This is a genomic window from Kitasatospora purpeofusca, assembly GCF_036010405.1.
Classification (GTDB): domain Bacteria; phylum Actinomycetota; class Actinomycetes; order Streptomycetales; family Streptomycetaceae; genus Kitasatospora; species Kitasatospora purpeofusca.
Genome location: NZ_CP108561.1, coordinates 8,302,750 through 8,360,420, shown reverse-complemented (window position 1 = coordinate 8,360,420; position 57,671 = coordinate 8,302,750). Strand labels below are relative to the sequence as shown.

The following is a 57,671-nucleotide window of genomic DNA, read 5'->3' as shown; positions in this document are numbered from 1 at the left end:
AACAGGCTCGTGCACACGCCGGCCTGCCCGACCTCGACCCGAGCACAACCCTCGTCATCGGCCACTGGGCCTACCACGGCTCGGGCTACAGCCCCGGCGCGGAACTCCTCGCCGCCGCCGTCTGGCACCACAGAGAACTGGAGCGACAGTTCACCGCAGAGGGCGGCTGCTGATGACCACTCTGCTCACGGTTCCGAACCCGGGCGAAGAGCTGCTGACGGTCCCCCAGGTCATGGCCCGCCTCCAGCTCGGCCGCTCCGCCGTCTACGACCTGCTCCGCACCCGGCAGCTCGCCTCCATCACCCTCGGCCGCGCCCGCCGCATCCCCACCCACGCCCTCAACGACTTCATCCGCACCCGACTCGAACAGGAAGCCGCCTGATGACCACACCCCGCGACACCCCCGCCTCCCGCCGCGTCCGTGCCAACGGCGACGGCACCGTCTACCAGCGCAAGGACGGCCGCTGGGAAGCCGCCGGCTACGTCCTCGCCCCCGGCGACACCCACAAGCGGGTCCGCGTCTACGGCACCACCCGCAAGGACGCCCTGGCCAAGCTCACCGAGAAGATCGCCACCAGCAACCGCGGAGTCCCGGCCCCCTCCGCGCAGGGCAGCGTCGCAGCGTTCCTCACCTACTGGCTGGAGACCGTTGCCGTCCACCGGCTTCGTGAGAACACCCACACCCGCTACACCGCCTGCACCCGCCTCTACCTCATCCCCGGCCTCGGCAAGAAGAAGCTCGCCAAGCTCACCGCCAAGGACGTCCGCACCTGGCTCGACCAACTCCGCACCACCTGCCAATGCTGCGCACGCAGCCTCGACACCACCCGCGACCAGGCCCAGTGCTGCGCGATCGGGAAGTGCTGCTCCAAGCGGCTGTCCCCGCTGACGCTGGCCTACGTGCACTCCGTGCTCAAGTCCGCCCTGGAGCACGCCGTCCGGGAGGAGGAGATCCCCCGCAACGTTGCCCGCAACGTCCGCATGGGCACACCCCGCCCCCGCCGGTTCGAACCCCTCACCACCCAGGAAGCCCGCGCATTCCTCGCCGCCACCAGCGGCCACCGACTGAGCGCGCTGTTCGAACTCGCCCTGCGCACCGGGCTCCGAAAGGGCGAACTCCTCGGCCTGCGCTGGGAAGACCTCGACCTGGCCGGCGGAACCGCCAGCATCCGCCGCACCCTCCAACGCACCAACTCCAGCGGCCTGACCACCCTGCCCACCAAGACCCAGAACTCCGAACGCCGCATCGCCCTGCCCACGCCGTGCGTGCGCTCCCTCGAACAGCACCGCGACCAGCAGCACCAGGAACGCGAAGCCGCTGGCGCGGGCTGGAAGGACAGCGGCTACGTCTTCACCCGGCCCGACGGAGCCCCGATCGAGGGAGCCACCCTCACCCGACACTTCAACACCCTCCTCCGCCGGGCCAGCCTCCGCCGCATCCGCTTCCACGACCTCCGGCACTCAGCGGCGACCCTCCTCCTGGAACAGGGCGTCGAACTCGTCGTCATCAAGGAACTGTTGGGCCATGCCCACATCGGCGTAACCGCGACGGTGTACGCCCACGTCCGACTCCGCCTCCAGCGCGACGCCATCGACCTCCTCGGCAACGCCCTTCGCAACCCCGACGAGGCCGCCACCCGACCCGACGACGGCGACGAACCACCGCTTTGTGCAGCACCCGTCCGCTGACGTTGCCGTCAACTACTGCCGTCAGACACCCCGCAGGCCCCGCCAGATTCCATTCTGGCGGGGCCTGCGGGCGCTCCTTTCCGATCACCCGAAAGGAGCGCCACTACCCATAGATCCCCTGCGATGCGAACCCGAGGGGATAGCTATGAATTTATTCGAAGAAATCCCTCACGGAATCCATGGGCGCCACCCATTCGGAAATCTTATTTCCGTCTTCATCAATGGCGCAACGGGGTCCAATGGAAGCCCACGGCTCTCCAATATCGAAACTCGATTCGAGCTCGTCAAGGAAAATTATGGCATTTTGAATGTAGACGTTCTCGCCATCACGATACATCGGCCAACATGTCAGAAAATTACTGCTCTCCGGATCCGTCATGGAGACCATCAGGCAAGACCTAGCGTTCAGATCACCCTTGAGCGCATCAAAAGCCTGATGCCAGCTCCGACGATAGTCAGACTCGCTCCAGAAGCCCAGGGGCACCCTGAAGGACTCCACGAAATCGCCAATCACGATTCGCCCGACCGCCTCCGTGAGGCTTCCGGTCATATCCCCGGAAGACTCCTGCGATTCCAATTCAATCGCAAACACGTTACTCCTTGAGATAGTTCAGGTCGCCATCATAGGTCCCAATACGCACACCGCGGCGGTTGAACATCTTCCATCCCCCGGTGACATTGTGACCATCGACGTCAGGAGTGATGTAATTCTTGCCGTTTGAGAACACTTCCTGACCATGAGAGTCGAAGGGTGCTTTCTGGGCCGGAATTCGTGTCTTGTATCCCAGATTCGCAGCCAGATCGCGGGGGGTTGCGCCGTACAGTTCTTGATTCGCCGCGCTCCGGCCAGCAACTGAATCCGGGTGGTACGGATCGCCCTTCAGCGCAGGTGATGAAGTGTATCCCTCCGGCAAATCATTGCAGTTATGAACGAGGACCGGCGTGCTGCCAGCCAGTACATAGTACGTGTGGAGGTCATCGACCGTGAGGTCGTCGGCGCGCTGGGGGGTGGTGGTGTAGTTACGAGCGGCGAGGACGGTCAGGGTGTCGTGGTCGACGGTGGCGAGGCGGTGGCCCGGCTGGAGTTGTGCTGCCGGGGTCCAGCGTTGTGTGGTCTCGTCCCAGTAGGGGTGGTGGGCGGTCGAGACGATGGTGGTCGGCGTGCTTCCGTCGGTGACAGTGAGCTCGGTGAACTCCGTATCGTTCGGGGTGATGATCTTCGCGGTAACCGGCTTGGAGGCCGACTCACCAGTCTGGGGGTCGGACGACGCGACTGCATCGCCAGGCTTCACGTCCTCGATGGGGCGTGTGCTTCCGTCCGCCATCAGGACGAGGGTGTCGGGGGGGAAACTGTGGCGCTGGCATGCGGCTGCGGCGGCAAGCAGGTCATCCGCCTTGTTCTTCAGGTGGTTCGCCTTTGCCAGGTCGCCGATGGCAGGTACAGCTCCGACGACGTCCCATCCGAATTCGCCAAACTGCCCTTGGCCGAGGTGGGATGCAGCCGAGAGAGCGTCAGTTACGAAGCCGCCACCGACGAGGCCGAAACCGTCGGCGAAGTCTCCGGCCTTCTCGGCGATGGACTTCTTCTTGACGCCGTTGCCCCAGCCGTGCATTGACGCGTTGTTCTTGCTGACCTGGTCACTGATCCAGTTGCGCTTCGCAACGGGGCCGAGGGTCGCCGCGAGGCTCTCCTCGTAGTAGCGCTTCTGGGCGTTCTCGGGCGTGTAGGTCGAAGTGGTCTCGGCGGCGTTGCTCGTCGTGATCGTGCCCGCCGAGCCACAGTCGTAAAGGGTCCCGCATTCCTCGGACTTGTAGCCGCTGGGGTCACTCAGGTTGACCGGGTCGTTCTCGCTGTAGGCGTAGCCGTTCCACTGCTGCGGATCGGCGGGGTCGAGAATGGGGTCGGGGTTGATGAAGCGGCCACGGAGCGGGTCATACTGGCGGGCTCCGAGGTTGGTCAGCCCGGTGGCCTCGTCCTTGGTACCGCTGACGAAGCCCTTGCTGCCGGCCCAGTCGGAGGTCGCGGGCTGGTTGCCGCGTGGGTTGCCGAAGGGGTCGGTGGGGCGACGGGTGACGGTCTGGTTGGCGTCGGTGTTGATCTGGACGCCGTTGGTGCCGTGCGGGTCCGCGGCCTGGATGACGATGTTGCCGCCGCCGATGGCCGAGGTGACCCGCGTGTAGGTGAGTCCGCCTCCGCCCCCGATGGAGCGGACGTTGCTCAGGGCGCCGGTGGCCGTGTCGAGGGTGAGCTCGTCGGTGGGCAGGTTGAGCGTGGTCCGGCCGGGGTTGCGGCGGATGAGCTGGTTGCCGTCCGCGTCGTAGACGTAGCTCGTGGTTCCGGCCGCGCCGGTCGAGCTGATCGAGTCGAGCTTGCCCTCACGGTTCCAGGCCAGAGTTGCCGTGCCACCCGTGTCGGTGATCGCCGTGGGATTGCCCGCAGCGTCGTACTGGTAGCCGACGGCCCTGGTGCCGGCCGGGCCGGTGGCGGTGGAGGTCAGGAGGGCGTGCGGCCCGCCGGTTCCCCCGCCGGTGTTGGCGGCGTTGGTCGGGGTGTTGGTACTCCTCGCCGCCCCGAAGGTCTGGCTGGTGGTGGTGTCGTTGAACGCGTTGCCGGTGATGTCGCGCTGGACCTGTCCGGTCCGGTTGCCCGTCGCGTCGTAGCTGTAGGTGTTCCAGTACGGCGCCTGCCCACCGACGGTGCGCCCACCCGGTTCGACGGCGGCGGGGCCGTTGGCGTTGTTGCAGCTGCCAATGCCGGGAACGGTGGCGGAGCCACCGGTGCCGTGGGTGACGCCGTTGGAGTCGGTCCAGTCGGCGGTGGTGGAGGTGCCTCCGGTGTCGGTCCAGGCTCCCGTCAGCCGTCCCAGGTGATCGTAGGTGTAGCACTGGGTGTCGGTCGCGGAAGCGTCCTGGACGTCCGTGACGGAGGTGATCCGGCCGGACGGGGTGTAGGTGTAGGTGGTCTGGTCGACCGAGGCGGTTCCGAGCTGCCGGTCCAGGAAGGAGTTGATGACCCGTCCAGTGGCCCAGTCGTACTGCTGGGTGGAAACGACCTGGGTACCGTAGTCGCCGACCGTTGTCCGGATCGGGCGGGCGAGGGCGTCGTAGTCGACCTGGGCGACGACGGCCTGCTCGAGGCTGGCGGATCCGACAAGGAGGCCGGTGATGGTCCGGCCGTAGGTGATCGACTCCGCCGGGAGCCCGCCTGCGGCGGGGACGGCCGTCTCGGTGACGGCACCCAGGACCGGGCTGTAGCTGTTGGTGGTGGTGTAGGTGCCGGCGAGCGGTCCTTCCGCGGCCGGGATGGTGATGGAGGCGCCGAGCGCCCGGTAGCCGGTGTCGTACCCGGTCACAGCCGTGGTGTAGGCCGCGCCCTCACTACCGCCGACGTAGCGGGTGGAGGCCGTGGCCTGTCCCTTGGCGAGGGTGTCGTAGGTCCAGGCCGCCAGCTGGTTCGCGGGCGTGACGCTGTCGCCGTACGTGCCGGTCTTGCGGCCGAGCAGGTCGTAGGTGTAGGCGAGGGTGTTGCCCTTGGCATCGACCGTGCGGTCGATGCGCGAGTTGACGTCGTAGAACACCTGGCTCAGACCGGTGTCCGGGTCCGACGCCGAGACCTTGCGCCCTCGCAGGTCGTACGTGGTGGTCCAGGTGTTGCCGCTACTGTCGGTGCGGGAAGCGGGCTGGCCGGTGGGCGTGTAGGTGTAGGTAGTGACGTCCGCGTCGGCGGGGTTGCCGGTCGCGGTCGGGGTGCGGTACTGCCACAGGGCGGTCGCCCGGCCCCGTGCGTCGGTCACTGACGAGGCCGGCATGCCGCCGCTGGGCGGGACGGTGTCGGTCCGGTCGGCACCGGGGTAGGCGGTGGTGGCGGCCCACTGGGGGTTGCCGTAGGAGCGGAACTCCGCCTGCACGACGCGCCCGTTGCCGTCGTAGGTGTTCCACGTCTGGCCCGGGATCTGGCCGTCGGCCGCCGGTACGAAGATCGACGTGGTGGGGAAGGACTTCTCCTCGTAGTAGGCGGAGGAGGTCTTGATGGCCCAGCCGTGCGTGTCGTAGACGGTGTCGGTGATCAGTCGCCCGGTCGGCCGGGCGTCGCTGGTGCGCTGGCTCTGGCGGGCCCGGCCTAGGCCGTCGTAGAGGTCGACGTTGACCGCGAACGTGGCCGCGTCGTCGTTGAGCGACTCCGTGGTGACAGCAGACGGTCCCGCGGTGCCCTTGAGCTCGTAGGTGAACCTGCGGCTCGGCAGGTCCGAGGTCGGACGGTCCGGCGCCCAGACGGCGGTGAGCCGTCCCAGGGCGTCGTACTGCGCCGTGATGACGCGGCCGTTGGCGTCGGTGCTGGTCAGCGCGGACCCGCGGGCCGGGTCGAGCGTGGTGGTGGTCGTCCAGTCCGCGCCCATCGGGCCGGTGGTCTGCACCTGGGTCGGAAGGGCGCCGGTGGCGGGGGTGGTCGCTGTGGTCGTGACCGTCGGGGTGACGGACGGGCCGCTCAGCTGCGTTCCGGCGTTGTTGTAGGTGGAGCCGTCGGTGGTGGCCGTGGTCCGGGTCCGACCGTAGACGTCGAACGTCGCGCTGCCGCCGTGGGCGTAGACCGGGTTCCCGGCCTGGTCGAAGTGGTCGAGGATCAGGTTGCCGGTCGAATCGCCGGTCGGGCCGGCCCGGCCGAAGGGCCTGCCGTCGTAGAGCGTGCGGCCGCTGGACAGGGTGTTGGCCGAGGTGGCCTTAGCACCGCAGGGCCCCTGGAGCGTGGTTCGCTCGGAGACGAGCGTGAGCAGCTGCGGGTTGTCGCTCGTCGCGTAGCCGGTGGTGGTGCAGAGTTCGGGGGTGGCGGTGGTGCCGTCGCCCTTGTCGTCGACCTTGACGACGCGGTTGCCGTTGGCCGGCTCGCTGGTGGTGACCGTGGTGGTGGTGCGCCAGCTGCCGTCGGCGAGCCTGACTCTGGTGATGCTGGTGGTCTCGGAGTCCGGGCGCCAGGCGAGGAGCTGGGGTGCCCCGGCGCTCTGGGCGTGGGTCGCGGACTTCTGCTGCCCGTTGTAGGTGCTTCCGGAGACCGCGACCACGCTGCCGTCGGCCCGGTCGAAGGTCTCCGTGGCGACGACGCGGCCGGAGAGCTGAGCACTGTCGGTCACGGTACCGCCGAGCGGGCTCGTTACCGGGGGCACGGTGCGCAGGGTCTTGCCGTCGGCGAGGTAGTCGCCGACCATGCCCCGCAGGTAGGTGACCTTCTGCTGGGTCTTGGGCGCCTCGCTGCTGTCGCCGCTGCCGGTCGTGGTGGTCACCGACTGGTAGCCGCGGAACTGGTTCCAGGTCCGGGTCTTGGGGTCGGTGAACTCCGCGTCGTTGCGGTGCCAGGCCGCCCCGCCGTTGTAGGTGTACTCGGTCACCCGGGAGACGCTGGGGGAACTGACGAGGTCCTGCTCGACGACAGTCTTCACCAGGGGCTTGTCGAACCAGTCGTTGACCGGGTCGGGCGAGGACTGACCCGGCAAGTACCACTTGATCGGTATACAGGCCAGAGAGTTGTTGTCCTCGGAGGCCGGCATGCGGTTCTCGACCCGGGAGCACTGGGGATCGGTGTAGACGACGTCGATGCGCCCGCCCGTCTCGGTCGTGATGCCCTGGATGCGTGGGCGCATGAACATCTTCTCGGCCGGGACGAGACCGTCGACACGGTTGGCCCGCATCTTGTACTCGAACAGCACCAGGGGCAGGTTCTTGACCTCCGCCTGGCCGTTGCTCGGAACCCGCTGGACCGAGTCGAGCTGCAGCAGACGCTTGGTGCCGTCACCGGGGTCGGCGAGCTGCTGGTTGAGGTTCCAGGTGTCGACGGTCCGATAGGCGGCGTCGACCAGGACCTGCGTGGTGATCGTGGTCAGGCGCTTGGTGGTGAAGAACGTCGGCGCGGAGTTGACGCAGGTGTTGTCGGTGCAGATCTGGTCGATCGGGGTGTCGGGCCAGGCGGCGGCGTTGGCCGTGGTGCGCTGCGCCTCGGCACAGGTGATCGACCCGTTGGGTGTGCAGCGTTCGGCGACGGCGAACTGCACCCGCGCGGCTGGCTTGGCCTTGCCCTTGGCCGCCTTCTGCTCGTCCAGGCGCTGGCCGTAGGCGATCTCCGTGAGGTACCCGGACCGCTGGTAGTCCGTGAGGACGCCCTTGCCGCCGCTCTGGACGTTGCCGCGCTTGTACTTGTTGCCCTCGGTGGCGTACTTGTAGGTGATCAGGTTGCCGTGCGGGTCCACGACGTGGTCGAGCTGCCAGCGCCATGCCATCTGGCACCAGGAGTTCTTGCCGGTACCGGAGTTGTAGCAGGGGTCGCCGCTGTTCGGCGAGTACACCGGCTCGGTCAGCACGGAGTTCGCAGCCGGGTCGCCGGCGTCACCGCCCGGCAGGTGGTTGAGGCCGAAGTAGTACTGGACGCCGTCCGGGGTCGTGATCCGCCAGTACTCCATGCCCTGGTAGGCGATGTCGCCGGCGGCCTTGGGGGCCCCGGTGAGCTGCTCGACCTTGGTGCCGTCGTCGTTCTCCAGGTGCCAGACGCCGCTCGCGTCGTCGCGCACGATGGCACCCGAGTGGCCGCTCAGCGAGAGCGTGGCGTTCTGCCCGCCCCAGCACTGGTCCGGCGAGCCGGTGATACCGGCCTTGTCGCACGACTTGTAGGACCGCTCGATGAAGCCGGGCTCGTATCCCCAACCGTCGCCGATCCAGGAGGGCTGGGCATTCGAGGCCGAGGTCTTGCCGTCGACGTCGGCGGAGTTGTAGCCGAGTGCCACCGGCGGGGTAGAACCGCCGAGAGCGGGCGGCACCTGGATCGGGTAGCCGTAGGTGAAGTTGCCCGAGTTCGACCCGGCGCTCCAGGCCGAAGACGGGGAGAGGGACGTCGCCTTGTAGTTGCCCAGGGACCCCGAGGGCGAGGGCGCGGCAGCGAGAACCACCGAGCCGCCGCCGGAGCCGGACGGGGCAGCGGCAGCGAGCGCCCGGGAGGACATGGAGTCCGTGCTGAATGACGCCTTGACGGCGCCGTTGTGCTGCGCAGAGGCCTGCGCGGGCGGCAGCGTGACCTCGGCGGTGATCCCACCGCGGCCGTCGGCCTTCGAGGCGACCGGTGTCTGCGTCCGGCACTCGGGCATGTCCGGGGCGGTGAGGGCACAGGCCGGCAGGGCGACGAGTTCGGCGCGTTCGGACCACCCGGCCGCCTGCAGCGCCTTCAGGTCGAGGGTGACGTTCGCCGTGCGCCCCCCGCTCCCGTCGGAACCTGCGTCGCTCAGGGCCACGAGCGGACCGGTGACACCGGCGGCCGTGCCCTTGTCCTGCGCGGTGACCTGAACGGCGACCGCACGGGCGCTTTCGTCCGGGTCACTACCGGGCGCGACCCTGACAGCCAGGTTTCCGGCCTTCGTGCCGACCGCCCCGCCGGAGGCGGGCGAGGCGCCCCCGGTGGCGGCGCGCGCGGCCGAAGCCTCGGGGCTCTCCGCTCCGAGCGTCACCACTGCGGTGCCGGTCACCAATGGGGCAGCCGGCTCCGGCTTCCACGCGGGCGCCTTGGCCACAGGGGGTGCCGTCGGGCTGACGTCCCGCCCCTTGACCGGAACGGTCTTGTCACCCAGCGGTGTGTTCGGGGGTGTCCAGACCTTCCCCTTCGGAGTGGGATAGGTCCATGCAAGTGCCGGTGGTGCGGTCACCGCAGTCATCGCCAGGGCGACCACTGCCGCTACTACGGGTGACCGCCATCGGTGTCCCGCTGGTCTTCCGGCCCGTATACGGGCAGGCCAAGCCATCGTCAGATCTCCTCGTGGATTCACTGCCATGACACCGAGGCACACAGCCGTGTCATGGTCGACGTGACGATATGTGCAGGAGCTGACACGAAGCTGCCTGCCGGAACATCACAGTCGAGATGTTTATGAAGTCTTGATCTCAAAAACGCCCACACAACGGACATTTAGCCACAATGATGTCGCCCGTTTGACGTACCCCCAGGTCAGGGCACATCGTTCCCCTCCGAACGGACACAGCAGTGTCGCGCCGACCTGGAGGAAGCGCCGAATCGCCATGGCAGTCGCATCACGTAGAGCTACATCTTCGCCATCTTCTTCATCGAGACGCCTGAACCCTCTTCGCCTCACCGCCCTCGCGACCGGCTGCGCCCTGAGCCTGGCAACGTTGTCCGCGCCCGCCGCGATGGCTGCGGCTCCGACTCCCGCCGCCGGTTCGCAGCACGGTCCGACGGCCGGCCTGGCCCCGCTCGTCCCCTCGAAGCCGGCTCCGCCGCGCACGGCCGAGCAGCAGGCGACCCTGGACGCGATTACCAAGGCCAGGTCGACCGGCAAGCCCGTCACCGTCGAGGCGCTGACCACCGAGGTCTCGACGACCACCGCCAATCCCAGTGGGACGCTGACCACGACCGACAACGCGCAGACCGTACGGACGAAGCGCGGAGGGGCCTGGGCGGACATCGATCCCGCGCTGCGGGCCAACGCCGACGGGACTCTGAGCCCGGCCGTGTCGACGGTCGGGCTGAGGTTCTCCGGCGGCGGCACCGGACCGATGGCCACCGTCACCACCGACGACGGCAAGAGCCTCGCCGTCAAGGCGCCGTTCCCGCTGCCCAAGCCGTCGGTGTCCGGCGCCGACGCCGTGTACACCGATGTCCTTCCCGGTGTCGACCTGCGTCTGAGCGCCCTGCCCCAGGGCGGCTGGCGGGACGTCATCGTCGTGCGCACCAAGGAGGCCGCCGAGAGCCCGGCCCTGAAGTCACTGACCTTCCCGGTGTCCGCACAGGGCCTTTCCGTGTCCGCCGACCAGGCCGGTGGTATCACGGTCGTCGACGACCGGGGCTCCATACGCTTCCGCTCCCCAGCACCCCTCCAGTGGGACTCCAGCAAGCCCGCCGCTTCCCCCGCCACCGCAGAGCGGGCCACGCGGTCCGTCGCCCGGACGGCGCTCTCGGCTGCACCCGCGGGCACAGGCACGGAGGGCGTCACCGGAACCCCGTCGATCGCGGAGGAGCCGGGCGACGGCGCCAACGTCGCGGTGATGGCCACCAAGGTCACGCCTGCGGCGATCGAGCTCACCCCGAACCCGGGCGCCCTGGGATCGGGTGACGGCCCGTGGTACCTCGACCCCTCCCTGGTGGAGGCGACCAGCTCCTCCCAGGGCTCGGTGGAGGTGCAGGAGAACCACAAGGGATCCGAGAACTTCAACAAGAAGTCCAACCTCGCCACCGGCTACTGCGGCTACCGCAGCAGCGATCCGAACCTGGACTGCGGGACGCTCGGCCGCCAGCGCGCCTACTTCCAGTTCGGCATCAACCCGGCCCTCTACACCAAGCCGAGCGGCGCGGACAGCGCCCCGACCATCTACAGCTCCACCCTCAATGCCCAGGTCACCGCAGCCTCCAGCCCCGGGACCAACACACCCTTCGTGGTCTACTCCGCCCCCGGCCCGATCCACGAGCACACCAGCTGGAACAACCAGCCCTGCGGCACCGACGGCAGGGTCGTCATGCAGAACTGCCCTGCTGTGAGCGACACCGAGTCGCTGACCGGCACCGGCCCGCTGGCCTTCGACGTCACCGAGACGATGAAGCAGGCGATCGGAGGCCAGTGGCCCTCGTGGGCCGCGGTGATCGCACCCCAGGGCAGTGAGTTCGAGAAGCTCTACCGGCACCACCTCGCCAGCAATCCCTCGATCACCACGACCTACGACATCGCCCCGACGATCTGGTACCCGCGGACCTCGCCCGCGCCCGGCTTCGCCGGCAACAACAGCACCGCCGAGTGCACCAGCGGCGGCACCCAGCCCTGGGACAACCCCGGCTGGGTCGGCAGCAACCAGAACATCTACCTCACCGCCAACAGCTGGTCCCCCGCCGGGCAGCCCCTCTACACCGGCTACCAGATGTGGGACGACAACGACCCCAACTTCAGTGCGGTGCCCGGATCATGGGGCGGAAGCTACAACGACCCCGGGCCCACGGCGGGTGTCGGCTCCCTGTCCGACGGCCACCAGTACGGCTGGCTCGCCCGCTCCACCGACGAGCTCCTCACCTCGCCCTCCAGTGCCTGGTGCTACTTCCGGGTGGACAGGACCAACCCTCGCGTCAGCATCAGCTCGACGGACTTCCCGCCGTCCGGCACCCCCAACCCCAGCCCGGCCAAGTACATGAACGACTGGGGCAGGTTCTGGATCAACGGCGAGGACCCCGCGCCCGGCGCGGGTCTGCAGGCCTCCGGCATCGCCTGCCTGCGGGTCAGCACCGACCCGACCCCCGTCGTCGGCTGGCGCTGCGGCCAGAACAACACCGTCTCGCCCGGGCAGCCCTACGACTTCCAGCCGCGCCGCTGGGGCACCAACACCCTTTACGCGTGGGCCATGGACAACGCCGGCAACTACAGCCAGCCGGCCGTCTACAACTTCTACGCCCCGTGGAAGCCCGGCACCCAGCCGCTCTTCGGCGACGTCACCAACGACCAGCAGCCGGACATCGTCCTCACCGACAAGAGCGGTGACCTGCGGATCATCGGCGGCACCGTCGACCCGATGAACTCCCTGGTCGCCCCCGCCGCGGCGGCACCCGGCAACCTCCAGTACGGCGCGACCTGGGCCGACTACCAGATCAGCCACCACGGCGCCCTCCTCGCCGGCCAGGCCGTCGACCAGCTCGTCGTCCACTACACCGGAGCCTCGGACGAGCTGAGGAAGGTGCTCTACGTCATCCCCAACGACGGCACCGGACGGTTCGACCAGACCACCCCGATCGCCCCGACCCGGCCCACCAGCTGCAAGGTCTACGGCACCACCACGGCGTGCCCCGGCTACAGCAGCAGTACCGGCTGGAGCAACGTCTCCCAGGTGATCGCCTTCGGCACTCCCAAGGGCGAGGCCGTCGGCCCCAAGGTCGGCGACCCGACGAAGACGGTCTTCACCACCCAGACGTCGATCATGACCCTGGAGAACAACGAGCTCTACGTCTTCACCCCCGCCGGAAACCTCCTCACCGGCGCGACCCTGATCCCCACCGCCTCCGGCAGCTGGAGCGACTACGAGCTCCTGAACCCCGGCGCGGCGAACGGCGCCACCACCAACCCCCTCACCAAGGCGAACGCGAACCAGACCACCCTCTGGGCACGCAACCGCAGCGACGGCAACATCTACGCCTACCCACTGGCCTGGAACGCCGACGGCACGGTCGACTACACGGCTCTCACCAAGCCCGACTCCGGCACCCTGATCCTCTCCGGGTCCGGACTCCTTCCGAGCAGCCACCCGCGCATCGGCGCCGGTGACCTCAACAACGACGGCTACCCCGACCTCTGGGTCGTCGACAACACCAATGCCATCGCTGTCTTCCCCGGAAAGAGCAGCGACGGCACCGCGAACAAGGTCGACGGCTTCGACAACTGGCAGCTCGTCGGCTACGCCGACGCGAGCGTCTCCGTGCACCCCAACAGCGTGAGCTGGCAATGCCTGGACGCCATCGGCGGACCCCGCGACGGCGCCGAAGCCGCCATCTACAACTGCTGGCAGACCGCCAACCAGCGGTTCAGCTTCGCCACCGACGGCACCATCCGGGCCGGAAGCTACTGCCTGTCCACCAAGGACAACGTCCTCGGCAACGGCGCCCCCGTCGTCCTCGCGACCTGCACCGGCAAGACCGGCCAGAAGTGGGCGATGCGACCCGACGGCCGGATCTACCTGCCCGCCACCGTCGACCCCGCCGACAGCCCCGCCGGCAAGTGCCTCGAACTCCCGGGCTGGGCCACCGACCAGGGCACCCGCGTCGGGATCTGGGACTGCCCCGGACTGCAGGCCAACCAGCAGTGGACCCTCCAACCGGAACGCAATCCGTAGCACTGACCTTGACCATGCAGCAGCAGGGCGGGGAAGCCGAGGGCGGCTTCCCCGCCCTGCTGCCATGGTGACGGCGTGTCGACCAGGGCGCATTGGTGTCCCGCCATGAACCGGAATCCGCCAGTCGCTTGTCTCCGACCTGACCATTCACCGGAGCCGAAGCCCAGTCACTTCGGTTCGGACCCACTCGTGATCCACCGCGCACGGCGCCCACAGCATTGCCTCGCGACAGTATTTGCGGCTTCTGATGCATTCCGGGCGCAGACCGTAATTGCGAGATCAGGATCGACCACCGCAAGCCGCACAGGGCCGAGGTGTCCTGGGCCGGGGTCCTGCGTTCCCTCTCTTCCCGAGCGCAGGCCGACTCGCGGCCGGCTGGTCATCGGCGATCACCGCGCGAGTCCGGTCAGGGCGATCCGCACGGTCGTGCCCGGCACTGCCTCTTCGCAATGGACGAAGGCCACGCAGCGGTTCTGACAGTCGCTGGGGACGCAGCCGCAGAACCGCACTCACGCAGATCAGTCCTCTTCCATCCCCGCCATCCCGCTCACCTCTGCGATTCCCTCCACCGTCGCACGGTCGCCCGCCCGCCGGCCTTCAACGACGTCGAACCTGTCACGCAGTTGGCGCAGGCGGGTTGGGTCGGAGGCGACCTCCGGCGGTACGAGCGACATGGCCCCCTTGACCCACTCACCGTCACCGAGGTCGGCCACCACGCGGTCGGCGCGGTCCTCATGCCCAGGTGCCAGGGCACCGAGCAGGCCGAGGAGAACGAGCAGTTCGCGCTGCAGCGCAGGTGTGAACAGCTCCCGCTCCTCGTCGTCCAGCTTCACCTCGATCCGCCCACCGCCGAGTTCGGCATAGCCGCACAGAAGGTCCCTCAGAAGCTTGAACTGCGGCTCGGGCATCAGGAGCTGGAGCGACTCGAGGTAGAGCCTCAGTCGCAGCGCCTGTTCCGACAGGTTGGCATCGCCTCCCCCGTGCTTGCCGTCAGCCACCCGAACCCTCCCTGATGTGTCAGCCGACCGGCGTCACCGCCGCCAGCAGCCACCCGATGGTACGGGGACCCTCAGCCCGTCGAACAGGCCCGCCATGACAGGCAGACCGTAGCCGCCAGTCACGAGCTTAATCAACTCAACTATTTCGCAGCAGAGTTACCGGCCCCGCTTCACATCCCGCGCCCGGTGGGCGGCGATCAGGTGGCGGTACCAGGTGTACGAGGCCCTCGGGGTGCGCCGCTGGGTGTCGAAGTCGACGTGGGCGAGGCCGAAGCGTTGGTGGTAGCCCTCGGCCCGTCGAACAGGGTGTCATTCTAGTCGTGACCCTCTGCAGCCCCGCTGCCGCCCGGCTATCTGCGCCTCGCGGCGTCCCCAGCAGCGATGTGCAGCAGAGGCGCCCCGACCGTCGGCGCGGCGGAACTGAACCCCTTGACCCCCAAGTCAAGGGGACAACCATTGTCGGCAGCCGGGGCCTTCAGGCCTCGGCTCTATTGCTGCTCAACTATGCTGAAAACATTAGCCGTTGACGCTCACCGTGAAGATCCACGGTCGATCGGACTCGAGCCCACGCGATGCCCAGTCGGGTTCAAGTTCGTACATTGATGCCCGGTATCGCCCACGGGCGCTCATGAGCTCCCACCGGGTGCGCGGTCACAACCGGACCCCAGGTGGTCACCAGGGCCCCGGACCGGTCTTGGTCACTGCAAGTAGCAATAATCTGTCGTCCCTTCAGTCAGGCCCGCCGAACCGAATCGGTTCGGCGGGCCCGGCCGTCATGCGCGCGGCGTCACTGGAGTGGACGCTGCCCGCCGATGGTGCCGTGGACCGTGCCGAACGCACCGGGCTGCGCCATCCGGAGCAGTGGAGTCCGCCGGCACGGGCGCCGTGCCCGGGCCGGCGCCGGTCAGTGGCTCGTTCCCTCCGGCACCTCCGGTGGCGCGATGATGCGCCGGACGGCCGCAGGGGTGCGGACGCCGGCGCGGGCGGTCCGCTCGCGGCACCAGGAACGGCCGGCCCGGGAGGTGGAGCGCCAGGAGGTCGCGAAGTGGCGACGCGCCAGCCAGGGCCGCAGCAGGATAGGGAGCTCCTGCGGGTACGGGATGCGGTGGCAGGTGTCGGCGACGGCCTCGACGGCGGCCCAGTCCGGACCGCCTCCGGCCCGGACGCCGGCCCGGTCCGGGCCAGTGACGGCGCCCAGGATGTCCTCGAACCCGGCCGTCAGCATGGCGTCGCACCAACCCGGCACCCCCGCCCGCTGCCGGGCGGCGGTGCCGGGAAGCGGGTTCGGATCGGATCCGGCCCGGCGCGCGGCGAGGGCGGCGTCCAGTCCGGCCGCCGCCGAGGCCCCGGCGAACTCCCGCACCGTCGCCGCCAGCCAGGCCCGCCCGATGGGGTCGGCCGCCCACCAGCCGGCGGCCGGCGCCGCCCATCCCTCCGCCCCGGCCCCGCGCGCTGTCCGGACGGCGAGGCAGACGCCCGCGACTCCGGCGACGAAGCGGCCCGCCTCGGCGAACCCGGGCGCCAGCCCGAACTGCGCCGCTTCCGCGTCCTGCACTCCGTGACGCGCCGCCGCGCGGATGGCGAGGTGCCCACGGACGGTGCACTGCCACAGGGCTCGCCCGACGTCTGCACCGGCCACGGCGGTCTCCTCGGCTTCCTCGTCGTCATCGGCCCGGCCGGCCCCGGGCGGGCCACCGTGCGCGCCGTGCGCGGGGTGTCCCCGCGCCGGTTCAGCGCAGTCGGTAGGTAGATCGGCGTGTCCCACGGTATCTCTCCCCGTTCGGCCTGCTGGAGGAGGTAGTAGAGCCGGTGGTTCCCGTTGTCGACAGTCCGTCCGTCGCTGAGCAGCGAGGCGTACATGCCGTCCTTGGGACGGAAGACGGCGTCCAGCAGCTTGCCCTTCCCGGCCAGGCTCCTGGCCTGCGCCGGCCTCCCGTCGCTCTCCGCGTCTCCCGGGACAACGTCCCGGAAGGTCAGGCCCCGGAGGTCGGCCACCGTGCCGTTGGCGGCGGGCGCCTGCGTAGGACGTTCCGCGCGAACCAGCTGAACTTCGGATCCGCAACACCTACAAGGTGCTGCTGACGCGGGGGATGATCGGCACGGTGGTGTACTCGACGGGCCCGGAGACGCGCGCCAAGCTGCGGGAACTGGTCGCCGGGCAGCAGGTGGGACGGATCGAGATGAAGCAGAGCCACCCACGGCCGATGACCGCTCACTGATTCCGGGCGGGACACACGGTGCCGTCCAGTCTGCACGGTCGGGAACGGGCCACTCGAAGTGGAGTTGGACGGCGCACGGTCGCTGACAAGTCAGCGACCGTGCAACCTCTGTCAGCCCGAATGCGCCGGGGCCAGGGGCGCCCGGGCCTCACCCCGGAAGACCTGTTCGGTGTGCCACTGCCGGTGCCGGCCCGCGACCGGAGGAACCCCCGATTGCGGGCCGATGAGTGGCCGTCCGGCCAGGGCAAGGACGTGCTGCCTGCTGGCCTCGCTGCGCCCGACGAAACGCTGGGAGACGAGTATGCGACGGCCCTCCCCCAGGCCCAGGACGCCCTTGTCGAAGAGCTTGTGGTGCAGGGAGCACAGGCACAGGCCGTTGTCGACCTCGTCCGGCCCATCGTACGACCACCAGCGCACGTGTGCCGCCTCCAGGCCGACCGTGCTCGCGCCCAGCATCCCGTCGTAGCCGCAGAAGGCGCACTGGAACTCGTAGGCGGTCAGGACGAGTTCGCGCATCCGCCGGTCCCGCTGCCGTCGCGCCGCCCGCCCCGTCCCGCCCGGGCCACCGGTCACGTCCGCGGTCTCGACCGGGTCCAGGTCGAGGCCGACGGCTTCGCACAGGTCGGCGTGCAGTGACGGCGGGAAGTGGAAGTCCAGGAGCACTCGCGCCAGACGGCCCAGCAACGCCGGTTCCTTCTGCAGAGCCGTCCGCAGCTCGGGCGCGAGCCGTCCGGTCGCGCCACTGGAGCGCAGGACCCGCACGCCACTTCCCGGGCTTCCGAGACCCTGGTCGGTCCTGACCTCCCAGACGCCGTCACTGACCAGATGGTGGAACGGGTACGCGGGAGTGGTCGGATGGGACGGCCCGTACTCCTCCAGCAGCCGCTTCAACTCCTGCTCGACAGCGCTGTACCGCAGTTCGCCGTCGGCATCGCGCTGGAAGCTGCCCAACGCGTACAGCAGCAGCAACGGTTTGTGCGGCGCCCGAACGTCGTTGCTCGTCCACCGTCTCAACTTCGCCACCCGCTCCAGCCAGTCCATGGCCGTCAAGGGTATTCCGCAGCACCGACGCTGCCTCAGCTGAGGGGCTTCATGGCAACGGGTCCCTACCTGTGTGCAACCGGCCCTCAAGGCCCAGCTCCACGACTGGCCGATCGAAGGGCTCCAGGAGGCCGTGGTGATCGACCGGCAGGGCAATATCCTGCATCTACCCCTAGCGCATCCGAACGGATCCCAGCCATGTCGATCTCCCACAGCTTCAACCTGGCCACGCCACTGTCGGTCGCCGAGGTGGCCGACGTGCTGGACGACGTCGCGCGGGGCGCCAGGCTGTTCGATTCGACCACGGCGGCGGCCGACCTGCTCACCGACGGCGTCGTCACCGGGTACGGCACCTGGATCCGGATGTTCGCCCCCAACCCCAGGCCGTGGAACCCGCTGGTCACCGACCTCCACATCACCCCGACCGTCTCGGTGGCCTTCCGGCTGGACAAGACCACCGACCTGTCGGGGCAGGAGGACGACGTCGTCCGGGTGGTCGCGGGCCTCCTGGACCGGGTCCCGGGCGACGCGGTGCTCCAGTACCACTACGAGGTCGTCTGGCTCCTGCGGCGCGGCGGCCGGCTCAGCCTCAACGAGCGGGACGACCTCTGGCCGCCCGACCGCCTGGCCGTCGTCCCCCGCCCCTTCACCCGCGAGACGCACGTCTTCTCCGACGAGGACTGATCCCGCGCCCTGCGCACCGACGCCGACGGCACGGCGGGGATCAGAGCAGGCCGAGGGCTGGCATCAGGCAGTAGAAGGGCGGGCCAAGACGGCGTACATCGGGCCTTGATGGACCAGCTGGGCTGCGGCAACTGGTGACTGCCCGGCTGGCTGGACCGCCGTCTGCCCCACCTCCACGTCGAAGGACACACGGACTACTACCAGCCGAAGCCCGCCCCCGAGACACCCCGCTCCCTGGCGGCGGTCCGGTAGCGGCAGCGGCGGACCGCCGACGATGCTCGCCCCAGAGCCACTCAACCGACCCGACTCGGTGACCTCACGGGAAAGTGACCGACCCCTCCTTCGACCACCGCGCCCGGTGGGCGGCGATCAGGTCGCGGTACCAGGCGTACGAGGCGCGAGGGGTGCGCTGCTGGGTGTCGAAGTCGACGTGGACGAGGCCGAAGCGTTGGTGGTAGCCCTCGGCCCATTCGAAGTTGTCGAGGAGGGACCAGGTGTAGTAGCCGCGGACGTCGACGCCTTCCGCAACGGCGGTGGTGAGGGCGTCGAGGTGGGTGGCGAGGTAGGAGATGCGGGTGGGGTCGTCGAGGCCCTCGGTGGTGGAGCAGCCGTTCTCGGTGATGGTGATCGGCGGGAGGGCCGGGCCGTAGCGGTCGCGGAGGCCCACGAGGAGGTCGCGCAGGCCGTCGGGGACGATCGGCCAGCCGAAGGCGGTGTGCGGGACGTCGGGGATCTCGGCGAAGGTGAAGGGGAGGCTCGGGTCGGTGGGGGCGGCGATGCGGGTGGGGTTGTAGTAGTTGACGCCGAGGCCGGTGAGGGGGGTGGCGGCGATGAGGTCGAGGTCGCCGGGGCGGACGGCGCCGTGGAGGTCGGGACCGGTGCCGAAGGCGGTGAGGTCGGGGTAGCGGCCGAGGAGGAGGGGGTCGGTGAAGAGGCGGTTGTGGAGGGTGTCGTAGGCGTCGGCGGCGGTGAGCTCGGCGGGTGAGGGGGACGCCGGTTCGACCGGGGTGAGGTTGTTGGAGATCAGGACGTCGAGGCCGCGCTCGTGGAGGAGGGAGGCGGCCAGGCCGTGGGCGAGGAGCTGGTGGTGGGCGACCGGGAGGGCATCGAGCATCAGGGCGCGGCCGGGGGCGTGGATGCCGAGGGCGTAGCCGTAGACCATGTGCACGAAGGGCTCGTTGAGGGTGATCCAGGCGGGGACGCGGTCGCCCAGGCGGTCGGCGACGAGGGCGGCGTACTCGGCGAAGCGGTGGGCGGTGTCGCGGTTCAGCCAGCCGCCGCGGTCTTCGAGGGCCTGCGGGAGGTCCCAGTGGAAGAGGGTGGGGAGAGGGGTGATGCCGACGGCGAGCAGGGCGTCGACGAGGCGGTCGTAGAAGGCGAGTCCGGCGGGGTTGGCGGGACCGGTGCCGGTGGGCTGGATGCGGGGCCAGGCGATGGAGAAGCGGTATCCGTCGAGCCCGAGACCGCGCATCAGCTCGATGTCCTCGGGATACCGGTGGTAGTGGTCGCAGGCCACGGCGCCGGTGTGGCCGTCGCGGACGGCGCCGGGGCGGGCGGTGAAGGTGTCCCAGATCGAGGGGCCCCGGCCGTCCTCGTCCACCGCCCCCTCGATCTGGTGGGCGGCGGTGGCGGCACCCCAGCGGAACCCCGCGGGCAGGTCGAAGCGGTCCGGCATGGCAGCCTCCCCGAACAGAAATATGAGGACTGCTCATGTTACTGACGCTTCGCCGGAACGCCAGAGGGACGGCGGCCCCGAGCGGCCGCCCGGATTCGGCGTGGGTCGAAGGGGGTTGGCCGGGCACCACGGGGCTGCTGAGACTGAGTGGGACGGCCCGGCCCCGGGCCCGCCGATCGCCGATCGCCGATCGCCGCACATCATCGAGGAGTTCCCATGATCCGTACGTCCAGCGTCCGTCTGCGCGTCACCGCGGTCGCACTCGCCGCCTCGGCCTGCCTGCTCGGGGGTGCGGCCTCCGCCCAGGCCACCGCGCCGAGCCCGGACCGAGCGGTCGCCGCGACCGGGACGGCGACCGGGACGGCCACCGAGACCGCGAAGTTCACCGGCAGCGGGACCGGGGGCACGATGGGCTCGGCCATCGAGAGCGCGACCAATGTCGCCCTCTCCTATGCCCAGGCGGCCGGGTGGCAGCGCAGCCAGTGCTACCGCCTCGCCTCGGACGTGCGGCAGTCGGGCGGCTGGTTCACCGCGGTGTCCCAGGTGTTCTGCCAGCGCTGACCCGGCCCGGGCCGCCGCCCGGTGGTCAGGCCGCGGTGTCGGGGAGGTCGCGGCGGGCCACCGAGCGGAGGTGCTCCTCGAAGAAGGCGCGCGGGTCCCCGCCCATCCGGGTGAGCATCACCAGGGCGGTCAGCGCCACGTCGCAGGCTTCCTTGCGCACGTCGTCCCAGTCGTGCGAGAAGCCCTTCCTCGGGTTGACGCCGAGGGCGCCGATGACGGCCTCCGCAACCTCCCCGGCCTCCTCCTGGATCTTGAGGGCCTGCAGGGTCCAGCGCTGCTCGTCGCTGCGGTCGGAGTGCGCGTCGAGCCGGTGCGCGAGGGTGTTGACGATGTCCCAGGTCTCGTTCATGGGTCAGGATCATGTCCCGGTCCGAGGGGCGGGATCAACCCTGTCGGTCGGCCGCCGCAGGTCAGCCGAGGGCCGGGGCGGGCAGGTCGGCCGGTTCGAGGGTGGAGAGCTGGTCGGGGGTGGGGGTGACGGCCTCGGCCATCCGCTGGGCCTGGCGTTCGGTCATCTCCTGGAAGGTCTGGCGGGCCGAGCGGCCGTTGCCGAAACCGGCGCCGCGCGGGAGCGTCTCGAAGTGGCCGAGCAGCCGCAGGCGTGCCGGACCGGTCAGTGCGTAGCGGTGCTCGCGCGCCTGGTGCTCGACGATCGCGACCAGGTCGGCGGCGGAGTAGTCCTCGAAGAGCAGGGTGCGGGTGAAGCGGGAGGAGAGTCCGGGGTTGGAGCCGATGAAGCGGGCCATGTCCGCCGGGTAGCCGGCGGCGATGACGACGACGTCGTCGCGGTGGTCCTCCATCAGCTTGACCAGGGTCGCCACCGCCTCCTGCCCGAAGTCGTGGCCGCCGGACTCGGGGGCCAGCGAGTAGGCCTCGTCGATGAACAGGACGCCGCCGAGCGCCCGGTTGAAGGCCGCGGCCGTGCGCGGGCCGGTGTGGCCGACGTACTCGCCGACCAGGGCGCTGCGGTCGACCTCGACCAGGTGGCCGCGGCGCAGCAGGCCGAGGGCCTTGAGCAGGCGGCCGTAGAGGCGGGCGACGGTGGTCTTGCCGGTGCCGGGGTTGCCGGCGAAGACGAGGTGGCGGCTGAGCGGCGGCGCGGGCAGTCCGGCCTCCTCGCGCAGCCGGACGGCCTGCATCAGCTTGACCATCGAGTGGACGTCCTGCTTGACCCGGTCCAGGCCGACCAGGGTGGCGAGTTCGGCCAGCAGGTCGTCCAGGTGCTCCTCCTCGGGCTCCGCGGTGGGGAGTTCGGCGGGCGCCGCGGCGGGCGGTGCCAAGGCGCCGGCGCCCGCGCGAGGCGGGAGGGGTACGAGCGGCGTGGCGGGTACGCCGGGCAGGGCGGGCGGGACGGGCGCGGCGGGCGGCCGGGGAGCCGCCCCGGGGACGAACGCCAGCGGGGCGCCGTCGAGGTCGCACTGCTCCAGGACGGGTGCCGCCGACCCGTCACCGCCGAACGGGGCCGGGCAGTCCAGCACCCGGCAGCGGCGCAGCCTCGGCGCGGCGCCGGCCGCCAGGTGCAGCGCGGGCAGCCGGGTGCCGACCAGGTCGCAGGAGGTGAGCAGGCCGCCCGCGCCTTCCGCGAAGTACACGCCGTTGCGGCCGGTGCCGTCGATCCGCAGGCCGCTGATCACCGGGCGGGCGCCGGTCCAGACGACGACGCCCGAGCCGCTGCCGCCCTCGACCGAGCCGCCCTCCACGGTGGCCTCGGAGCCGGCGTCGAACAGGAGTCCGGCGGCGCCCGCGCCGGTGACCCGGTTGCCGGTCAGCACGGCGCGGCCGCCGGAGGAGACTTCGAGACCGGCCCTGGCGGCTCCGACCACCGTGCTGTGAGCGATCCGGGAGCCGGCCGGGGAGGCGACGGCGATCCCGGTGTGCGCGGTGTCGATCCGGCAGCCGGTGACGGTGGCCCGGGCCTCGTCGGTGACGACGACCCCGGTCAGGGCGATCCCGGTGACCGTGCTGTCGGTGAGGCCCAGCCCGGCCGAGCCCGCCACGTGGAAGCCGTGCTCGGCGCTGCGGCGGACCCGGCAGTCGGTGAACGCGGCCTCGGCCCGGTCGGCGAGGTGGACCGCGCTGAACCCGCAGTCCTCCAGCCGGCAGTCGGTGAGGCGGGCGCGCGCCGTGCCGGTGGCGAGCAGCCCGTTGGCGCCCGGGGCGGTGACGGTGCAGCCGTCGGCGGTCAGCCGGGCCGCGTCCTGGAGCACCAGCGCGCTGGCGGCCGGGCGCAGCACCCGGCTGTCGGTCAGGTCGGCGTGGGACTCGCCGCCGAGGTGGAGGCCGGCGGTCCCGGGGGTCTCGATCCGGGTGGTGCTGACCAGGGCGTGGGCGGTGTCCTCCAGGAGCAGCCCGGCGCGGCCGGGCGAGGTCAGCCGGGAGTCCGCCATCCGCAGCCGGGACCTCCCGCGCAGCCGGATCCCGGAGCCGGTGGTGGACTCCAGGCGCAGGCCGGTGACGTCCAGCCGGGCGGTGCCCGCGAGCACCGCGCCCACGCCGTCGATGTCGGCGACGGTGGTGGACTCGATCCGGACCCGGGCGCCGCCGGACAGCCGCAGGGCGGCGTGCCGGGCGCCGGTCAGCCGGCAGTCGCGCAGCAGGACGGCGGAGGTCCCCTCCTCGCCCTCGCGGAAGTCCCCCGGCTCGGCGCCCTCGGGGCCCCGGACCTCGATCCGGCCGCCGCTCACGGTGCAGTGGTCGAGGACGAGGCCGGCCCCGGCGGCGACGGTGACGGCCGGGTCCCCGGGGTCGGCGCCCTCCAGTCCGAGGCCCCGGAGCACGCAGTCGGGGCCGAGGACGGCGAGTGCCGGGGCACCGCCCGGCGGGGCCGCGAGCACCACCGTGCCGGGGCCCTGTTCGGCGACCAGGACGATCCGGCGGGCCAGTTCCAGCGCCTCCTCGTAGCGGCCGGGCGCGACGACCACGGTGTCGCCGGGCTGCGCGGCCCGCACGGCGTCGGCGACGAGGCGGTGGGCGCTTCGGCCGCGCGGGCCGACGACGTGGGTCCGGGTGGTCGGGTGGGGCATCAGGGCTGCTGTCCTTGCTTCGTTGCTGGGGCAGGTGCGGGGCCGGGGGCGGGGGCGGGGGCGGGCAGGGGCGCCCGGTACCAGGCGGGGTCGATGCTCGCCCGGTAGGCGTTGGTGAGCCAGAGCGAGGTGACGGTCTTCTCGAAGATCTTGAACGGGAGCTGGAGCCAGAACTCGGCGAAGCCCTGGCGGTGGAAGAGGCGGCTGCCGCCGCCGGCGATGACGGCGTTCTTGGCGAGCGCCGCGCTGCTCGCGGTGGTCAGGCCGGCCAGGCCGGCGATGCCGCCGTCCAGGAAGGCGTCCATGCCGCTGAGCACATGGGTCTTGCCGTCGGCGCCGGTGACGCCCCAGACGGCGGCGTTCATCGCGCCGTTGACCCAGCCGACGACGCCGCCGAGCGCGGCGTTGTAGAAGAAGTCGTAGGTGCCGCCGCGCCAGCGGGTCGGGGTCTCGTTGCCCGCCCACTCGTTGGCCCAGTGCTTGTCGTGGTTGTTGGGGTGGCGCCGCTCGTGCTTGCCGCCGTCGACGTTGCCGAACACCGACTTGGGGCCGCCGGCCGCACTGCCGCGCAGCTCGTGCATGCCGGTGGAGACCAGACTCTTGACGCCCGCCCCGACCGCCGCGTTGGCGAAGGACTTGAGCACGTCCTTGCCGGTGAAGGGCTTGTTGTTGGCGGCGGCGACGATGCCGTTGACGGCCAGGTTGGCACCGAACTCCAGGACGAACTCCTGGCCGAACTCCAGCGCGACCTTCTTCGCCAGCACCTTCCAGTACGGCTGGTAGAGGGCCTCGCCGAGCGGCACCGCGCCGTTGCGCGCCGCCGGCAGCCCCGGGACGCCGTCGAGGGCGTTCTGCATCTGCGGCACCCGCACCTCGACCGAGTCGCCCCAGGGCAGCCGGTTGGCCTCGCGGACCCGCCGGCCGAAGCCGCGGATCTCGGTCAGCGGGCCGCGGAAGTCGTACTCGTTGCCGGTGACCCGCAGGTTTCCGCCGGGCCCGGTCTCCCAGACCAGGCCGCTGTCGGTGCGCTGGGCGACGATCCGGTGGTGCTGGTCGTAGCGGCGCCACTGGCCGCGCCAGGCGTCCTTCTCCAGGAAGGTGCCGTCGCCGAGCGGCTTGCGCTCGCGGACCACCGACCCGTGGTCGAACTCCTTCCAACTCCCGGCCGGGTGCGGGGCGTTGCCGCCGGGGACGTACTGGCGCACCCGCAGCGGACCCTCGCCGAGGGCGAGGTGCGGGGGGACTTCGCGCAGGGTGAGGGCGGGCCCGCCTGCGGCCGGACGGAACTCGTCGCGGAAGTGCCGGGTGCGGGCCGTCCAGCCGTCCTGCCAGGCCCGGGTGTCGGCGTTCCACCAGCGGCGGACCTGCTGCCCGGCGCCGAAGTCGACGGCGGTGCCGTTCGCCTCGTACTTGGCGGTGTGCCAGCGCTGACCGCCGCCGGGCGGGGCCGCGCCGCGCCAGGAGTCGACCCAGCGGCCGCCGTCCAGCATGTTGCGCTCCCGAAGCAGGGCGCCGCCCGCGTCGAGGTCCCGGAAGGAGTCGTCCCAGGGCAGCCGGGGGTCGTCGGAGCCGCGGAAGAACTCGCGGCGGCCGGTGGTCCGGTTGCCGAGGTGGTCGGTGGCGGTCCAGGTCCAGCGCCCGGCGTCCGGGCGGCCGGTGCCGGTGACCTCCAGCCGGTTGCCCTGGGTGTCCTGCCAGATGTCGTGGCTGCCGGTCAGGTTGCCGTGCGCGTCCCGCTGGACCCAGGCGTGGGTGCCCCGGCCCTGGACGTTGCCGGTCGCCGGGTCCACCTGGGGCGGCACCCGGTACTCGCGGACCGAGCCGTCCGCGAAGCCCTCCCGGGCGACCTGCCAGTTGGCGCCGCCGTCCGGGCTGAACCGGTCCTGCCACAGCGGGTGGTCGCGGCCGGCCCCGGCGGGCGGGACCACCTCGACCCGGTAGCCGCGGCGTCCGGGCTCCTCCCAGGGCAGGTGGGCCGGGTTGGTGGGCGGGTGCGCGGGCGGGTTGGCGTGGTCGCCGACCTTGAGCGTGGTGCCGCCGTGCAGCTTCCCGGTGGAGCGGACGAAGCGGCCGTCGGCGCCGAGGTCGACGGCGGCGCCGTCCATGCCGACGTAGCGGACGCCGCCGCCCGGGTTGACGCCGCCCGCCTTGTCCCACAGGAAGACCTGGTAGCGGGTGTCGTCGGCGAGGTGCGCGGCGACGCCCTGCGGCCCGCCGGCGCCCACCAGGTGCCGGCGCACCCACAGCGGCGGGCGCTGCTCGGACCAGCGGCTGGTGGTCAGGACGGCGTTGTCGGTGGCCAGGACCTCGCGCTTGCCGACCTCCTTGCCGTGCGGGGAGTGCCGCTCCCAGGTCTGCCGCACGCCGCCGCCCTGCCAGGTGTGCTCCAGGAAGTGGCCGGCCTTGCCGGGGCCGTGGCCCATGCCCCACTGCTTCTGGACGAGGGTGCCGTCGGCCAGCCGGTCGGTCCAGCCGGAGTCCCGGTGCGGGGTGCGCGGGCCGTGCGCGAGTTCCTGCCCGGCGCCGTCGAAGCGGTGCCAGGTCCAGCTGCGGTCGGCGTTGCGGACGGCGAAGGTGTGGCCGGTGACCCCGCCGGTCTTCTGCAGCCCGTCCCGGTACTCGTGCACGGGGTTGCCCCGGTGGTCGAGGTCGCGCCAGCCGAAGCCGGAGGTGTCGTAGCGCCGGGTGCCGTGCGTGCCGAGACCGCCGGCGGCGTCCCACTGCGTCCAGACCGTGCGGCGGTCGAGGTCGCCGAACAGCAGGGTGTCGGTGCGGCGGAAGGAGTCCAGCAGGCCGCCGCCGGGCAGCACCCGGCGTTCGAACACCTCCACCGGCTTGTAGGTGGAGGAGAGCAGCCGGACCCGGTCGCCGCCGAGGGTCTCCACCCGGCCGTGGTGGAAGGCGCCGGTGCCGGCGGGCGGCGGGGCGGCGGCCGCCGGGTGCGGCTGCCGGCTCCAGGTCGCGCCGGCTGCCGGGGTGTGGTCGACGACGTACTGGTGGTCGGTGCGCCGCCCGCCGTCGACGACGTTGAACCCCTGGTGGGTGATCCGCCCGTCGCCCGGCGCGTGGGCGGTGAACTCTCCGTGCCTCGGGCCGTGCGGCCGGTCGACGGAGACCTGGAGGCCGCCGTCGGCCCGGACGGTGACGGCCCGTTCGGGGATCCGCAGGCCGGCCGCGTCCTCCAGGTGGCCCGGGAGCGCGGCGCCGCCGGGGCCGGGCGGGGGCAGCACGGCGAAGGTCCGGTCGGGGTTTCCGTCCGGGCCGCGCAGCGCGGTGCCGGTCTCCAGCCGGCCGCCGTCGGCGCCGTAGCGGACGAAACCGTGGTCGGCGGCCGCGTCGGTGACCTGGAAGCCGCCCCCCGGACGGTCGGCGGCGGTGAGGTTCGGCACCGGTGTGCCGGTGGCGTCCAGGACCTCCAGGGTGCGCGGGCCGCCGGGCGGGGTGTGGACCACCACCCACTGGTCGAGCGCGCCGCCGCCCGGCGCGTGCAGCCGGGCCGCTTCGTCGGTGAGGCGTCCGGCGTCGTCGAAGACCCGGTACGAGCCGCCCGGCGCGGTGACCCGCAGACCGGCGCCGTCGACGGTGACCACCCGGGTGGCGTCCGGCTGGAAGGCGGCGTCGAGCCAGGCCGGCTGCCCGGCGGGCGCCGGGTGGCCGGGCGCCGGGACCGGGCGCTCCAGGTGGCCGACGACGGTTCCGTTGCCGTCGAGCAGCTGCCGACCGCCGGCGGTCGGCGTGCCGTTGGCGGCGAAGCGCTCGTACGGCGCGCCGCCGCCCGGGACGGCGGGCGCGCCCTCGACCCGGAACCCGCCGCCGGGGTGCGCCACCACGCGCTCGGGCAGCACCGCACCGGCCGCGTCGGTGAGCGCGTGCCCGCCGCCGCCCTGCGGGACGACGAACCGGCCGCCGCGCACCCCGGCCCCGTCGGCCAGCGCGACCCCGCTCTCCACCACGGCGCCCTGCGCCGTGTAGCGCGTGGACACCCCCGACACCGGATCGGTGACCCGCCAACCACCACCGGCCAGGCCCTCGCCCGACAGACCCGGCACCGCCGCACCCGACACGTCCGTGACCCGCGGCGGGTTCCCCTCCAGGAACCGCGCGCCGCGCACCCCGGCCCCGTCGGCCAGCGCCACCCCGCGCTCCACCTGGAGGCCGTCCGCCCCGAAGCGCACCGAACTCCCCGACACCCCTTCCGTCACCCGCACCCCACCGCCCGCGAGACCCACCGCCGAGGATCCCGGCACCACCGCCCCCGCGACGTCCGTCACCACGAACCCGCCGCCCTGGCGCATCGCGAAGCGGTGGCCGCGCAGGCCCGCGGCGTCGCCCAGGGCCAGGCCCTCGGCGCGGAAGGCGCCGCCGTGGTCGTACAGCGCCGAGCTGCCGGTGGCCGGGTCGGTGACCCGCAGTCCGCCGCCGCCGGGCAGTTCGGTGAGGGTGTGGCCCCCGCCGGACAGCGAGCGGGTGACCGTTCCGTTGTCGTGCCCGAGCAGCAGGACCGGGCCGAACGGCGTGCCGTCGCCGCGCAGCAGCGGGCGGCTCTCCTCGACCAGCCCGCCGCCGTGGTCGAAGCCCTGGTGGCCGCCGGTGGCGGGGTCGCGCAGGTCGAAGCCGCCGCCGGGGCGCGGGGCGGCCTGGAGACCGGTCGCGCCGTCGGGGTCGAGCACCCGGTGGGTGGCCGCCCCCTGGGCGTCGAAGTCGGTGTGCACGTGGAGACCGGCCGGGCCGCCGTCGAGGCCGGTGAGCGGCAGGTCCTCGGCGATCAGGCGGCCGCCGCCGTCGTACGAGTGGGTCGTGCCGAGCCGGGTGTCGTAGAGGTCGAAGCCGCCGCCGGGCCGGGGCGTCGGCTGCAGCATCGGGTCGGGCACCTGGTGGGAGTCGAGGACCCGGTGGACGGTTCCGTTCGGGGTGACGGTGGACTCGACCCGCAGGCCGTTGGGGCCCGCCGTGCCCTGGTCGGCGAGGGCGAGCACGACGGGCTGCGGCGCGGGCGGCTGCGGTTGGACGTGCTGCGGCTGGACGTGGTGCGGCACCGGCGGCTGCGCCTGGACGTGCTGCGGGGGCTGGACGGCCTGGGCCGGCCCGTGCTGCGGCGCCGGGTGGGGCGCGAGCTGGGGCTGCTGGCCGAGGTGCGGCGGCACCCCGCCGCCGCCCTCCGAGCCGCCGAGCAGCCGGGGGCGCTCACGGAGGCTGTCGGCCGTCAGCGCGGCCAGGTCGCGGTCCATCCGGGCGGGGTCGATCCCCAGACCGGTGACCCGGTCAAAGGCCCCATCGACCTTGAGCGTTGCCGCGTCCACCGACGCCTGGGCGTGCATCACCACCGGGCTGGGCCGGGAGCCGCCGCCGGGACGCGCCTGGAGGTCGGACAGCAGGCGCTCGGCCCGGCCGAGGTCGTGCCGGGCGAGGGTGAGGTCCGCCCAGGCGTCCAGCCGGGCACCACGGCCGGGGTCGTCGCTCGCGCCGAACAGCGCGGCCACCCGGTCGCCCTGCTCGCGCCAGAGCCGGTCCAGCTGGGGGCCGGTCAGCCGCTCCGGGCCGCCGTGCCCGCCGGTGCCGGGCACGGTCGGCAGGTCGTGCGCCGATCCGGCGGCCGGGTGCGCCGGGGCGACCGGCGGCAGCGGCGCCACCGGGCCCTGGGCCAGCGGCGCGGCGGGCGGCAGCGGCGTCGAACCGACGACGGCGGGCGGCAGCGGGGCCGGGGCCGGTGCCGCCTGGACCGGACCGGCGAGCCCCGGTGCCGGGGCGTGCCCGGGGCCGCCGGGCTGGAGCAGGCCGAGCGCCTCGTCCACCCGGCCGAGGCCGCCGTGCGCCCCGGCTCCCGCGCCTCCGAGGTCCGTGAAGCCGCCTGGGCCGGGCACGCCGACGAGGGCGGTGGGCGGGGTGACGGCGTGCACCGGCGGCAGCGCCGCGGTCGGGGCCGGGGTCACCCGGGGTGCCGCGAACTCCCCCAGGTGCAGGTTGACCTGGCTGGCCGCCAGGGCACGGGTGCTGTGGTCGCCGAGGTTCCCGCCCGCGCTGAAGACCGGCGCGTCGGCCCGGTTCAGCGGGGAACCGGTGGCCAGCAGGTCGAGGGCGCCGTTCAGGTGCGCGCCGGGCCCGGTCGTGCCGAGGCCGGGCACGGTCACGGCGCCCGTCACGGCCGACGGCAGGCCCGTGCCGCCGCCGTGCAGCGCCGCGGTCGGGAGCGTGCCGGTACTCAGGTGCGGGACGGCGGCCGTGGAGGAGGTGAGCAGGTCGGCCGTGTGCACGGCGGGGGTCGCCGGGGAGACGGTGTGCAGCGCGCCGGTGCCGAGCGCGGTCGGCGCGCCGCCGGCCTGGTGCAGGGTGAGGGCCTGGGTCTGGAGGCTCGGGGCGTGGACGCCGGCGGGGCCGCCGACGGTGAGGGTGTCGGCCAGGTGCACGGGGGCGGGGGTCGGGGCCCCGGTGAGCCCGCCGATCCCGTGCAGTCCGCCGGGTGCGGCGCCGACGCCGAGTCCGGTCTCCACGTGCAGTCCGCCCGGGGTGACGACGGTGCCGCCGGTCCAGTTGCCGACCGGGTGCAGTTCGCGGATCGGGGTGTCGAGCAGCGCATCCAGCTTGCGGACGGCGTCCGGGGCGAGCGACAGGCGGTCGGCGAGGTCGTTGTGCAGGCGGAAGTCGGACGGCCGGGTGTAGGAGAGGCCGGAGCCGGACGGTTCCAGGTGCGGGATCTCCAGCCGGCGGGGACCGGCCCAGTCACCGACCCTGACCTTCGCCAGGTCGGCGCGGGAGAGGTCCACCAGGGCGTCGACCGTGTGCACCGGGGGCGGCACGGGGACGGCGGCCGCGGTCCGCCCGGCGGTGCCGAGCAGCGGTGCGCCGTACCGGAAGTTGCCGAGGACCCCGCGCTCCCAGAGGCCGATCCGCAGGGCGCCGCGCAGCCCGTACCGGCCGATCTCGGCCGCGTCGACGGGCAGCACCAGCCGCAGCCACTTGGCGCCGCCGAGCTGGGCGCGCGCGAAGTCCCAGGAGGCGGAGCCGAACCGGCCGAGGTTGGCCGGCAGGCCCCGGACCAGGGCGGGCAGTCCCTTGACGCCGTTGACCACCGCGATGCCGCTCGCCCGGAAGGTGACGCCGGCGAAGTGCGGCAGCCGGGTGACCCCGTTCAGCACCCAGAGGCCGCCGGCCTTCACCCAGCCGCCGGTCATCCGCGCGAGGTCGGCGAGGCCGGGCAGGAAGGCGAAGGCGTGCGAGCCGCCGCCGGTGAAGACGCCGCGGAAGAAGCCGCCGACCGCCTGGGCGACGCCCTTGATCCCGGTCCAGGTGAACTTGGCCCCGGCGCTGATGAGTTTGAGCAGCGGCAGGCCCTTGGTGGTCGGGGCGATCATGCCGAGGCCGGACAGGAAGAGGTCCAGCGCGCTGGCCTTGCCCTGGGAGAAGTCGACCGCGGTCTTCACGAAGATCGCCAGGTTGACGCCGATGGCGAGCAGCGCGATCGGCCCGCCGAAGATCAGCGCGGGCAGGATCAGCGCGATCGCCAGCCACTGGAACGCCTCCCAGAACAGGTCGCAGTCGGAGACCGGCTGCTTGATCCCCCGGGCGGCGCTGCTGAGGGCCGAGCCGGCGGTGCGGCCGGCCTCGTCCTGGGCGGTGCCGGCCTGGCGGGCGGTGCTCGCCAACTCGGTGCGCCGGGTGTCGTCCTGGGCCAGGCCCCGGCCCTGGGAGAGCGCGTTGTCGGCGCGCCACTGCTGGTCGCGGACCACCCCGGAGTAGGTGGTCAGGGCCCGGGCCGAGTTCTCGAAGCCGTCGGCCACCGACTGGACGAAGCCCCGCAGCGGCCCGCTGATCTTGTCCCGGAGGGCGTCCGCCGTCTGCCCGGTGAACGCGCCCTGGCCGGTCTTGTCGAGCACGGCGGCGAGCGCGTCGTCGATCTCCCGGGCGGTGCGGCCGAGGTCGGCCAGCGAGCGCTGCACCTCGTCGATCCGGTCCGGGTCGCCCGGTGTGGGGTCGGCGGACAGGCCGATGGCGTTCCAGTCGGTCGGACGCTGGGGCACCGTCGTCTCCTCCTCGTCCGTGGGCACGGCCGGCCGCAGCGGCGCGCGGCACCTCTCGGGAGGACCACGTGCCGGGGTCCCGCGCGGTTCACGACGGTTCACCGTTCGCGGTTCACCGTTCGCGACGGACGGCACCCGTTGTCCGGTGAACCGCGGGGGCCGCCGGCACGTGGTCGACCGGGAACCGCGTGCCGATCCGACCGGAGGGAAACCCCGTGCCCGACTTCTCGATGGACTACGGCGTTCTGCACGAGGCCCGCAAGGACCTGCACAGCCTGGCCGACCGGATCTCCCCGACCCTCCACAACAGCCTGTTCTCCCAGTACGGCTCGGGGAAGCTCGGCGACGCCCAGGCGGTGTTCGGCGACCCGAACGTCACCAACGGCTTCCGCAGCCTCTACCGGCTCTCCAAGGACCCGATGAACCGGGCCGTGGACCATCTCAAGAAGCTCGGCGACGTGTTCGGCGCGGTCGCCGACGGCTTCTTCGACGTGGACGCCCAGATCGCCGACGGGCTGGGCGTGATGGGCGCCAACATGGGGCTCGACCAGTGGCGCGACCGGCAGGCCGCCTGGGAGTACCGCAACGCCCACGCCGACCAGTGCCACCCCGGCGCGGACGGCAGCGTGCCGGAGTTCTGCCGGGCCACCGACCCGGGCGCACCGCCCGTCGACCAGACCATCGACACCGCGAACGGCTCGGTGCACACCCACCTCACCCTGGACGCCGACCACAACGTGATCAAGGAGGAGACCACCGTCACCCACGACGGGCAGAGCTACACCTCCACCACCAGCTACTCCGACCACGGCCGCTCGTTCACCACCGACACCGTGTACGCGGACGGCACCAAGAACCACGCCGAGACGCATCTGCACGAGGACGGCAGCGGCGACATGACCGTCACCGACAACGACGGCACCGCGACCCAGTACCACCGCGACGGGCCGGGCCGGGAGTGGCAGCAGACCGGCGGCGGGAGCTCCCAGGACGACTGAGGGCGCCGCCCGGACCGGCCGGGGCCCACGACCTCCCCGGCCGGCGTTCCCCCCTTCGAAAGGACCGCGACATGCCCAACATCTCCCTCGACTTCGAGAAGATCGAGACCACCTCGGGCCAGCTCGACTCGGCGGCCGAGAACATCGTGCCGATGCTCAACGACCTGAAGAACAACGTGAACAACCTGCTCGGCGACGGCATGGTGTTCCAGCAGTCCAGCCCGGCGATGCAGGAGGCGTACGACAAGTTCAACACCAGCCTGCTGGCCGCGATGGAGGGCATCAAGGGCTTCGCGAAGCAGTTCCGCCAGATCAAGGACCAGATGCACCAGATGGACCAGGACATGGCGAGCAGCCTGCGCGAGAGCAGCTGACGCCGCTGCCGCACGGGCCGGGGTGCGCGGCTCCGCGCCGCGCACCCCGGCCCACCCGGTCCTCGACTCAGCCCTCGACTCAGTCCTCGGTGCGCAGCACGGTCAGCGGCACCTGCACGGCCATCGCCTCGCCGCCCCGCCCGGTGGTCCAGCCCCGGCCCGCGACCGGGGTGGCCCTGATCAGGTGCACCGGCAGCCGGACGCCGATCATGTCGCCCTCCTGGAGGCTCTTCGGCCCCAGCAGCAGACCCCGGCGGGCCCGCTTGGCCGCGCTGAGCCAACTCCCCATCGCCAGCTGGAGGGCGTCCGCCGACCCCGCGTAGAGCAGGCCGAGACCCCGGTCCCGGCCGAAGGCGGCGACCTCCTTGAGCACCCGGTCGCAGGCGGGCGCCGCCAGCAGGTCCGCGTCGTCGACCACCACCACGCGGGGGCCGGCGAGTGCGTCCAGGGCGGCCTGCACGTCCTGCGCGGACGGGTCCGCGTCGGTCAGCACCCGGACCCCGGCGTGCCGGGCCAGCGCCCGCAGCGGGGAGTGGCGCGGTGCCAGGACGACCAGCCCGGTGCCGCCGGCGAGCAGCGAGACGGCGAGTGAGGCGAGCGCCGTGCTGCGCCCGGATCCGGGCGGGCCGAGCACCGCGAAGGCCGCGGCGGCCCCGGCGAGGTCCACCCCGACCGGTCCGGCGTCGTCGCCGCCGAGGCCGAGCAGGCCCCACAGGGGGCGGCGGGACTCCTCCGGGACGGCCGCGTACGCCTCCGCGAAGTCCACCGAGCGGGGCAGCGCGGCGACCGGGAAGGGCCGCAGCCCGGCGGGCACCGCACTGTCCCGGCGGGTGCTCTCGGCACCGATCGCCGCCAGCGCCCTGGCCTGTTCCCGGCCGCCGGCGCCGGGGGCGAGCAGCGCGACCTGGGTCTCGGTGCCGCTGAGCGTGTGCCAGCCCCGGCCGGCCGGGATGCCGGCCGGCACCTTGCTCGGCGAGAGCCCGACGAGCTGGTAGTCGTTGCGGTCGCCCTGGCGCAGCAGCAGTTTGTGGTCGTTGTGCGCGGCGAGCCGGCCGCCCAGCAGTGACCGTTCGGAGGTGGCGACGACATGGATGCCGGCCGCCGCACCCTCTCGCAGCAGCCGGGTGACCAGGTCGGCGAGCCGGCCGTTGTCGTGGTCGTCCAGCAGTCCGGACAGGGCGTCCCAGCCGTCGATCAGCAGCAGCACGTGCGCGGGCCGCTCCGGCTTCGGCAGGGCGGCGCGCAGCTCGTTCAGTCCGGCCGCGTTCCTTTCGCTGCACAGCTCCTGACGTCGCGTCAGCTCTGCGGTGAGCCGGTGCAGCAGGCGTTCGAGGCGTTCCTGGTCGTGCCGGGAGACGACCGCCCCGCAGTGCGGCAGGGCGTTGAGCGCGGCCAGTCCGCCGCCGGCCGCGTCGATGCCGTACAGGTGGACGTCCGCGCAGGAGGCCGTCCGGGCCACCGAGCCGGCCAGGGTGCGCAGCACCTGGGTCCGGCCGGAGCGGGGGGCGCCGATCACGTACAGGTGGCCGAAGGAGGCCAGGTCGACGGTGGCGACCCGGCGCTGCTGGAGCTGGGGAACGTCCTCCAGCGCGTAGGGGACCACCGGGAGCGCCGCGTCCCCGGGGGGCGGCAGCAGCTCCGTCACCTCGTCGAGCTGCACCTCCTCGGGCAGGGCGGGCAGCCAGGGGCTGGGCTGCGGGGTGAAGTCGTCGAGTGCGGCGGCGGCCTCGCGGGCGGCGGCGACCAGGGCCTGGAGGTCGGTCGGGACGGGCGCAGCGGGCGCGGCGGGGTCCCCTGCGGCGAGCGGCAGGGCGAGCGGGCGGCCGAGGCCGGTCCAGGACAGGGCGGCGGCGCGCACCGTGCCGCGGGGCCGCTCGGCGGCGGCCGCGCCGGTCGGGTCGGCCGGGTCGGGGCGGGCCGCGCCGGCCCAGGCGCTCTGGAACGGCACCGTGGAGCGGTGCCCCAGCCGGACCAGGGCGCGCCCGGGTGCGGAAGCCGGGATGTGCACCGCCTCGGAGGTGTCGATGATGTCCTGGCTCTCGGAGGAGTCGGTGACCCGCAGCGCGATCCGCAGATTGGTGTTGGCCCGGATGTCGCTGGTGACGGCGCCCGAGGGCCGCTGGGTGGCGAGCACCAGGTGGATGCCGAGCGAGCGGCCGCGCTGGGCGATGCCGATCAGTCCCGGGACGAAGTCGGGGACCTCGCGGACCAGGGTGGCGAACTCGTCGATCACCAGCAGCAGTCGCGGCAGCGGGGGCAGCGTCGGGTCCGCGACCCGCTTGGACCGGTACTCGGGGTGGTCCTTGGCCGCGACGTCGGCCAGCAGCCTCTCGCGGCGGCGCAGTTCGGCGCCGAGCGACTCCAGGGCGCGTTCCACCAGGTGGGCGTCCAGGTCGGTCACCATGCCGAGGGTGTGGGGGAGTTCGGCGCACTCGCGGAACGCCGAGCCGCCCTTGTAGTCGACCAGGACGAAGGTGAGCTCGTCCGGGCGGTTGGCGGCGGCCAGCGAGGCCACGAAGGACTGGAGCAGCTCCGACTTGCCGGAGCCGGTGGTCCCGGCGACCAGGGCGTGCGGTCCGTCGCGGACCAGGTCGAGGGTGAGCGGGCCGTCGTAGCCCGTCCCGAGGACGAAGGAGGTGGCGGCCGGGCGGCGGCGCCAGCGGGCCAGCAGGGCCGCGGCGTCCGGCGGTTCGAGCCGCAGCAGGTCCAGCAGCCGGACCAGCTGGGGCAGTCCGGCGTCGTGCTCGGGGCTGACGTCGCGGACCGGCGCGAGCGCCCTGGCCACCTGCTCGCACCAGCCGGCGCCGACCAGGTCGGCCCGCACCTCGGTGAGGTCGGGCGCGCCGGTCCGGCGGACGGTGAGGCGGTGCCCGGCGGCAAGGACGACGGTGCCGCACTCCTCGGGCAGCAGCCGCTCCTGGGCGTCGAGGCAGACGCTGAAGACCCGTACCCCGGGGCCGTCGGTGAGCACCTGCACCATGCCGGGCACGTCGCGCAGCTGCCGGGCCCCGTCGGCGATCACCAGGACGTCCGGTTCGTTGAACATCGCCTTGCCCATGGAGGAGCCGAGCACCCGCCGGCGGGCCTGGATCTGGGCGACCAGTTCGGAGATCCGGTTGGCCGTGGACTCCGGGTCGTTGCCGACGGCCACCACCGGTCCGGCCCCGCCGCCGGACGGGCGCAGGTGGGGCAGCCACCGCACCCAGGCCCAGCCGTCGGCGCGCGAGCGGTCGGAGAGGACGACGACGCGCAGGTCCCGCGGGCTGTGCAGGACGGCGGACTGGGCGACCAGCCAGCGGGCCAATGCCTGGACGGAGCCCTCGGTACCCGCCACCCCCACCACGCCGAACTCCGCGACCTCGATGCCGATCGGCACGTCGGGGATGCTCCAGCGCACCAGGCGGTGGTTCTCGTCCCGCGCGGGGTCGTCGATCTCCTTCACCGACGGCTGGTCGACCGTGCCGATCCGCAGCACCAGGTGGTCGGGGTCGTGCCGCCGCCGTTCCCAGAGCCGGCCGCCGGGGCCGGTGGCGGTCAGCGCGACCGTCGCGGGGTCCGGCCCGGCCACCCCGCGCACCCGGCGCTCGCGGTCGGCGGCGGTCCGGACCTCCTGCTCCAGTACGCGGCGCCGGGCCTCGTAGCGGGCCACCGCCTCCTCGTGCTGCTTGCGGTTGCCGCGCCGGCCGACGATCCAGTTGGAGACGGCCATCAGCGGGCTGAAGAGGATGAAGACCAGGTAGAAGTACGACTGGAAGACCGCCACCATGACCATGCCGAGCACGATCGGGGCCAGCATCAGCAGCAGTGGGAAGGGCCGCCGGGAGGGGGCGGTCGGGGGCAGGGGCAGCCGGATCCGCTCGGCGTCCAGGTGCGGGACGATCCGCGGCGGGCGGTTGTAGTCGACGCCGATGCCGTCGGCGGACGGGACCACGGCGGCGTCCGGTTCGGTCGGCTCGACCAGGCGCAGCAGGACTGTGCCGACGGTGAGGTCGGCGCCGAGCGGCCAGGCGGTGCCGCCGTCGGTGCGGCCGTCGGTCCGGCGGGAGGCCGGGTGCGGGGCGTTCCGGCCGGTGCGGCGGGCGCGGCGGTCGGGGGCGGTGCTGCCCTCGCCTGTGCCGATGCGGGCGGTTCGGTCGGTTCGGTCGGTTCGGTCGGTTCGGTCGGTTCGGTCGGTGGCGGGCGGGCTCGGGATGCGGAGCGCGACCGCCTCGTCGCCCTCCTCCGGGGGCGGCGTGCCGCCCGCGGCGCTGCCGGGGGCATCCGGGCGCGCGGGGCCGACGGGCGCCCGGTGCCAGCCCGCCGAGCCGTCCGGGCCGACGGTCAGCCAGAGGCCGCCCCCGGGAACGCCGGAGCCCCGGAGACGGACCGTGCAGGACGGGTCGGTGCCGATCTCGTGGCTGCCCGGACCGAGCCGCCAGATCCGCCCCGCCCCGGGGCCGGAGACGAGGTGCAGCTCCAGTTGCACGGGGTCGTCCGGGCGCCGGTCCGGTGCGCTGCTGCGGACCCGGTCGGGTTCGTCGGCGGGGGCGCCGAGGCCGAGCACTGCGCCCTCCCGCACACCCGCCCGGGCCACCGCCGTCGTCGGGTCCAGGCGCCGCGGCCCGACATGGAGCCCGCGCGGAGCGGCCGCGCCCGTACCGGCCAGGAAGGCTTCGACGTCGCCGCCGGGGGGACCGGGGTCGGACCCGGGACCGGCGCTCCCGACGGCCTCCGCAGGGTCGGGGTCCCGCCTGTCCAGCGCCGCCGCCAGCTCGCCGACGGTCGCGCCGGGCGGGAGGTCGAGGACGTGGTCACGGCGGTCGGTGCCGTCGGCGACGGTGACGGTCAGCTTCACCGGGTGGTCTCCAGGGGGGTCGGGCAGGCGGGGCTGGGCGGGCGGGTCGTCGGCCGGGGTGCCGGGGCACGGACCGGCCACGCGGTCAGCCGACGGGCCGGGTCGCGGGCAGGAGGGTGCTCCCGGAGGGACGGGCGGAGACACCGGCCGGGTGCCCGGCCGGTCCCGGCCCGGGCTCGGCGAAGTCGTCCTCGACGTACGGCTCGGACTCGGGCTCCGGTCCCGGATCGGGCTCCGGTCCCGGTTCCGGGCTGCGGTTCGGTTTCGGGTTCGGCGGGGGCCAGGACGCCGCCTCGGGCGGGAGCCAGGATGCCGACTCCGCCTCCGCTTCCGCTTCCGGGAGGGGCTCCGGCCACTCCGCCGCCCCGGGCTCGTCCGGACCGACCGGCTCCTCCTCCGGTTCCGGTCCGCGCAGCAGCAGCCGCAGGGCCGTCGGGTCCGGTACCACCGGGCCGACCCGGAACTGCGGCGCTTCCGAACCGGATCCACTCCCCTGGTTCGGCTCCGGATACACCGGTCCGACCCGGAACTGCAGCGGCACGAGCGCCACCGACGTTCCGCTGCCGGGAAGTTCGCCGCCCGGACCGGGCTCCTCCGACGGGTCCTCGGACGGATCCGGATCCGTCCCCGCCGTGACCGGTGCGGGCCTCGACTCCTCGGGCTCCTCGGACTCCTCGGGCTCCTCCGGCTCGGCTGCCTCCGAGGGCTCCTGCCGCTCCGGCGGCTCCACCAACTCCTCCGGCTCCACCGGGACTCCGCCCGGCTCCACCAGATCGGAGTCGTCCAACTCCGCCGGCGCGAAGGCCGGGTAGGGCGGCAGGGCCCGCAGGATCCGGGCCGTGGCCCGGGCCAGTGCGACCACCTCGACCCGCAGCGCCGTCCCGCGCAGCCGCAGGCCGTCGCGGTCGACCGTCACCAGCCGGGCCGAGCCCCGCGCGCCGCCGAGCACCAGCATCCGGGCGCCCGCCGCAGGGCGGAACCCGTCGGGGGCCGCGGGACAGACGGCGAAGGCGGGCTCGCCGTCCGCAGCGAACCGGTCGGCCTCGGCGAGTGCCTCGACCGGCGCCGGACCCGCGTGCCGCGCGTGGACGCCGTCGGCGACCACCACCGCGCCCACCGGGAGCCGGGCGTCCAACTGCGCCGCCACCGCCTGGACCACGGCACGGGCGAGCACCCGGTCGCCGCCGAACTCGGTCACGGCCGGTCCGGTCGCGAGGTCGAGCAGCACCGCGCTGGGGCCGTCGGTACCGATCAGCGCCAGCAGCGGCGCCGGGCCGCCGTCCGCGGCCGTCGGCCGGAGCTCGTCCCGGGCCGCCCACCAGAGCCTCGGGTCCGCCTCGTCCACCACCCACGGCTCGGGCGGGACCGGCGGCGTGCCGGGGCCGCAGGCGACCAGCACCCCGGCGGTGTGCGCGCCGAGCAGCACGGCGTACGGGCGCGCCCCCGCCACCCGGCCGGCGCCGAGGGCGGCCTTCTCGGCGTCCGCCCAGCCGACCCGGTCGGTCAGCAGCCGCCGCACGGTCCGCAGTTGACGGCCGTACCGCAGTCGAGCCGCGAACGGGGCGGCGAACGCACCTACGGTGAGCGCGAGTTCACGGCGCAGTCGGCGCCGGAGCGCCCGCCGGCCGCCCGCACGGCGGGCGGTGAGGTGGGCGAGGACGGCGAGCAGCACCAGGACCCCGCCGATGCCGATCAGCGTGGTGGTGCCGGGCATCGCCGGCAGGAGGCCGGACGGCGGGAACGACGCGACAGCGGTCCCGGCGGCCGGGAGACCGCTCGGGGCACCGGGGGCGGCTCCGCTCCCGGTGCGGACAACGGCACCGGCTGCGGAGGGAACGACGGCGCCGGAGAGGACCCCGGTCACGGAAGGAACGACGGCGCCGGTCACGAGGCGACCACACCCCGGTCCGCGAGGTGCCGGCGCAGCGACCGGACACCGTGGTGGGTACGGGACTTGAGGGTTCCGCCGGGTATCCCGACGGCCCGGGCGACCTCCGCGCCGGGGCGGCCGAGGAGATGGACGTGCACCACGGCCTCCTGGTGGATACGGTCGAGCGAGCGGAGCGCCTCGACCAGCACCAGCCGGTCGAGGATCCGGTCGGACGGGTCGGCGGTGTCCGCCGCCGCGGGGGTCTGGAAGCCCTCGACCGCGATGCCGACCGGCACCGCGCGGTTCTTGCGCCAGTCGTCGATCAGCAGGCGGCGGGCGACCGTGAACAGCCACAGCCGGATCGGCCGGCGTTCCCAGTCCAGCGCCTCGGCGGACTGCCAGGCCCGTAACATCGCCTCCTGGACGATGTCCTCGGCCCGGTGCGGGTCGTTGCCGCTGAGTCCGCTGATGAAGCGGTGCAGGACTTCGCGTTCGGCCGCCAGGAGTTCCGCCCACGGTGCGGTGGTCGACCCCGGCCGGGCCTGGTCGGCTGTGTGCTCCATGATGGTGCCTTGCTCTCCTCGCGGGACCGGTCCGGACGGTGCCGCGTCCTCGCTCGGATCACGGGTCCGCCCCGGACGGCCGTCACCGTAGCGCCGCGGGGGAAAGGGCGGCCGATCCTTCGGTGAACTCCGGGCCACCCCGGACTGTCATGAGATGGACACGCCATGAACGTCGGGCCACCGCCACCCGTGGGACACCCCGGGTTCATGTCGCGGCCGGACGGCCGGAGGAGCATGCCCAGCGCCCGCCCTCGCCCTGGAGGCCACGTGTCCGGACCGCCCGACCCACCGTCAGCCGCCGTGCCCGACGGGAAGTCCCCTCAGCTCGCGGCGTCCCGGACGCACCTGGACGGCGGCGCCCCGGCCCCGGACCGGCTCCCCGCGCCCGCACGCTTCTCCGACAGCTTCCTGCGCCACACCCCCAACCCGCCGCGCGGGCTGCTGCCGCAGGCCAGGGTCTGGACCACCACGGCGGCCGCGGCCGCGCTGGTGGGCGCCGTCGCCCTCGGCTCCGCCCTGCTGCCCTCCGGGAACGGCGCCGCACCGCACGCCGCCCGGGACGCCGTCCCCGTCGGACCCTCGGTCACGACGATCGCCGCCGCACCCGGCACCCCCGACCCCGCGGACGGCCCGCCGTCCCTCCCTCCCGCGCCGGAGCCTTCCGCCGACCCGCCCTCCGCACCTCCCCCGGCGGCCGAACCCGCCCCGGCGCCCGCCGATCCGGTGGCGGCCGAGGCGGCGCCGGACCGGCCGGGCACCACCGACCGCAACAACGCCGACCGGCCCGCCGCCCTCCCACCGGCCGCCGCCCGACCTCAGACCCGCGCACCGGCACCGGCCGGCACCGCCGACCGACCGGCGGCCGCCGCGCAGGCCCCCGCCGCCCAACCTCCTGCGGCCCAACCGGCCGCCCCGGCGGCCCCACCGGCTGTCACCACCCAGGCCCCGGCACCGCCGCCCGCCGCCCCGGCCCCGGCGCCCGCTCCCACCACCCAGGCGCCCGCACCCGCCGCGCCCGCCCCGCCGCCCGGCCGCCCCGTCGCCGGGCGCGGCTCGCAGCGCTGCATCGGCACCATCGGCCGCCGGCTCACCGACGGCATCGGCCTGGAGCTCCAGGACTGCACCGGCGGCGCCTGGCAGACCTGGGACTTCCGCCCGGACGGCACCGTCCGGGCCGGCGAGCTCTGCATGGACGTGGCCTGGGGATCGGTCGTCAACGGCACCAAGATCCAGGTGGCGATCTGCAACGGCAGCCCCGCCCAGCGGTTCGTCCTCGCGGGCCCCGAGGACCTCGTCAACCCCCAGGCGAACAAGTGCGTGGACGCCAAGGACAAGGGCACCGCCGCCGGCACCCCGCTCCAGCTGTGGGACTGCTCCGGCACCCCGAACCAGAAGTGGTACCTGCGCTGAGCCCTCCGCCCCCCGATCGCACGAGGAGCCACACTTCCCGAATTCTCGGCTTTCTCCGCGACGATTCACGCAGAACGCAAAGAACCCCCGTCGGTTTCCCGACGGGGGTTCTTCACAATGATTGTTCGGCGGCGTCCTACTCTCCCACAGGGTCCCCCCTGCAGTACCATCGGCGCTGTGAGGCTTAGCTTCCGGGTTCGGAATGTAACCGGGCGTTTCCCTCACGCTATGACCACCGAAACACTATGAAACTGTCAACCGCACCCACACCGTGACCAGACGTGTGGGGGTCGTTGTTTCAGAACAACACAGTGGACGCGAGCAACTGAGGACAAGCCCTCGGCCTATTAGTACCGGTCAACTCCACCCCTCACAGGGCTTCCATATCCGGCCTATCAACCCAGTCGTCTACTGGGAGCCTTACCCTCTCAAGGAGGTGGGAGTGCTCATCTCGAAGCAGGCTTCCCGCTTAGATGCTTTCAGCGGTTATCCCTCCCGAACGTAGCCAACCAGCCATGCCCTTGGCAGGACAACTGGCACACCAGAGGTTCGTCCGTCCCGGTCCTCTCGTACTAGGGACAGCCCTTCTCAACACTCCTACGCGCACAGCGGATAGGGACCGAACTGTCTCACGACGTTCTAAACCCAGCTCGCGTACCGCTTTAATGGGCGAACAGCCCAACCCTTGGGACCTACTCCAGCCCCAGGATGCGACGAGCCGACATCGAGGTGCCAAACCATCCCGTCGATATGGACTCTTGGGGAAGATCAGCCTGTTATCCCCGGGGTACCTTTTATCCGTTGAGCGACGGCGCTTCCACAAGCCACCGCCGGATCACTAGTCCCGACTTTCGTCCCTGCTCGACCCGTCAGTCTCACAGTCAAGCTCCCTTGTGCACTTACACTCAACACCTGATTGCCAACCAGGCTGAGGGAACCTTTGGGCGCCTCCGTTACTCTTTAGGAGGCAACCGCCCCAGTTAAACTACCCACCAGACACTGTCCCTGATCCGGATCACGGACCCAGGTTAGACATCCAGCACGACCAGAGTGGTATTTCAACGACGACTCCACCATGACTGGCGTCACGGCTTCAAAGTCTCCCACCTATCCTACACAAGCCGAACCGAACACCAATATCAAGCTATAGTAAAGGTCCCGGGGTCTTTCCGTCCTGCTGCGCGAAACGAGCATCTTTACTCGTAATGCAATTTCACCGGGCCTATGGTTGAGACAGTCGAGAAGTCGTTACGCCATTCGTGCAGGTCGGAACTTACCCGACAAGGAATTTCGCTACCTTAGGATGGTTATAGTTACCACCGCCGTTTACTGGCGCTTAAGTTCTCAGCTTCGCCCCGACGAATCAGAGCTAACCGGTCCCCTTAACGTTCCAGCACCGGGCAGGCGTCAGTCCGTATACATCGCCTTACGGCTTCGCACGGACCTGTGTTTTTAGTAAACAGTCGCTTCTCGCTGGTCTCTGCGGCCACCCCCAGCTCTGGCAGCAAGTGCCGTCACCAGGAATGGCCCCCTTCTCCCGAAGTTACGGGGGCATTTTGCCGAGTTCCTTAACCATAGTTCACCCGAACGCCTCGGTATTCTCTACCTGACCACCTGAGTCGGTTTGGGGTACGGGCCGCCATGAAACTCGCTAGAGGCTTTTCTCGACAGCATAGGATCATCCACTTCACCACAATCGGCTCGGCATCAGGTCTCAGCCTTGATGAGTGACGGATTTGCCTATCACTCGGCCTACACCCTTACCCCGGGACAACCACCGCCCGGGCTGGACTACCTTCCTGCGTCACCCCATCGCTCACCTAGTACAGACTTGGTCCAGCGGCTCCACCACGTCCCTTCGTCCGAAGACTCCGGGCCGGCTTCACGGCTTTAGCATCACCTGGTTCAGCGTTGGCGCTTCAAAGCGGGTACGGGAATATCAACCCGTTGTCCATCGACTACGCCTGTCGGCCTCGCCTTAGGTCCCGACTTACCCTGGGCAGATCAGCTTGACCCAGGAACCCTTGGTCAATCGGCGCAAGAGTTTCCCACTCTTGTATCGCTACTCATGCCTGCATTCTCACTCGTGTACCGTCCACGACTGGTTTCCACCGCCGCTTCACCCGGCACACGACGCTCCCCTACCCATCACAGCAGGCGTTGGCCCTATATGCTGCAATGACACGACTTCGGTGATGTGCTTGAGCCCCGCTACATTGTCGGCGCGGAATCACTTGACCAGTGAGCTATTACGCACTCTTTCAAGGGTGGCTGCTTCTAAGCCAACCTCCTGGTTGTCTCTGCGACTCCACATCCTTTCCCACTTAGCACACGCTTAGGGACCTTAGTCGGTGTTCTGGGCTGTTTCCCTCTCGACCATGGAGCTTATCCCCCACAGTCTCACTGCCACGCTCTCACTTACCGGCATTCGGAGTTTGGCTAAGGTCAGTAACCCGGTGAGGCCCATCGCCTATCCAGTGCTCTACCTCCGGCAAGAAACACGTGACGCTGCACCTAAATGCATTTCGGGGAGAACCAGCTATCACGGAGTTTGATTGGCCTTTCACCCCTAACCACAGGTCATCCCCCAGGTTTTCAACCCTGGTGGGTTCGGTCCTCCACGAAGTCTTACCTCCGCTTCAACCTGCCCATGGCTAGATCACTCCGCTTCGGGTCTTGGGCATGCAACTGTATCGCCCTGTTCGGACTCGCTTTCGCTACGGCTACCCCACACGGGTTAACCTCGCTACACACCGCAAACTCGCAGGCTCATTCTTCAAAAGGCACGCAGTCACGAGACACACAGCAAGCTGCATGTCCGACGCTCCCACGGCTTGTAGGCACACGGTTTCAGGTACTATTTCACTCCGCTCCCGCGGTACTTTTCACCATTCCCTCACGGTACTATCCGCTATCGGTCACCAGGGAATATTTAGGCTTAGCGGGTGGTCCCGCCAGATTCACACGGGATTTCTCGGGCCCCGTGCTACTTGGGAGTTCTTCAAACGAGCCGTACAGATTTCGTCTACGGGGGTCTTACCCTCTACGCCGGACCTTTCGCATGTCCTTCGACTACCTGTACGGTTTCTGACTCGCCGACCGGCCGGCAGACCGGTCAAGAAAAATCCCACGACCCCATCAGCGCAACCCCTGCCGGGTCTCACACGCTCATGGTTTAGCCTCATCCGGTTTCGCTCGCCACTACTCCCGGAATCACGGTTGTTTTCTCTTCCTGCGGGTACTGAGATGTTTCACTTCCCCGCGTTCCCTCCACATACCCTATGTGTTCAGGTATGGGTGACAGCCCATGACGACTGCCGGGTTTCCCCATTCGGAAACCCCCGGATCAAAGCCTGGTTGACGGCTCCCCGGGGACTATCGTGGCCTCCCACGTCCTTCATCGGTTCCTGGTGCCAAGGCATCCACCGTGCGCCCTTAAAAACTTGGCCACAGATGCTCGCGTCCACTGTGCAGTTCTCAAACAACGACCAGACACCCACACTCGACAAGTCCGAAAACTCGCCTCGCATGAGACCGGCATCACTGAAGCAACAGACCATACGGCCGTTCCCTCAGGACCCAACAACGTGCCCGACACACCCCATCAACAATCCGTTTTCCACGCCGAAGCAGTACTGACGGATGCCAACCAAGTGTGCCGAATAGTCAACGTTCCACCCATGAGCAACCGTGCAGGACATTCGCCTGCAAGCGGCACATTGCTCCTTAGAAAGGAGGTGATCCAGCCGCACCTTCCGGTACGGCTACCTTGTTACGACTTCGTCCCAATCGCTGGTCCCACCTTCGACGGCTCCTCCCCTTACGGGTTAGGCCACCGGCTTCGGGTGTTACCGACTTTCGTGACGTGACGGGCGGTGTGTACAAGGCCCGGGAACGTATTCACCGCAGCATGCTGATCTGCGATTACTAGCAACTCCAACTTCATGGGGTCGAGTTGCAGACCCCAATCCGAACTGAGGCCGGCTTTTGGGATTCGCTCCGCCTCGCGGCATCGCAGCCCTTTGTACCGACCATTGTAGCACGTGTGCAGCCCAAGACATAAGGGGCATGATGATTTGACGTCGTCCCCACCTTCCTCCGAGTTGACCCCGGCAGTCTCCTGTGAGTCCCCATCACCCCGAAAGGCATGCTGGCAACACAGAACAAGGGTTGCGCTCGTTGCGGGACTTAACCCAACATCTCACGACACGAGCTGACGACAACCATGCACCACCTGTATACCGACCACAAGGGGGCGACCATCTCTGGCCGTTTCCGGTATATGTCAAGCCTTGGTAAGGTTCTTCGCGTTGCGTCGAATTAAGCCACATGCTCCGCTGCTTGTGCGGGCCCCCGTCAATTCCTTTGAGTTTTAGCCTTGCGGCCGTACTCCCCAGGCGGGGAACTTAATGCGTTAGCTGCGGCACCGACGACGTGGAATGTCGCCAACACCTAGTTCCCAACGTTTACGGCGTGGACTACCAGGGTATCTAATCCTGTTCGCTCCCCACGCTTTCGCTCCTCAGCGTCAGTAATGGCCCAGAGATCCGCCTTCGCCACCGGTGTTCCTCCTGATATCTGCGCATTTCACCGCTACACCAGGAATTCCGATCTCCCCTACCACACTCTAGCCTGCCCGTATCGAATGCAGACCCGGGGTTGAGCCCCGGGCTTTCACATCCGACGCGACAGGCCGCCTACGAGCTCTTTACGCCCAATAATTCCGGACAACGCTCGCACCCTACGTATTACCGCGGCTGCTGGCACGTAGTTAGCCGGTGCTTCTTCTGCAGGTACCGTCACTTGCGCTTCTTCCCTGCTGAAAGAGGTTTACAACCCGAAGGCCGTCATCCCTCACGCGGCGTCGCTGCATCAGGCTTTCGCCCATTGTGCAATATTCCCCACTGCTGCCTCCCGTAGGAGTCTGGGCCGTGTCTCAGTCCCAGTGTGGCCGGTCGCCCTCTCAGGCCGGCTACCCGTCGTCGCCTTGGTAGGCCATTACCCCACCAACAAGCTGATAGGCCGCGGGCTCATCCTGCACCGCCGGAGCTTTACACCCGGGACCATGCGGTCCCAGGTCATATCCGGTATTAGACCCCGTTTCCAGGGCTTGTCCCAGAGTGCAGGGCAGATTGCCCACGTGTTACTCACCCGTTCGCCACTGATCCACCCCGAAGGGCTTCACCGTTCGACTTGCATGTGTTAAGCACGCCGCCAGCGTTCGTCCTGAGCCAGGATCAAACTCTCCGTGAATGTTTACTCGGCCCAATGATTAGAAGGGGCCGGTCTACACTCGCGTCGAGCGGCACGGCAACCACCGGAATTGGGCGGTCCCGCGCACTGCGTCCTCGCTAGTGTCTTACTTCAAAAGGAATCTCCAACCCCAGGAAACCCTGAGGCCGGGGATGTCAACATATCTGGCGTTGACTTTTGGCACGCTGTTGAGTTCTCAAGGAACGGACACTTCCTTCAGGCGGCTTTCACACCGGCCCTCCGGGCGCTTCGTTCTTTCGTGTTCCCAGCTTATCAGACGTTTTCCGCTCCGTTTTCCGGAGTTTCATTCGTCCGACTCGCCGGCGTCTTTCCGGGATTCGCACCCCGTCCGACGTCCAAAACTTTAGCCGACCCACGCTCCGAAAAGCGAATCCGGCCGCAATCCCGAAAACGAGCACGCCGGAACTGCACCGGGCCGATTGCGCACATGGCGGGACCGACCCGGAACGGGAAGTCGTGCGTTCGAAGGATTGGCCGCCCCGGGACCGTCCGCGCCGATGCGTGTCCGGTGCTCCCTGTCGAGCGACTGGAAAACAGTACTGCTGATCGGTGCCCGATTCAAAACGGGCGACGGACGCGTCAGACACCCCCCGCCCGGACAAGGGGGACGGCCCGGACCGGAGGACCCGGTCGGGTCGGAGCTGGTCGGCGAACTCGCCCAGGTCCTACGCGGGGGTCCGTTCGATCTCGCGCTCCGCACGGCAATCCGCGAGAGCGGGTTGAGCCTGGAGGGTATCCAGCGAAGACTCACGTCTACGGGTTGTACTGGGAGTGGGGGCGGCGACACCGGACCGGCCCGGCCCCGGCCGTGCCGCGGGGTCGTTGAAGGAGGTCCCTCACCGCACCACTGCCGGTGCGAGCACGGCGGCGACGAGCAGGGCCGACGCCCGAACCGTCGGCGGGGACGCTCCACAGGTCGCTGCCGCTGTCGCTCGGCATCGCGTAGGCGAGGGTGCGGAGGTCCAGGACGTACAGCCGCCAGGGGTCGTCGTCGGGCTGTGCGGGATCCCTCCTCCTGTAGGCGACGCGGTCCTGTCCGGGGAGAGCGAGGGGCACTCGACATTCCGGCGTAGGAGTCACCGCTGAGGAAGACCGTCCAGGCGGCCAGGTGGCCGGACGGTGAGACCCGGGCCCTGGTGAGGATCCCGGCCAGGTCGTAGTGCCGCAGTCAAGGCAGGCCGGAGTCGAGGACGCCGCGCGCCGCACCGCCGTCGGCGCCCGCGATCCGGGCCGCCGTGGCACCGCCGACCGGTGCCCTGCGGAAATTCGCTCGCGGGCCGCCGCGCGCACCGGCATGATGAGCCGCATGTTCCAGTACGCCATCGCCGCATACCCCGCAGTCGCGGGCGCGATGGCTGCTGCCCAGGCAGTCGCAGCCGCATTCGACGGCGCACGAAGCTGACCTTCCCCGGGTCGTCCCCGGGACCTCGGACGGGGAAGGTCGGCCCGTCGCAGAGGTCCCGTCAGCTCACTGACGACTCCCGGAGAGAAACCATGGCCAAGCAGGCCTTCGTGCGCAGCAAGCCGCACCTGAACATCGGCACCATGGGTCACGTCGACCACGGCAAGACCACCCTCACCGCGGCCATCACCAAGGTCCTGGCCGACCGCGACGGCGGCACCTTCGTCCCGTTCGACCGGATCGACCGGGCCCCGGAGGAGGCCGCCCGCGGCATCACCATCAACATCTCGCACGTCGAGTACGAGACGGCGACCCGGCACTACGCGCACGTCGACATGCCCGGCCACGCCGACTTCGTCAAGAACATGATCACCGGTGCGGCGCAGCTGGACGGGGCGATCCTGGTCGTCTCCGCCCGGGACGGCATCATGCCGCAGACGGCCGAGCACGTCCTGCTGGCGCGTCAGATCGGCGTCGAGCACGTCGTGGTGGCGCTGAACAAGGCCGACGCGGGCGACCCGGAACTCCTGGAGCTGGTCGAGCTGGAGGTGCGCGAGCTGCTCGGCGCGCACGGGTACGACGGCGCGTCCCTGCCGGTGGTCCCGGTCTCCGGGCTGCGCGCGCTGGAGGGCGACCCGTACTGGTCGGCCGCGCTGCTGCGGCTGCTGGACGCGGTGGACGCCCACGTGCCGACGCCGGTGCGGTACACCGACGCGCCGTTCCTGCTGCCGATCGAGAACGTGCTCACCATCACCGGCCGCGGCACGGTGGTGACCGGCGCGGTCGAGCGCGGACGGGTCCGGACGGGCGACCGGGTGGAGGTCCTCGGCCACGACGCGGAGGTGCAGTCCGTGGTGACCGGCGTGGAGACCTTCGGCCGGACCATGGAGTCCGCGGAGGCCGGCGACAACGTCGCGCTGCTGCTGCGCGGGGTGCAGCGCGGGCAGGTCCGGCGCGGACAGGTGGTCGCGGCACTCGGCAGCGCCTCCGTGCACACGGGCTTCACCGCCCGGCTGCGCCTGCTGTCGACGGCCGAGGGCGGCCGCCGCACACCGATCACCGGCGGTTACCGTCCGCAGTTCCACCTGCGGACGGGCGACGTGGTCGGCGAGGTCCGGCTGCCCGACGGGGTCACCGTCGCGCTGCCGGGCGAGACTGTCGAGGTCACGGTGACGCTCGGCCAGTCCGTGCCGCTGGAGCCCGGCCTCGGCTTCGCCGTCCGCGAGGGCGGACGGACGGTGGCGGCGGGAACGGTGCAGACCGTGCTCGGCTGATCCCCCCGTGCGGGCGGCGGGCCCTCGGGCCGGCCGCCCGCACGGGCGCCGCGGGGCGCACGGTCGAACGCCGCAGCGCGACTGCGACCGGTCGAGGGGGGTGGCGGGATCTTGGCGGACAGCGGCGATCACGACACTCGTGGGCCGGGTGGGGGTGCGACAGGATCGAGGTGTCAGCACGGATCGACCAAGTCCTCGGGAGCCCACCATGACCAGCGCCGTTCTCTCCGTTCCGCCCGCCGAGCCGGCCGTGGCCGAGGCGCACTTCCTCTCCCGGCTCAGCTTCGAGGCCGATGTCTCGGACGTGCGGGCCGACCTCACGGCGGGGGTGCCCGGGCTGGTCCTCGTCGACTCGCGGAGCGAGGTCGCCTGGGCGCAGGGGCACATCCCCGGCGCGCTGCACCTGCCCACCGCCCGGATCCCGGAGCTGGTCGACCGCGGGGCCACCGTGGTCACCTACTGCTGGGGGCCCGGCTGCAACGGTGCCACCCGGGCCGCGCTCGCCTTCGCCCGGCTCGGCTACCGGGTGAAGGAGATGCTCGGCGGCTTCGAGTACTGGGTCCGTGAGGGCTTCGTCTTCGAGACCGCCGAGGGTTCCGAGCGGCGGCCGATCGACGACCTGACGGCCCCGCGCTCGGGCATCTCCTGCGCCTGCTGAGGCGGTGGGCTCACAGCTCGCGGATCTCGGGGCGGGTCAGGGCGTAGCCGAAGGCGCCGAGCAGGCAGAGGCCGGTGGTCGCGAGGACGCCGCTGCTGCCGAAGGCCTCGACCGCCGCACCGGCCGCGATCACGGAGACGGGGAAGACGCCGAGACCGCAGAAGGTGATGGCCGCCATGACCCGGGCCAACAGGGCGGGCGGGGTGCTCTTCTGGACGCCGGTGACGACCAGGACGTTGGTCACCGTGCTGGCGCCGCCGGCGACGAGCAGGAGCAGCAGGGCGCCGACGAGGCCGGTGAACGGCACCAGGCCGATCGCCGCGCCCATCACCAGGCCGGAGAGCATGGCCGTGCGGCCGCGCGAGCGCACCGCCGTGAGGCCGGCCGCGAACAGGCCGCCGACGAGCGCGCCGCCGGTGAAGGCGGCCAGCAGCAGGCCGAGGCCGACGGCGCCGGCCGCGAAGCCGTCGGTGGCCAGGGTCGGCAGGGCGACCCTGGTGGCGCCGCCGACCGTCAGATTGGCGATCACCGTCACCGTCAGCACCGCGCGCAGCAGCGGCGACTCCCGCAGCAGGGCGCGGAAGTTCCTCGGTACGGAGGCCCGTTCGGAGATCGGGCGGGGTGGTGCGACCAGGGCACCGCGGCCGATCAGCAGCAGGGTCGCCGCCGACACGGCGAAGGTCGCCGCGTCCAGGCCGAGGGCGACGGCCGGGTTCAGCCAGGCGACCAGGGGGCCGGCCGCCGCCGGGCCGAGCAGGCCGGCGCCGAAGGTCACCGTGCTGTTGAGCGCGTTGCCCGCGTGCAGGTCCTCGGCGGGCAGCAGGGTCGGGGTGATCGCCCAGGCGGCCGGCAGGAAGACCCCCGCCCCGAGGCCGACCAGCAGCGCGAGGGCGCCGATCAACCAGAAGTTCGACGTTCCGGCGGCGGCGGCCGCGCACAGTCCGGCGGTGGCGAGCAGTCGGCCGAGGTCGGCGGCCATCATCACCCGCCAGGCGCCGAACCGGTCGGCGAACATCCCGCCGAGCGGGGTGGCGGCCAGCCGTCCCGCGCCGTAGGCGGCGACCACCAGGCTCAGCTGGCGGGCGCCGCCGCCGAGGGCGTGGACCAGCAGCGGCAGGGCGACGACCTGGAACGCGTTGCCGAACTCCGAGGTGCCCTGGCCGATCACCAGCAGCCGGTAGCCGCGCGAGCGCAGCGGCGCGAGGCCGATCCGGGGGCGGAAGCGCAGCAGTCCCGCCTTCGGATCACGGTCCGTGCCCGTGCTGCTAGCCATCGAGCGAGACCGGGAGCGACTCCAGACCGCGCAGCATGATCGTGTTGCGCCACGGCAGGGTCTCCTCCGGGGCGGCCAGCTCGATCCGGGTGAAGCGCTCCAGCAGGCCGGTGAGCGCCACCTCGCTCTCCAGCTTGCCGAGGAAGGAGCCGAGGCAGCGGTGCAGGCCCTGCCCGAAGGCCAGGTGGCCCGGGTCGTTCCGGTCCAGGACCAGCCGGTCCGGGTCGGTGAAGCGGGCGGGGTCCCGGTTGGCCGCGCCGAGCGAGAGCAGGACCAGCTCGTCCGCCGGGATCTCCACGTCGTCGACCGTCACCTCGGCGTTGGTGAACCGCATCGTGGCCATGCTCACCGGGGACTCGTAGCGCAGGAACTCGTCGATCGCGACCGGCATCGCCGCCGGGTTGGCGCGCAGCCAGGCCAGTTGGTCCGGGTGGTGGAGCAGGGCCAGGGTGGCGGTGCCGAGCAGGTTGACGGTGGTCTCGTGGCCGCCGATCAGCAGCAGGAAGACCATCGAGAACACCTCCTTCTCGCTGAGCTCCCCGGCGTCGCAGGCCCGCACCAGGTCGGTGAGGATGTCCGTGCGCGGGGAAGCCCGCCGGGTGGTCATCAACTCCCGGAGGTAGTCGTTCAGTTCGCCGGTGGCCTGGTCGAAGGTCATCTCGCCGCCCTGGGTCAGGATCGCCGTCGACCAGGTGCGGAAGGACTGCATGTCCTCCGGGGGGAAGCCCAGCAGTTCGCAGATGACCATGATCGGCAGCGGGAAGGCGAAGTCCGTCACCAGATCGGCCGTGCTCCGCCCGCGCAGCCCGTCCAGCAGGCCGCCGGCGATGCGCTCGACCAGCGGCCGCATCAGGTCGACCCGGCGGCGGGTGAAGACGCCCTGGATCAGTCGGCGCAACCGGGTGTGGTCCGGCGGGTCGCTGTTGAGCATGTGGACGACGTCCGAGCCGAGGGTCAGACCGGCGCCCCGTCCGCTGGCGATGGCCTGGCTGCGGCGGACGTCCTGCCCGAACCTCGGGTCCATCAGCGCGGCCCGGACGTCCTCGTACCGCGTCACCAGGTAGACCGGCAGGCCCTCGCCGAACTCCACGACGGAGACCGCGCCGGCCTCGCGGATCCGGGCGAGCGTGGGGTAGGGGTCGCGGATGAACGCGGACATCCGCGCGGCGGCGTCGTCGACCGCGGTGCTCATGCTTCTCTCCTCGAACGGGTCGGACGGTCGGGCAGGTCGGACGGGCGGACAAGCTGGACAGGTCAGACGGTCAGACGGTCAGGGACGGGAACGGCCAGCGGCGCACCCGCATGGGCAGGAACCAGACCCGCCCGGCCTGTTCGGCGATCAGGCCCGCCTCGGCGAAGTCCCGGTGGACGGCCTCCGGCAGTCGGCCGAGCTCGACACCGTCGGCCAGCGCGTCCAGTTGGGCCAGGTGACCGGGCTCGTCGATGGTGAACAGCTCCAGCGTCCCGAAGCGGCGGTCGCGCACCTCGACGAAGCCGGGGCCGCGCCGGTAGACGCACTTGCTCGGGAAGTAGCTCGCCCGCCAGTCGGCGGCGACCTCGGCCGCCGCACCGGTCGACTCCTCGGGCGGGTACAGGTGGTGGAACCGCCGCTGCTCCGCGCAGCCGTCGGTGCAGACCGCGTGCCAGAGCACGGCCAGCCCCTGTCCGGTCGCCTCGCGCAGCAGCATCAGGGCCCGCGCCGAGGCCGCCGGCGCGTCGGCGCACAGCCGCACCGGCTCGGTCAGCCGCAGGCAGCGCACCCCGGCCCGGTGCAGTGCGGTGATCTCCTCCCCCGCCGGTCCGCCCAGGGTCCGGCGACCGAGCGCGATGCCCGGCAACTCCCTTGCGGCGGGGTCGTAGTCGAGCCAGAGCTCGGCCTCCGGTCCGGCCGCCCGCCAGGCCCCGGCGTCGGTCCGCTCAGCCGATCGGGACGGCATCCAGCACCTCCTCGGTCTCGCTCCCGGTCACGGTCTCCGTGCGAGGACCGGGGGGAAGGGCGGCGGCGGGGCCGTGCCGGTGCCGCATCCGCATCAGCACCTGGTTGTCGGACTCGACGGCGACCTGGAGGTAGCTGTCCCCGTCGTGGAACAGCAGGCCCAGCGCGGTGAACCGCTCCAGGACCGGTTCGACCGCCGCCGCGCCGCCGGGGAGCTTCGCGGCCAGCGCGGCGGGCGAGCGGGGCTGCCCCAGCAGCCGGAAGGCGGCGATCTCCACCGGGTCGGTCAGCTCGGCCACCCGCCAGTCCCAGCCGGGCCGGGTGTTGACGAGCACGATCCGCCCGCCCGCCTCACGGTAGGTGAGCCGGCTGTCGGGGAACCGGGCGAGCCAGGTGTCCACCGCCTCGCCCAGCCGCTCCGCGACCTCGCCGCCGATCCCCCGCGGTGGTGCGGTGAACACATAGGCCAGCTGGTTGAGTTCGCTCTCCGGCAGCCGGTACGTCGCCCGGTACTGGAAGGCCGGCCTGGTGATCGCGAAGCCCAGTTCGGGGCGGTCGAAGTACGGGCTGAACCGCTCGATCGCGATCCGTCCCGCGCCGGTCGGCGGGTCCAGGTGGTGCAGCACCGGCAGCTGGCGGATCACCGACTCGTAGTCGTCCGGCCGCTCGCCCGGGAAGCCGTAGAGGTAGTTCCAGGTGACCGAGACGCCGGCGCTCTGCGCGTCCCGCAGCGCGCGCACGTTCTGGCAGCCCGTCACCCCCTTGTCCATGATCCGCAGCACCCGGGTGCTCAGGTTCTCGATACCGGGCTGCACCTGGGCCGCGCCGGAGTCGCCGAGCAGCTGGAACTGGTGGCGGCGCAGATTGGCCTTGATCTCGAAGTGCAGCCGCAGGTCGACGGGGAGTTCGGCCAGGGACTTCAGGACGGTGTCGAAGTAGCCCATGTCCAGGATGTTGTCGACCACGTAGACGTCCAGCAGCTGGTGGCGCTCGGCGAGGGTGAGCACCTCGGCCAGGAAGTCCGCCGGCGGCTTGGAGCGGAACTCCATCGAGGAGCCGTTGAGACCGCAGAAGGTGCAGTGGTGCTTCTCCCCCCACCAGCAGCCCCGGGAGCCTTCGAGGACGAGCTTGGGGTCGACCCAGCCGGCCGCGACCGAGGCGTCCAGCCGCTCGTAGAAGCCGTCGTAGCGGGGCGTCAGGATCGCCGCGGGCGGCAGCGGGCGCCTCGACATCTCGTTGGCCGTCGACGTCCCGGACCCGTCCCGCCAGCACAGTCCGGGGACGTCGGCGAGGTCGCCGCCCGCCAGCAGCGCCGGGAAGGCAGCCTCGCCCTCGCCGCGCACCACGTAGTCCAGGAAGGGGAAGTTGCGGTGCAGCGCGGCGCCCTGCGGGCCGTCGCAGTTCGCGCCGCCGAACACCGTCCGCACCTGCGGGCAGCGCTGCTTGAGCAGCCGGGCGGCGGCGAGGCTCGCCGTGTTCTGCTGGAAGGTGGTGGTGAAGCCGACCAGGTCCGGCGGGTCGGCGGCGATCTCCTCGACCAGCCGCGCGATGAACACGGGGGCGAGCGCCCGGGTGGCCCGGGTGAGGGCCATCTCCTGCTCGCTCGCGCCGTTGGTGGCCAGGTACTCGAAGTAGCTCTCGGCGTCGGCGGATTCGGCGAAGCCCGGGGCGGGCTCGTCGTCGCCGTACAGCGCGCCGGCGAAGGCCCAGTCGCCCGCGCCCTGGAAGTAGGACTTCTCGGAGAAGTACTCGTAGTCGTCCACGCCGAACCCGGCGGTCTCGGCCGCCCAGTCCACGAAGTCCAGGTTGGCGTAGCGCACTTCGACCTCGTGGCCGGCGCGGGCGGCGGCGGTGTGCAGGATCCCGAGCGCCAGCGACGGCACGTCGATCGCACCCCAGGGCATGTGCAGCAGGACGATACGCATGATGGCCACTTCTGTCGTGCGCGGACGGTGGACCCGGGCGGTGGGCAGGGGCGGTGCGCGGGGTGTCGCTCCGGGGCGCCGAGGCGCCCCGGAGCGACCGGGAATCACTTCTTGGACTCCGGCTTCGGCTTCGGCTGCCCCTTGAGGGCGGGCGCGACCGGTGCGGCCTTGGTGATGTCGAGCGCGAAGTTCTGGACGATCACCGCGCCACGGTCACGCTCCGGGGTACCGATCGGGTCGTTCTGGATGCTGCGACGCTTCATGGCTGTTCACCTCCTTCCAACGGCTGGGTGGATCCCCCGGGACGGTCGCCCCGAGGTGGTCGGTGGGGTGGCGCCGGCCAGGTCTGTCCGGCGAACCGGACCATCGCGGCCAGCACCGACCGGTGGTCGGCGGTCCGGCGGCTGTAGTGGCCGCCGTCCACCCGGAGCAGTTCGTGCGGCACCGCCAGCCGGCGCAGGTCCGCGGCGTACCGGGCCACCTGCTCGGGCGGGCACCGCTCGTCGTCCTTCGAGACGACCAGCAGCACGGGCGAGCGCACCCGGTGCACGTACGACCGGGGGTCGGCCGCGCGGTAGCGCTCGGGCACCTCGTCGGGGCTGCCGCCGAAGAGCTGCCGGTCGAGCGCGCGCAGGGCCGGGGTGGTGCCGCGGTAGGTCGCGGGGTAGTCCGCGATCGGCTGGGCGGCCATGCCGAGCGACCACAGCTCCGGCTGGACACCCATCGCCAGCAGGGTCAGATAGCCGCCCCAGGAGAACCCGCAGAGGCCGGTGCGGTCCGCGAGCGCCGTGCCGTCGGCGACCAGCTCGGCGCGGACGGCGGCGAGGTCCTCGATCTGCGCCAGCCCGACCCGGTGCTCGTACTCGTGCTGCCAGCGGGCGCCGTAGCCGGTGGAGCCGCGGTAGTTGGTGCGCACCACCGCGTAGCCGTGGCCGACCAGGATGTTCACCCGGGGGTCGTAGGAGTCCCGGTCGTGGGTGGCGGGGCCGCCGTGCACCAGGAACAGCGTCGGCCACGGGCCCCGGCCGGGCGGGGTGCTGACGAAGCTGTGGATCCGTCCGTACGGGCGGGCCGTCCAGCGGCGGCCGCGGGAGGTGCCGTCGAGGTCCAGGCCGGGGTGGTCCGGGTCGGGCCCGGGGTCGGCCGTCACCCCCGTCCCCGTCCCCGCTCCCGCCTCCGGGCGCAGGACCAGCGGGCGGGGCGGGGTGGACTCCCGGCTCCAGACGCAGTGCAGGGTGCCGTCCGGCGCGCAGGACAGGTCGTGGATGGTGCCGCCGGGCGTGCCGAGCTCCCGGACGACGGGCGCCGGGTCGAGGTCGGCGAGGAGCAGTCGGCTCCGCCCGGCCCGCTCGTGCTGGATCAGCACCCCGCGCGGCCCCCGGTACCAGCCGGCCGATATCTGGGCGTCGAACGACAGGCCGGGGTAGCGGCGCAGCCCGGTGCCGGCCCGCCAGGTCGCGACGGTGTAGCGCTCGTCCTCCTCGACCACCAGCAGCAGTTCGGGGTCGAGGACGGAGAGCGGGTTGAACTCGATCGGCCAGAGCCGGAGTCCGCCGCCCCCGGCCGCGCTGACCGCCGGTCCGCCGTCCGTCGGCCACAGGAGCACCGCGTCGTCCCCGTCCGGCCGACCGCCGAGGGCGAGCAGCCGGCCGTCCGGCGACAGGTCGGCCAGGCTCAGGTAGCCCGGCGCGGAGCCGATCAGCCGCGCCTCGCCCGAGGGCGGTCCGACGTAGCAGTGCGAGGCCCCGTCGACGCCGAGGGCCACCGCCGCGAGCGCGCCCGTCCGGTCGAAGGCGACGCCGTACGGGCGCCCGGGCGGCACCCCGTGCAGCGCCTCGCCGTCCGGCCCGCCGGCGAACGGCTCCCGCCGCCAGCGGCCCTGCTCGTCGCTGTCGGAGTCGAACCACCAGATGGCGTCGCCGTCGGGCTCGATCTCGCTCAGGTGGACGCCGCCGGGCCGGTCGGTGACGACCCGGCGCCGGTCCGTCCCGAGGTCCCAGGCCACCGCCTGCCAGCGCTCCTCGACGAGCCGCGTCTCGACCGCGCGGCCCGCCGCGAGCGCGGCGAAGCCCGGGGACTGGAACGCCTGTGTCACGGACCCGCCCTTCCGGCTCGATGGTGGGAACAG

Annotated in this window: 30 protein-coding genes, 3 rRNA genes and 2 pseudogenes (1 of these 35 running past the window's edge); 12 read left to right on the top strand and 23 right to left on the bottom strand. The window is 71.7% G+C overall.

All coding sequences use genetic code 11. From position 1 onward, the window contains the following. The 3 genes in view from OG715_RS36365 to OG715_RS36355 are tightly spaced (each overlapping or abutting the next) and all read left to right on the top strand, a layout consistent with a single transcriptional unit that may run on beyond the window. Positions 1–173, top strand: partial view of a replication initiator gene (locus tag OG715_RS36365; RefSeq protein ID WP_266273015.1) — the 3' end only. Its footprint begins 1,273 nt before the window's first position; the window shows 173 of its 1,446 coding nt (coding positions 1,274–1,446); its start codon lies beyond the left edge, outside the window; its stop codon occupies positions 171–173. Further along, complete coding sequence (locus OG715_RS36360; protein ID WP_266273016.1) at positions 173–382, top strand: helix-turn-helix domain-containing protein; 210 nt, start codon at positions 173–175, stop codon at positions 380–382. Before OG715_RS36365 ends, OG715_RS36360 begins: the two co-directional genes overlap by 1 nt. Continuing rightward, the gene (locus tag OG715_RS36355) at positions 382–1,689 is read left to right on the top strand and encodes a tyrosine-type recombinase/integrase (protein ID WP_266273017.1); all 1,308 of its coding nucleotides are present in this window, start codon (positions 382–384) and stop codon (positions 1,687–1,689) included. Before OG715_RS36360 ends, OG715_RS36355 begins: the two co-directional genes overlap by 1 nt. A gap of 151 nt (positions 1,690–1,840) precedes the next feature. Here the strand turns inward: OG715_RS36355 and OG715_RS36350 are convergent, their stop codons facing one another. Together OG715_RS36350 and OG715_RS36345 are read right to left on the bottom strand one after the other, a co-directional pair. After that, positions 1,841–2,281, bottom strand: coding sequence for a hypothetical protein (locus tag OG715_RS36350; RefSeq protein ID WP_266273018.1), 441 nt, complete (start codon positions 2,279–2,281; stop codon positions 1,841–1,843). Between the two features lies 1 nt (position 2,282). Then, positions 2,283–9,188 carry a polymorphic toxin-type HINT domain-containing protein gene (locus OG715_RS36345; protein ID WP_266273019.1) on the bottom strand — a complete coding sequence of 2,302 codons (6,906 nt, stop codon included), beginning with the start codon at positions 9,186–9,188 and terminating at the stop codon, positions 2,283–2,285. A 658-nt stretch (positions 9,189–9,846) separates the two neighbouring features. Here OG715_RS36345 and OG715_RS36340 point away from each other — a divergent pair. Continuing rightward, positions 9,847–13,536, top strand: coding sequence for an RICIN domain-containing protein (locus OG715_RS36340; RefSeq protein WP_266273020.1), 3,690 nt, complete (start codon positions 9,847–9,849; stop codon positions 13,534–13,536). Positions 13,537–14,054: 518 nt separating this feature from the next. Here OG715_RS36340 and OG715_RS36335 read toward each other — a convergent pair. The 3 genes and pseudogenes from OG715_RS36335 to OG715_RS36325 form a co-directional block, all read right to left on the bottom strand. Beyond that, the gene (locus tag OG715_RS36335) at positions 14,055–14,534 is read right to left on the bottom strand and encodes a hypothetical protein (protein WP_266273021.1); all 480 of its coding nucleotides are present in this window, start codon (positions 14,532–14,534) and stop codon (positions 14,055–14,057) included. A gap of 156 nt (positions 14,535–14,690) precedes the next feature. Next, positions 14,691–14,828: pseudogene (locus tag OG715_RS42540) on the bottom strand (family 1 glycosylhydrolase); the annotation flags it as partial. A gap of 610 nt (positions 14,829–15,438) precedes the next feature. Then, a complete protein-coding gene (locus tag OG715_RS36325; RefSeq protein ID WP_266273022.1) occupies positions 15,439–16,173 on the bottom strand; it encodes a hypothetical protein in 735 nt (244 codons plus the stop codon). Between the two features lie 433 nt (positions 16,174–16,606). Here OG715_RS36325 and OG715_RS36320 point away from each other — a divergent pair, with 433 nt between their 5' ends. Beyond that, positions 16,607–16,753 (top strand): hypothetical protein, encoded by a 147-nt coding sequence (locus OG715_RS36320; protein WP_407661057.1) that lies wholly within the window; start codon positions 16,607–16,609, stop codon positions 16,751–16,753. Between the two features lie 111 nt (positions 16,754–16,864). Here OG715_RS36320 and OG715_RS36315 read toward each other — a convergent pair whose 3' ends face one another. Next, complete coding sequence (locus OG715_RS36315) at positions 16,865–17,794, bottom strand: phosphorothioated DNA-binding restriction endonuclease (protein ID WP_266273023.1); 930 nt, start codon at positions 17,792–17,794, stop codon at positions 16,865–16,867. Between the two features lie 198 nt (positions 17,795–17,992). On the opposite strand from OG715_RS36315, the gene OG715_RS36310 reads away from it, so the two are divergent. Continuing rightward, the gene (locus OG715_RS36310) at positions 17,993–18,478 is read left to right on the top strand and encodes a SitI3 family protein (RefSeq protein WP_266273024.1); all 486 of its coding nucleotides are present in this window, start codon (positions 17,993–17,995) and stop codon (positions 18,476–18,478) included. Between the two features lie 316 nt (positions 18,479–18,794). Here OG715_RS36310 and OG715_RS36305 read toward each other — a convergent pair whose 3' ends face one another. Beyond that, positions 18,795–20,153 (bottom strand): GH1 family beta-glucosidase, encoded by a 1,359-nt coding sequence (locus tag OG715_RS36305; RefSeq protein WP_266273025.1) that lies wholly within the window; start codon positions 20,151–20,153, stop codon positions 18,795–18,797. A gap of 216 nt (positions 20,154–20,369) precedes the next feature. Between OG715_RS36305 and OG715_RS36300 the strand changes: the two genes are divergently transcribed. Then, positions 20,370–20,714, top strand: a complete 345-nt coding sequence (locus OG715_RS36300; protein WP_266273026.1) for a hypothetical protein — start codon at positions 20,370–20,372, stop codon at positions 20,712–20,714. A gap of 25 nt (positions 20,715–20,739) precedes the next feature. Here the strand turns inward: OG715_RS36300 and OG715_RS36295 are convergent, their stop codons facing one another. The 3 genes from OG715_RS36295 to OG715_RS36285 form a co-directional block, all read right to left on the bottom strand. Next, positions 20,740–21,063 carry a MazG-like family protein gene (locus tag OG715_RS36295; protein ID WP_266273027.1) on the bottom strand — a complete coding sequence of 108 codons (324 nt, stop codon included), beginning with the start codon at positions 21,061–21,063 and terminating at the stop codon, positions 20,740–20,742. Positions 21,064–21,124: 61 nt separating this feature from the next. Beyond that, positions 21,125–23,737 carry a right-handed parallel beta-helix repeat-containing protein gene (locus OG715_RS36290; RefSeq protein WP_266273028.1) on the bottom strand — a complete coding sequence of 871 codons (2,613 nt, stop codon included), beginning with the start codon at positions 23,735–23,737 and terminating at the stop codon, positions 21,125–21,127. Continuing rightward, on the bottom strand, positions 23,737–31,752 hold the full coding sequence (locus OG715_RS36285) for a hypothetical protein (RefSeq protein ID WP_266273029.1): 8,016 nt from the start codon (positions 31,750–31,752) through the stop codon (positions 23,737–23,739). The genes OG715_RS36290 and OG715_RS36285 overlap by 1 nt, the downstream gene beginning before the upstream one ends. Before the next feature lie 215 nt (positions 31,753–31,967). Here OG715_RS36285 and OG715_RS36280 point away from each other — a divergent pair, with 215 nt between their 5' ends. Together OG715_RS36280 and OG715_RS36275 are read left to right on the top strand one after the other, a co-directional pair. After that, entirely contained in the window at positions 31,968–32,750 is a 783-nt protein-coding gene (locus OG715_RS36280) for a hypothetical protein (protein ID WP_266273030.1), read from the top strand. A 71-nt stretch (positions 32,751–32,821) separates the two neighbouring features. Then, a complete protein-coding gene (locus tag OG715_RS36275; RefSeq protein ID WP_030396211.1) occupies positions 32,822–33,124 on the top strand; it encodes a WXG100 family type VII secretion target in 303 nt (100 codons plus the stop codon). 79 nt (positions 33,125–33,203) lie between these two features. On the opposite strand, the gene OG715_RS36270 is transcribed toward OG715_RS36275, so the two are convergent. The 3 genes from OG715_RS36270 to OG715_RS36260 all read right to left on the bottom strand — a co-directional run bounded on the left by OG715_RS36270 (position 33,204) and on the right by OG715_RS36260 (position 40,391). Continuing rightward, on the bottom strand, positions 33,204–38,039 hold the full coding sequence (locus OG715_RS36270; RefSeq protein WP_266273031.1) for an ATP-binding protein: 4,836 nt from the start codon (positions 38,037–38,039) through the stop codon (positions 33,204–33,206). Positions 38,040–38,043: 4 nt separating this feature from the next. Beyond that, positions 38,044–39,672 (bottom strand): hypothetical protein, encoded by a 1,629-nt coding sequence (locus OG715_RS36265; protein ID WP_266273032.1) that lies wholly within the window; start codon positions 39,670–39,672, stop codon positions 38,044–38,046. A gap of 170 nt (positions 39,673–39,842) precedes the next feature. After that, positions 39,843–40,391, bottom strand: a complete 549-nt coding sequence (locus OG715_RS36260; RefSeq protein WP_266273033.1) for a sigma-70 family RNA polymerase sigma factor — start codon at positions 40,389–40,391, stop codon at positions 39,843–39,845. 300 nt (positions 40,392–40,691) lie between these two features. On the opposite strand from OG715_RS36260, the gene OG715_RS36255 reads away from it, so the two are divergent. Next, complete coding sequence (locus OG715_RS36255) at positions 40,692–41,801, top strand: RICIN domain-containing protein (RefSeq protein ID WP_266273034.1); 1,110 nt, start codon at positions 40,692–40,694, stop codon at positions 41,799–41,801. A 123-nt stretch (positions 41,802–41,924) separates the two neighbouring features. On the opposite strand, the gene rrf is transcribed toward OG715_RS36255, so the two are convergent. The 4 genes and pseudogenes from rrf to OG715_RS36235 form a co-directional block, all read right to left on the bottom strand. Then, positions 41,925–42,041: ribosomal RNA gene (rrf, locus tag OG715_RS36250) — 5S ribosomal RNA — on the bottom strand. A gap of 87 nt (positions 42,042–42,128) precedes the next feature. Further along, a 23S ribosomal RNA gene (locus OG715_RS36245) occupies positions 42,129–45,250 on the bottom strand. A gap of 281 nt (positions 45,251–45,531) precedes the next feature. Next, positions 45,532–47,054, bottom strand: a 16S ribosomal RNA gene (locus OG715_RS36240). Together the 16S, 23S and 5S rRNA genes form the textbook arrangement of a ribosomal RNA operon. 906 nt (positions 47,055–47,960) lie before the next feature. After that, positions 47,961–48,237 (bottom strand): annotated as a pseudogene (locus OG715_RS36235) (hypothetical protein); the annotation flags it as partial. Between the two features lie 332 nt (positions 48,238–48,569). Here OG715_RS36235 and tuf point away from each other — a divergent pair. Continuing rightward, entirely contained in the window at positions 48,570–49,751 is a 1,182-nt protein-coding gene (gene tuf / locus OG715_RS36230) for an elongation factor Tu (protein ID WP_266273035.1), read from the top strand. 208 nt (positions 49,752–49,959) lie between these two features. Further along, positions 49,960–50,409 (top strand): rhodanese-like domain-containing protein, encoded by a 450-nt coding sequence (locus OG715_RS36225; RefSeq protein WP_266273036.1) that lies wholly within the window; start codon positions 49,960–49,962, stop codon positions 50,407–50,409. Between the two features lie 10 nt (positions 50,410–50,419). Here OG715_RS36225 and OG715_RS36220 read toward each other — a convergent pair whose 3' ends face one another. The 6 genes from OG715_RS36220 to OG715_RS36195 form a co-directional block, all read right to left on the bottom strand. Then, positions 50,420–51,682 carry an MFS transporter gene (locus OG715_RS36220; protein WP_266273037.1) on the bottom strand — a complete coding sequence of 421 codons (1,263 nt, stop codon included), beginning with the start codon at positions 51,680–51,682 and terminating at the stop codon, positions 50,420–50,422. Beyond that, the gene (locus OG715_RS36215) at positions 51,675–52,874 is read right to left on the bottom strand and encodes a cytochrome P450 family protein (protein WP_266273038.1); all 1,200 of its coding nucleotides are present in this window, start codon (positions 52,872–52,874) and stop codon (positions 51,675–51,677) included. Before OG715_RS36215 ends, OG715_RS36220 begins: the two co-directional genes overlap by 8 nt. Before the next feature lie 70 nt (positions 52,875–52,944). Beyond that, on the bottom strand, positions 52,945–53,619 hold the full coding sequence (locus tag OG715_RS36210) for a DUF5825 family protein (protein ID WP_266273039.1): 675 nt from the start codon (positions 53,617–53,619) through the stop codon (positions 52,945–52,947). Continuing rightward, the gene (locus OG715_RS36205) at positions 53,600–55,543 is read right to left on the bottom strand and encodes a RiPP maturation radical SAM C-methyltransferase (RefSeq protein WP_266273040.1); all 1,944 of its coding nucleotides are present in this window, start codon (positions 55,541–55,543) and stop codon (positions 53,600–53,602) included. Before OG715_RS36205 ends, OG715_RS36210 begins: the two co-directional genes overlap by 20 nt. Before the next feature lie 104 nt (positions 55,544–55,647). Next, positions 55,648–55,806: a hypothetical protein gene (locus tag OG715_RS36200; protein ID WP_167349777.1), complete on the bottom strand. Its 159-nt coding sequence runs from the start codon at positions 55,804–55,806 to the stop codon at positions 55,648–55,650. Beyond that, the gene (locus OG715_RS36195) at positions 55,803–57,638 is read right to left on the bottom strand and encodes a prolyl oligopeptidase family serine peptidase (protein WP_266273041.1); all 1,836 of its coding nucleotides are present in this window, start codon (positions 57,636–57,638) and stop codon (positions 55,803–55,805) included. Before OG715_RS36195 ends, OG715_RS36200 begins: the two co-directional genes overlap by 4 nt. Between the last annotated feature and the right edge of the window lie 33 nt (positions 57,639–57,671).

What these genes read in the sequence shown, in the direction of transcription:
- OG715_RS36360 (WP_266273016.1), top strand. Translation starts at nt 173, where the DNA reads ATGACCACTCTGCTCACGGTTCCGAACCCGGGCGAAGAGCTGCTGACG.
- OG715_RS36355 (WP_266273017.1), top strand. Translation starts at nt 382, where the DNA reads ATGACCACACCCCGCGACACCCCCGCCTCCCGCCGCGTCCGTGCCAAC.
- OG715_RS36315 (WP_266273023.1), bottom strand. Translation starts at nt 17,794, where the DNA reads ATGGACTGGCTGGAGCGGGTGGCGAAGTTGAGACGGTGGACGAGCAAC.
- OG715_RS36310 (WP_266273024.1), top strand. Translation starts at nt 17,993, where the DNA reads ATGTCGATCTCCCACAGCTTCAACCTGGCCACGCCACTGTCGGTCGCC.
- OG715_RS36305 (WP_266273025.1), bottom strand. Translation starts at nt 20,153, where the DNA reads ATGCCGGACCGCTTCGACCTGCCCGCGGGGTTCCGCTGGGGTGCCGCC.
- OG715_RS36300 (WP_266273026.1), top strand. Translation starts at nt 20,370, where the DNA reads ATGATCCGTACGTCCAGCGTCCGTCTGCGCGTCACCGCGGTCGCACTC.
- OG715_RS36295 (WP_266273027.1), bottom strand. Translation starts at nt 21,063, where the DNA reads ATGAACGAGACCTGGGACATCGTCAACACCCTCGCGCACCGGCTCGAC.
- OG715_RS36290 (WP_266273028.1), bottom strand. Translation starts at nt 23,737, where the DNA reads ATGCCCCACCCGACCACCCGGACCCACGTCGTCGGCCCGCGCGGCCGA.
- OG715_RS36275 (WP_030396211.1), top strand. Translation starts at nt 32,822, where the DNA reads ATGCCCAACATCTCCCTCGACTTCGAGAAGATCGAGACCACCTCGGGC.
- OG715_RS36265 (WP_266273032.1), bottom strand. Translation starts at nt 39,672, where the DNA reads ATGCCCGGCACCACCACGCTGATCGGCATCGGCGGGGTCCTGGTGCTG.
- OG715_RS36260 (WP_266273033.1), bottom strand. Translation starts at nt 40,391, where the DNA reads ATGGAGCACACAGCCGACCAGGCCCGGCCGGGGTCGACCACCGCACCG.
- tuf (WP_266273035.1), top strand. Translation starts at nt 48,570, where the DNA reads ATGGCCAAGCAGGCCTTCGTGCGCAGCAAGCCGCACCTGAACATCGGC.
- OG715_RS36225 (WP_266273036.1), top strand. Translation starts at nt 49,960, where the DNA reads ATGACCAGCGCCGTTCTCTCCGTTCCGCCCGCCGAGCCGGCCGTGGCC.
- OG715_RS36220 (WP_266273037.1), bottom strand. Translation starts at nt 51,682, where the DNA reads ATGGCTAGCAGCACGGGCACGGACCGTGATCCGAAGGCGGGACTGCTG.
- OG715_RS36215 (WP_266273038.1), bottom strand. Translation starts at nt 52,874, where the DNA reads ATGAGCACCGCGGTCGACGACGCCGCCGCGCGGATGTCCGCGTTCATC.
- OG715_RS36210 (WP_266273039.1), bottom strand. Translation starts at nt 53,619, where the DNA reads ATGCCGTCCCGATCGGCTGAGCGGACCGACGCCGGGGCCTGGCGGGCG.
- OG715_RS36205 (WP_266273040.1), bottom strand. Translation starts at nt 55,543, where the DNA reads ATGCGTATCGTCCTGCTGCACATGCCCTGGGGTGCGATCGACGTGCCG.
- OG715_RS36200 (WP_167349777.1), bottom strand. Translation starts at nt 55,806, where the DNA reads ATGAAGCGTCGCAGCATCCAGAACGACCCGATCGGTACCCCGGAGCGT.